General features: G+C 71.8%; 51 protein-coding genes and 1 pseudogene (2 of these 52 only partly in view). 28 read left to right on the top strand and 24 right to left on the bottom strand.

The genetic code is table 11. The annotated features are described in order from the left end of the window. The 6 genes from B4E97_RS03890 to B4E97_RS03865 form a co-directional block, all read left to right on the top strand. Positions 1-468, top strand: partial view of an inositol monophosphatase family protein gene (locus tag B4E97_RS03890; RefSeq protein WP_286958758.1) — the 3' portion only. Its footprint begins 408 nt before the window's first position; the window shows 468 of its 876 coding nt (coding positions 409-876); its start codon lies beyond the left edge, outside the window; its stop codon occupies positions 466-468. 167 nt (positions 469-635) lie between these two features. Beyond that, positions 636-932 (top strand): DUF4193 domain-containing protein, encoded by a 297-nt coding sequence (locus tag B4E97_RS03885; protein WP_029210022.1) that lies wholly within the window; start codon positions 636-638, stop codon positions 930-932. Then, positions 919-1371, top strand: coding sequence for a dUTP diphosphatase (gene dut, locus B4E97_RS03880; RefSeq protein ID WP_029210023.1), 453 nt, complete (start codon positions 919-921; stop codon positions 1369-1371). Before B4E97_RS03885 ends, dut begins: the two co-directional genes overlap by 14 nt. A gap of 37 nt (positions 1372-1408) precedes the next feature. Further along, complete coding sequence (locus B4E97_RS03875; RefSeq protein ID WP_286958756.1) at positions 1409-2176, top strand: DUF3710 domain-containing protein; 768 nt, start codon at positions 1409-1411, stop codon at positions 2174-2176. Next, positions 2176-2586, top strand: coding sequence for an OB-fold nucleic acid binding domain-containing protein (locus B4E97_RS03870; protein WP_019284754.1), 411 nt, complete (start codon positions 2176-2178; stop codon positions 2584-2586). The genes B4E97_RS03875 and B4E97_RS03870 overlap by 1 nt, the downstream gene beginning before the upstream one ends. Before the next feature lie 2 nt (positions 2587-2588). Then, entirely contained in the window at positions 2589-3263 is a 675-nt protein-coding gene (locus B4E97_RS03865; RefSeq protein WP_286958755.1) for a DUF3159 domain-containing protein, read from the top strand. Between the two features lie 324 nt (positions 3264-3587). On the opposite strand, the gene B4E97_RS03860 is transcribed toward B4E97_RS03865, so the two are convergent. Beyond that, positions 3588-4295, bottom strand: a complete 708-nt coding sequence (locus B4E97_RS03860) for a potassium channel family protein (protein ID WP_019284756.1) — start codon at positions 4293-4295, stop codon at positions 3588-3590. Positions 4296-4309: 14 nt separating this feature from the next. Beyond that, the gene (locus B4E97_RS03855; RefSeq protein WP_029210025.1) at positions 4310-4972 is read right to left on the bottom strand and encodes a potassium channel family protein; all 663 of its coding nucleotides are present in this window, start codon (positions 4970-4972) and stop codon (positions 4310-4312) included. 78 nt (positions 4973-5050) lie between these two features. Here B4E97_RS03855 and B4E97_RS03850 point away from each other — a divergent pair, with 78 nt between their 5' ends. The 3 genes from B4E97_RS03850 (at position 5051) to acnA (ending at position 11484) form a co-directional block, all read left to right on the top strand. After that, on the top strand, positions 5051-7087 hold the full coding sequence (locus tag B4E97_RS03850) for an APC family permease (protein ID WP_286958754.1): 2037 nt from the start codon (positions 5051-5053) through the stop codon (positions 7085-7087). After that, positions 7084-8541 (top strand): class I SAM-dependent RNA methyltransferase, encoded by a 1458-nt coding sequence (locus B4E97_RS03845; RefSeq protein ID WP_286958753.1) that lies wholly within the window; start codon positions 7084-7086, stop codon positions 8539-8541. Before B4E97_RS03850 ends, B4E97_RS03845 begins: the two co-directional genes overlap by 4 nt. A 159-nt stretch (positions 8542-8700) precedes the next feature. Next, the gene (gene acnA / locus B4E97_RS03840) at positions 8701-11484 is read left to right on the top strand and encodes an aconitate hydratase AcnA (protein WP_034250891.1); all 2784 of its coding nucleotides are present in this window, start codon (positions 8701-8703) and stop codon (positions 11482-11484) included. An 81-nt stretch (positions 11485-11565) separates the two neighbouring features. Here acnA and B4E97_RS03835 read toward each other — a convergent pair whose 3' ends face one another. Further along, a complete protein-coding gene (locus tag B4E97_RS03835) occupies positions 11566-12771 on the bottom strand; it encodes a potassium channel family protein (RefSeq protein WP_286958752.1) in 1206 nt (401 codons plus the stop codon). A gap of 98 nt (positions 12772-12869) precedes the next feature. Beyond that, positions 12870-13193: pseudogene (locus tag B4E97_RS19095) on the bottom strand (NAD-binding protein); the annotation flags it as partial. 162 nt (positions 13194-13355) lie between these two features. Here B4E97_RS19095 and B4E97_RS03830 point away from each other — a divergent pair. Beyond that, positions 13356-14336, top strand: a complete 981-nt coding sequence (locus B4E97_RS03830; RefSeq protein ID WP_286958751.1) for a zinc metalloprotease — start codon at positions 13356-13358, stop codon at positions 14334-14336. A 59-nt stretch (positions 14337-14395) separates the two neighbouring features. Here B4E97_RS03830 and B4E97_RS03825 read toward each other — a convergent pair whose 3' ends face one another. From B4E97_RS03825 to B4E97_RS03810, 4 genes are all read right to left on the bottom strand, one after another. Then, the gene (locus B4E97_RS03825) at positions 14396-15232 is read right to left on the bottom strand and encodes a carbohydrate ABC transporter permease (protein WP_029210031.1); all 837 of its coding nucleotides are present in this window, start codon (positions 15230-15232) and stop codon (positions 14396-14398) included. Beyond that, positions 15229-15951 (bottom strand): carbohydrate ABC transporter permease, encoded by a 723-nt coding sequence (locus tag B4E97_RS03820; protein WP_286958750.1) that lies wholly within the window; start codon positions 15949-15951, stop codon positions 15229-15231. The genes B4E97_RS03825 and B4E97_RS03820 overlap by 4 nt, the downstream gene beginning before the upstream one ends. Positions 15952-16100: 149 nt before the next feature. Then, complete coding sequence (locus B4E97_RS03815) at positions 16101-17207, bottom strand: extracellular solute-binding protein (protein WP_313534806.1); 1107 nt, start codon at positions 17205-17207, stop codon at positions 16101-16103. Positions 17208-17350: 143 nt separating this feature from the next. Next, complete coding sequence (locus tag B4E97_RS03810) at positions 17351-18379, bottom strand: LacI family DNA-binding transcriptional regulator (protein ID WP_286958749.1); 1029 nt, start codon at positions 18377-18379, stop codon at positions 17351-17353. A 152-nt stretch (positions 18380-18531) separates the two neighbouring features. Here B4E97_RS03810 and B4E97_RS03805 point away from each other — a divergent pair, with 152 nt between their 5' ends. The 5 genes from B4E97_RS03805 to B4E97_RS03785 all read left to right on the top strand — a co-directional run bounded on the left by B4E97_RS03805 (position 18532) and on the right by B4E97_RS03785 (position 24856). After that, positions 18532-20631 carry a glycogen debranching N-terminal domain-containing protein gene (locus B4E97_RS03805; RefSeq protein ID WP_286958748.1) on the top strand — a complete coding sequence of 700 codons (2100 nt, stop codon included), beginning with the start codon at positions 18532-18534 and terminating at the stop codon, positions 20629-20631. Between the two features lie 149 nt (positions 20632-20780). Beyond that, positions 20781-21149: a hypothetical protein gene (locus B4E97_RS03800; protein ID WP_286956012.1), complete on the top strand. Its 369-nt coding sequence runs from the start codon at positions 20781-20783 to the stop codon at positions 21147-21149. Positions 21150-21240: 91 nt separating this feature from the next. Beyond that, positions 21241-23094, top strand: a complete 1854-nt coding sequence (gene dxs, locus B4E97_RS03795) for a 1-deoxy-D-xylulose-5-phosphate synthase (RefSeq protein ID WP_019284769.1) — start codon at positions 21241-21243, stop codon at positions 23092-23094. Positions 23095-23142: 48 nt separating this feature from the next. Beyond that, entirely contained in the window at positions 23143-24132 is a 990-nt protein-coding gene (locus tag B4E97_RS03790) for an LLM class F420-dependent oxidoreductase (protein ID WP_019284770.1), read from the top strand. Beyond that, positions 24125-24856 carry an HAD family hydrolase gene (locus B4E97_RS03785; RefSeq protein ID WP_286958747.1) on the top strand — a complete coding sequence of 244 codons (732 nt, stop codon included), beginning with the start codon at positions 24125-24127 and terminating at the stop codon, positions 24854-24856. The genes B4E97_RS03790 and B4E97_RS03785 overlap by 8 nt, the downstream gene beginning before the upstream one ends. Positions 24857-24858: 2 nt before the next feature. On the opposite strand, the gene B4E97_RS03780 is transcribed toward B4E97_RS03785, so the two are convergent. Beyond that, positions 24859-26910, bottom strand: a complete 2052-nt coding sequence (locus B4E97_RS03780) for a M3 family metallopeptidase (RefSeq protein WP_019284773.1) — start codon at positions 26908-26910, stop codon at positions 24859-24861. 190 nt (positions 26911-27100) lie between these two features. Here B4E97_RS03780 and ahpC point away from each other — a divergent pair, with 190 nt between their 5' ends. The 3 genes from ahpC to B4E97_RS03765 all read left to right on the top strand — a co-directional run bounded on the left by ahpC (position 27101) and on the right by B4E97_RS03765 (position 30392). Beyond that, entirely contained in the window at positions 27101-27664 is a 564-nt protein-coding gene (gene ahpC, locus B4E97_RS03775) for an alkyl hydroperoxide reductase subunit C (protein WP_019284774.1), read from the top strand. Between the two features lie 234 nt (positions 27665-27898). Next, positions 27899-29473 carry an alkyl hydroperoxide reductase subunit F gene (gene ahpF, locus B4E97_RS03770; protein WP_286958774.1) on the top strand — a complete coding sequence of 525 codons (1575 nt, stop codon included), beginning with the start codon at positions 27899-27901 and terminating at the stop codon, positions 29471-29473. A gap of 10 nt (positions 29474-29483) precedes the next feature. Beyond that, a complete protein-coding gene (locus tag B4E97_RS03765) occupies positions 29484-30392 on the top strand; it encodes a LysR substrate-binding domain-containing protein (protein WP_286958746.1) in 909 nt (302 codons plus the stop codon). A 44-nt stretch (positions 30393-30436) separates the two neighbouring features. Here the strand turns inward: B4E97_RS03765 and B4E97_RS03760 are convergent, their stop codons facing one another. From B4E97_RS03760 to B4E97_RS03730, 7 genes are all read right to left on the bottom strand, one after another. Continuing rightward, positions 30437-31399 carry a DUF808 domain-containing protein gene (locus B4E97_RS03760; protein ID WP_286958745.1) on the bottom strand — a complete coding sequence of 321 codons (963 nt, stop codon included), beginning with the start codon at positions 31397-31399 and terminating at the stop codon, positions 30437-30439. Between the two features lie 224 nt (positions 31400-31623). Next, entirely contained in the window at positions 31624-33153 is a 1530-nt protein-coding gene (locus tag B4E97_RS03755; protein WP_286956004.1) for a UDP-N-acetylglucosamine 1-carboxyvinyltransferase, read from the bottom strand. A gap of 209 nt (positions 33154-33362) precedes the next feature. Further along, positions 33363-35480: a 3-hydroxyacyl-CoA dehydrogenase NAD-binding domain-containing protein gene (locus tag B4E97_RS03750; protein ID WP_286958744.1), complete on the bottom strand. Its 2118-nt coding sequence runs from the start codon at positions 35478-35480 to the stop codon at positions 33363-33365. After that, positions 35477-36709, bottom strand: a complete 1233-nt coding sequence (locus B4E97_RS03745; protein WP_286958743.1) for a thiolase family protein — start codon at positions 36707-36709, stop codon at positions 35477-35479. Before B4E97_RS03745 ends, B4E97_RS03750 begins: the two co-directional genes overlap by 4 nt. A 174-nt stretch (positions 36710-36883) precedes the next feature. Beyond that, positions 36884-38134, bottom strand: coding sequence for an HRDC domain-containing protein (locus B4E97_RS03740; RefSeq protein WP_286958742.1), 1251 nt, complete (start codon positions 38132-38134; stop codon positions 36884-36886). Between the two features lie 52 nt (positions 38135-38186). Further along, entirely contained in the window at positions 38187-38777 is a 591-nt protein-coding gene (locus B4E97_RS03735) for a response regulator transcription factor (RefSeq protein ID WP_019284784.1), read from the bottom strand. A gap of 105 nt (positions 38778-38882) precedes the next feature. Beyond that, complete coding sequence (locus B4E97_RS03730; protein ID WP_286958741.1) at positions 38883-39464, bottom strand: DUF3000 domain-containing protein; 582 nt, start codon at positions 39462-39464, stop codon at positions 38883-38885. A 79-nt stretch (positions 39465-39543) separates the two neighbouring features. Between B4E97_RS03730 and hemE the strand changes: the two genes are divergently transcribed. The 3 genes from hemE (at position 39544) to B4E97_RS03715 (ending at position 41414) form a co-directional block, all read left to right on the top strand. Then, positions 39544-40605: a uroporphyrinogen decarboxylase gene (gene hemE / locus B4E97_RS03725; RefSeq protein ID WP_239264898.1), complete on the top strand. Its 1062-nt coding sequence runs from the start codon at positions 39544-39546 to the stop codon at positions 40603-40605. A 93-nt stretch (positions 40606-40698) separates the two neighbouring features. Further along, positions 40699-40944 carry a preprotein translocase subunit SecG gene (gene secG / locus B4E97_RS03720; RefSeq protein ID WP_019284786.1) on the top strand — a complete coding sequence of 82 codons (246 nt, stop codon included), beginning with the start codon at positions 40699-40701 and terminating at the stop codon, positions 40942-40944. Between the two features lie 119 nt (positions 40945-41063). Next, a complete protein-coding gene (locus B4E97_RS03715; RefSeq protein ID WP_286958740.1) occupies positions 41064-41414 on the top strand; it encodes an RNA polymerase-binding protein RbpA in 351 nt (116 codons plus the stop codon). 109 nt (positions 41415-41523) lie between these two features. On the opposite strand, the gene pgl is transcribed toward B4E97_RS03715, so the two are convergent. The 5 genes from pgl to tkt all read right to left on the bottom strand — a co-directional run bounded on the left by pgl (position 41524) and on the right by tkt (position 48654). Then, on the bottom strand, positions 41524-42291 hold the full coding sequence (pgl, locus tag B4E97_RS03710) for a 6-phosphogluconolactonase (protein WP_286958739.1): 768 nt from the start codon (positions 42289-42291) through the stop codon (positions 41524-41526). Continuing rightward, positions 42288-43574 carry a glucose-6-phosphate dehydrogenase assembly protein OpcA gene (locus B4E97_RS03705; RefSeq protein ID WP_286958738.1) on the bottom strand — a complete coding sequence of 429 codons (1287 nt, stop codon included), beginning with the start codon at positions 43572-43574 and terminating at the stop codon, positions 42288-42290. Before B4E97_RS03705 ends, pgl begins: the two co-directional genes overlap by 4 nt. Beyond that, positions 43571-45112 carry a glucose-6-phosphate dehydrogenase gene (gene zwf, locus B4E97_RS03700; protein ID WP_286958737.1) on the bottom strand — a complete coding sequence of 514 codons (1542 nt, stop codon included), beginning with the start codon at positions 45110-45112 and terminating at the stop codon, positions 43571-43573. The genes B4E97_RS03705 and zwf overlap by 4 nt, the downstream gene beginning before the upstream one ends. A gap of 205 nt (positions 45113-45317) precedes the next feature. Next, positions 45318-46424: a transaldolase gene (tal, locus tag B4E97_RS03695; protein ID WP_286955990.1), complete on the bottom strand. Its 1107-nt coding sequence runs from the start codon at positions 46422-46424 to the stop codon at positions 45318-45320. A gap of 4 nt (positions 46425-46428) precedes the next feature. Further along, the gene (gene tkt / locus B4E97_RS03690) at positions 46429-48654 is read right to left on the bottom strand and encodes a transketolase (protein ID WP_019284792.1); all 2226 of its coding nucleotides are present in this window, start codon (positions 48652-48654) and stop codon (positions 46429-46431) included. Between the two features lie 249 nt (positions 48655-48903). Between tkt and B4E97_RS03685 the strand changes: the two genes are divergently transcribed. Continuing rightward, positions 48904-49875: a heme o synthase gene (locus tag B4E97_RS03685; protein ID WP_019284793.1), complete on the top strand. Its 972-nt coding sequence runs from the start codon at positions 48904-48906 to the stop codon at positions 49873-49875. A 261-nt stretch (positions 49876-50136) separates the two neighbouring features. Here B4E97_RS03685 and B4E97_RS03680 read toward each other — a convergent pair whose 3' ends face one another. The 3 genes from B4E97_RS03680 to B4E97_RS03670 form a co-directional block, all read right to left on the bottom strand. Continuing rightward, complete coding sequence (locus B4E97_RS03680) at positions 50137-51078, bottom strand: COX15/CtaA family protein (RefSeq protein ID WP_029210046.1); 942 nt, start codon at positions 51076-51078, stop codon at positions 50137-50139. A gap of 74 nt (positions 51079-51152) precedes the next feature. After that, positions 51153-51899 (bottom strand): ABC transporter permease, encoded by a 747-nt coding sequence (locus B4E97_RS03675; RefSeq protein WP_239264906.1) that lies wholly within the window; start codon positions 51897-51899, stop codon positions 51153-51155. After that, positions 51896-52603 (bottom strand): ABC transporter ATP-binding protein, encoded by a 708-nt coding sequence (locus B4E97_RS03670; protein WP_239264909.1) that lies wholly within the window; start codon positions 52601-52603, stop codon positions 51896-51898. The genes B4E97_RS03675 and B4E97_RS03670 overlap by 4 nt, the downstream gene beginning before the upstream one ends. A gap of 192 nt (positions 52604-52795) precedes the next feature. On the opposite strand from B4E97_RS03670, the gene B4E97_RS03665 reads away from it, so the two are divergent. The 6 genes in view from B4E97_RS03665 to B4E97_RS03640 are tightly spaced (at most 4 nt apart) and all read left to right on the top strand, a layout consistent with a single transcriptional unit that may run on beyond the window. Then, complete coding sequence (locus tag B4E97_RS03665; RefSeq protein ID WP_286958736.1) at positions 52796-53572, top strand: helix-turn-helix transcriptional regulator; 777 nt, start codon at positions 52796-52798, stop codon at positions 53570-53572. Next, positions 53569-54990: a Fe-S cluster assembly protein SufB gene (gene sufB, locus B4E97_RS03660; protein ID WP_019284798.1), complete on the top strand. Its 1422-nt coding sequence runs from the start codon at positions 53569-53571 to the stop codon at positions 54988-54990. Before B4E97_RS03665 ends, sufB begins: the two co-directional genes overlap by 4 nt. After that, positions 54990-56222 (top strand): Fe-S cluster assembly protein SufD, encoded by a 1233-nt coding sequence (gene sufD, locus B4E97_RS03655; RefSeq protein ID WP_286958735.1) that lies wholly within the window; start codon positions 54990-54992, stop codon positions 56220-56222. The genes sufB and sufD overlap by 1 nt, the downstream gene beginning before the upstream one ends. Next, positions 56219-56578: a non-heme iron oxygenase ferredoxin subunit gene (locus B4E97_RS03650; RefSeq protein WP_286958734.1), complete on the top strand. Its 360-nt coding sequence runs from the start codon at positions 56219-56221 to the stop codon at positions 56576-56578. The genes sufD and B4E97_RS03650 overlap by 4 nt, the downstream gene beginning before the upstream one ends. A gap of 4 nt (positions 56579-56582) precedes the next feature. After that, complete coding sequence (gene sufC / locus B4E97_RS03645; RefSeq protein ID WP_286958733.1) at positions 56583-57365, top strand: Fe-S cluster assembly ATPase SufC; 783 nt, start codon at positions 56583-56585, stop codon at positions 57363-57365. Beyond that, positions 57365-57671, top strand: partial view of a cysteine desulfurase gene (locus tag B4E97_RS03640; protein WP_286958731.1) — the beginning only. It continues 1019 nt past the right edge of the window; the window shows 307 of its 1326 coding nt (coding positions 1-307); it begins with the start codon at positions 57365-57367; its stop codon lies off the right edge, out of view. The genes sufC and B4E97_RS03640 overlap by 1 nt, the downstream gene beginning before the upstream one ends.

Below are 57671 nucleotides of genomic sequence, written 5' to 3'. Positions count from 1 at the left end.
GCGGCCCGGGGCGATGCCTATGTCGCCCGACGCGGGGGAGGCGCCCGGCTCCTGCGCAGCGACCCTCGCGACCCAGGGTCGGGTCCGCAGGAGCAGGCCCTCGTCTGCCCGGAGTTGGACGACCTGGGCGCGGCGCTGTGCGGCACGGGGTTCGGTTATGACGCCGACGTGCGCGCCGATCAGGGCCGGGTCGTGGCCGAGGTGCTGCCATGGGTCCGCGACATCCGCCGGGGCGGCAGCGCGGCGCTCGACCTGTGCTGGGTGGCGGAGGGGCGCCTCGACGTCTACTACGAGCGGGGCCTGCACGAGTGGGACCTCGCCGGCGCCTGGCTCGTCGTCACCGAGGCGGGCGGCGTGGTGCGGGGGCTGCACGACACCGCCCCGGCCGACCCCGTCACGGTCGCCGGGCCGGCCGGTCTGGTGGGCGCGCTGGTGCCCCTGCTGGAGGGCCTCGTCGAGCCGTCCTGAGTCTCGATCCGGGCGCGGGCCCGAGCTGATCGCGACCCGAGGTGCAGCCGATCTCGATTTGCGGCACAATGCGCCGCGAGACCGGGCACAAAACCGACCAGCGATGCGTTGGACCCGGCGCACCGTCGGGGGAGGTCCCCGGCGAGAGCTGCATGGAGAGGCCCCACATGGCAACTGACTACGACGCACCGCGCAAGACCGACGACGACCTCTCCGAGGACTCCATCGAGGAGCTCAAGGCACGTCGGGGCGACACCGCCTCGTCGAGCGTCGACGTCGACGAGACCGAGCAGGCCGAGGGCTTCGAGCTGCCCGGCGCAGACCTGTCCGGCGAGGAGCTCTCCGTCCGGGTGCTCCCGCGCCAGGCCGACGAGTTCACCTGCAGCCGCTGCTTCCTCGTGCACCACCGCAGCCAGCTCGCCAAGGAGGTCGGCGGCCAGCCGGTCTGCCGTGAGTGCGCCTGACCAGATCGAGGTGCTCCTGCTCCGGCTCGACCCGGAGCTGGAGCCCCCGGCATACGCGCACCACGACGACGCCGGTGCCGACCTGCGCGCCCGCGAGGACCTCGTCCTCGCCCCGGGGGAGCGCTCCCTGGTCCCGACCGGGATCGCCGTCGCGATCCCCGAGGGGTATGCCGGCTTCGTCCACCCCAGGTCGGGGCTGGCGGCACGGCACGGCGTGACGATCGTCAACGCCCCTGGCACGGTCGACGCGGGCTACCGGGGCGAGATCCTGGTCAACCTGCTCAACACCGACCGTGAGCGCGAGGTGCGGATCAGCCGTGGCGACCGCATCGCCCAGCTGGTCCTCCAACGCGTGTCCCACGCGAGCTTCCGGACAGTAGACTCGCTGCCGGAGTCCGTCCGCGGAGTCACCGGGCACGGGGCCAGCGGACGCGCCTGACGACCACTGCACCCGACCACCGAAGGACACCGATCCCGTGGCTCTCTTCCGCCGAGGCAAGGCCGGCAAGGCCGACGTCGACAGCACCCCCGCCGACCCGACGTCGGAGGCGACCGCGGACGACGCGGCCACTGAGGACGGTCCCTACGACCGCGCCCAGGTCACCGAGCTCGGCGAGAGGCTGGACCTCGGGTCCCTGTGGGTCCCCGGCATCACCGGCATGGAGCTGCGGCTCGAGCTCGACCAGCAGACCGGCGAGGTCGTGGCCGTGAGCTGCCACCTGGGGGGATCGGCCCTGCAGCTGCAGGCCTTCGCGGCACCGCGGACCCTCGGCATCTGGGACGACATCCGCGACGAGATCGCCGCCGGCATCGAGGGCCAGGGCGGGGCGGCCGAGACGCGCGACGGCAGGTTCGGCACCGAGCTGGCCGTGCAGATGCCCACCGGCCCCGGCACCTTCGCCCCGGCCCGCTTCCTCGGCGTCGACGGATCGCGCTGGTTCCTGCGGGGCTTCCTCTCGGGCCCGGCCGCCGAGGACGACCAGCAGGCCGCCGACCTGCTGCACGTCTTCGCCAACGTCGTCGTCGTGCGCGGCGAGCACGCGATGGCGCCGCGCGAGCTGCTGCCCCTGGCCCTGCCCGAGGGAGCCCAGCCGGGCTTCGACGAGGTCGGTCAGGGCGGTGTCGACGCCGGCGTCGGCCCCGGGGACGGCGACCCTGCCGCGGACCGGGGCGACCGGCCCGCGCGCGGCACCGACGACCTCCAGCCCTTCGAGCGCGGGCCCGAGATCACCGAGATCCGTTGATGGCCACCCGCGCCGACCGCCGAGGGGGTTTCCTGCGCCGGGCGCTGCACCGGATGGTCCAGCCGGCCGAGGAGATCGAGGACGACGAGCTGCGCTCGGACTCCGACAGGCTCGGCGTGACCTGCATCGCCGAGCTCGTCGACCGCGAGGTCGCGACGGTCTCCGGGGCGGTCCGCTCCACGACCCTGAGCCCCGAGGGCACGGTCCCTGCCCTCAAGGCCGAGATCTATGACGGCACCCAGCGGCTCCAGCTCATCTGGCTCGGCAGGCGCCGCATCGCGGGCATCCGCCCCGGCACCTACCTCACGGCCCAGGGCCGCGTCTGCCGGGTCGACGGCGTCCCCACCATCTACAACCCGCGCTACGAGCTGCTGCCCGGGCGCGGCACGCCGACCGCCGGGGGGCACTGACCGTGGCCGGCGACGTCGAGACCGTCGAGCACCTGATCCGCACCCGGCTGGCCACCGCCGTCGGAGGCCTGCGCGGGTCGTTCGAGGCTGCGCTGCCCACCATCGCCTTCGTCGTGGTGTGGCTCGTCACGAGCGACGTGCGCACCGCGGTGATCGCCTCGCTCGTTCCCGTGGCGATCCTGCTCCTGCTGCGTCTCGCCCAGCGCCAGACGCCGCAGTACGTCCTGTCCAGCCTGGTCGCGACCGCCCTGGCGGCCTTCTTCGCCCTGCGGTCGGGGCGGGCCGAGGATGCCTTCCTGCCCGGTATGGCGGTCAGCGCCGCGTATCTCGCCGGCACCCTCCTGTCGATCCTCGGGCGCGTCCCGGCCGTCGGCTTCCTGGTGGCCATCGGTGACCCCGGCTACCGAGAGGACCCGCTCGGGTGGCGCCGCAACCCCCCCCTCGTGCGGGTGAGCGCGCGCCTGACCTGGGTGCTCGTCGGGTTGTTCGCGCTACGCCTGATCGTCATGGTCCCGCTCTACCTCGCCGGGCAGGTGGCCGCGCTCGGCATCGCCAAGATCGCGCTGGGGTGGCCGGCCTATCTCGCCGCCATCGCGGTGATGGGCCTGATCCTGGTCAGGGGCGCGACGCCGGTGGAGCGCCACGAGCTGGAGCACGAGGCCGACCGCCAGCTCTGACGGTCAGGAGCGACCGCGGTTCGTCGACCCCGCGCTGCGAGCGCGATGCGTGACCGGACGTGCTCGCGGGCCGGCGTTGTCGGCGCGGTGCGAGGCGGCGGCGGTCGTCATACGGCCAGAAAAGGGCTCGGAGGCCACCCAGGCTCAAGACCCGCCCCCGGTAGGTCCATCAGCCTGGGGCACGAAGGCCGGTCGATGTGACGGCCGGGGGTAGGTGTGTCGGCGAGGCGGGGCGGGAGTGCGAACCCGGGCGGATGTGCCTACCTCAGGCGGGCACATCGACCTGGCGTGCGAAGCCGGGCGGATGTGACGACCTGAGGTAGGTCAGTCGTCGTCGTCCTCGGCGTGGTCCACCTCGGTGCGCGGCTTGCGGTGCCCGGGGGAGAGCAGGTCCTCGAGGTGGTCCTCGACCTCCTGCACGGTCAGGAACAGCAGCTCGTCGCCGGCCTCCACCGAGTCGTCCCGCGTGGGCGCGATCGGCAGGCCGTCGCGGATGATCCCCACCAGCGCCGTGTCGCGGGGGAGGTCCACGTCACCGACGCGGCTCCCGGCATACGGGCTGTCCGAGGGGAGGGTGATCTCCACCATCGTGGCCCCGCCCTTCTGGAAGGTGAAGATCTGGACCAGGTCGCCGATGCTCACGGCCTCCTCGACCAGCGCCGTCATGAGTCGCGGGGTGGAGACGGCCACGTCCACGCCCCAGGACTCGTCGAACATCCACTCGTTGCGGGGGTTGTTGACGCGGGCGACGGTGCGGGGCACGCCGAACTCGGTCTTGGCGAGCAGGGACACGACGAGGTTGGCCTTGTCGTCGCCGGTGGCCGCGACCACGACGTCGCAGTCGGCGAGCCCCGCCTCGGTCAGCGAGGTGATCTCGCAGGCGTCGGCCAGCAGCCAGGAGGCCTCAGGGACGCGGCTGGCCTGCACGTCGTCGGCGTCCTTGTCGACGAGCAGGACCTGGTGACCGTTGTGGAGCAGCTCGCGGGCGATGGAGCGACCCACGGACCCGGCTCCGGCGATGACGACGCGCATGGGACTGGCTGACCTCACTCCGTGGGCGGCGCGGCGGCGAGCGCGCGCTCGATGGCTGGGATGTCCTCGGTGGTCGACAGGACCCGGACGATGTCGCCCTCCTGCAGCACGGTGTCCGGGCCGGGGAGCATCCCGACGCCGAGGCGGCTGAGGTAGGCGACCCGGGCGCCCGTGGCGGTCTCGACGGTGGACAGGCGCAGCCCGACCCAGCTGCGGTCGATCGCGACCTCGCTGAGGGCGACCTGGCCGCTGGGGTCGATGAACTCGGGGACGGAGCCCTGGGGCATGAGTCGTCGGACCACGCGGTCGACGGTCCACTGCACGGTCGCGACCGTGGGGATGCCGAGGCGCTGGTAGATCTCGGCGCGCCGCGGGTCGTAGATGCGGGCGACGACGTGCTCGACGCCGAAGGTCTCGCGGGCCACGCGGGCGGCGAGGATGTTGGAGTTGTCGCCGTTGCTGACGGCGGCGAAGGCGTAGGCCGACTCGATGCCGGCCTCCTTGAGCGTGTCGCGGTCGAAGCCGATGCCCTTGACCCGGCGACCCTCGAACCCGCGCCCCAGCCGACGGAACGCCGCGGCGTTCTGGTCCACGACGGCCACGTCGTGGCCGCGCTCCTCCAGGCTCAGCGCCAGGGTCGATCCGACTCGGCCGCAGCCCATGATCACGAAGTGCACGTGAGAACGCTACACCGGGCGCGCCCACCGTCCGGGGCCGCGCCACCGTCACCGCCCGGCGGGCCTACAGTTGTCGTCGTGTCAGATCTAGGTCGTGCGCTCAAGCGCGTCGTCGTCGGCCCCGCCATGAGGTCGGACAAGCTGGGCGAGACGCTCCTGCCGAAGAAGCTGGCCCTCCCCATCTTCGCCAGCGACGCTCTGTCGTCCGTGGCCTACGCCCCCGACGAGATCTTCCTGACCCTGGCCCTGGCGGGCGGGGCGTTCGCGACCACCCACTCCTGGCAGATCGGGCTCGGCGTCGTCTTCGTGATGGTCGTCGTGGTCATGTCCTACCGGCAGAACGTCCACGCCTATCCCAGCGGCGGCGGCGACTACGAGGTCGCCAACGAGAACCTCGGGCCCTGGGCCGGCCTGGGCGTCGCGAGCGCGCTGCTCGTGGACTACGTCCTCACGGTGGCCGTCTCGATCTCGTCCGGCGTCCAGAACGCCACCGCCGCCATACCCGGTCTGGACGGGCACGAGATGCCGGTCGCGGTGGCCCTCATCGTCCTGCTGACCGCGATGAACCTGCGGGGGGTCCGCGAGTCCGGCAAGGCCTTCGCCATCCCGGTCTACGCCTTCATGCTCGCCATCATCGGGATGGCGGTGTGGGGCATGGTGCGCTCGGCGAGCGGGTCGCTGCCCCAGGCCGAGAGCGCCAGGTTCGAGCTGCTGCCGGAGCACGGTTACGAGGGGCTGACCGGCGTGGCGCTGGTGTTCCTGCTGCTGCGTGCGTTCAGCTCGGGCTGCGCGGCGCTCACGGGCGTCGAGGCGATCTCCAACGGCGTCCCGGCGTTCGAGAAGCCCAAGTCCCGCAACGCGGCGACCACCCTGCTGCTCATGGGCACCCTGTCCGTGACCATGCTCATGTCGATCGTCTACCTCGCGATCCAGACCGGGGTCAAGTATGCCGAGAACCCCCAGGAGCAGCTGCTCCTGAACGGCCAGAACGTCGGCCCGGACTACGTCCAGCACACGATCATCGGGCAGCTCGCCCTGGCGGTGTTCGACAACTTCCCGCTCGGCGTCGTGCTCGTGTCGACCGTCACCGGCCTCATCCTCATCTTGGCCGCCAACACGGCCTTCAACGGCTTCCCGGTCCTCGGGTCGATCCTCGCCAAGGACGGCTACCTGCCGCGCCAGCTGCACAACCGCGGCGACCGTCTCGCCTACTCCAACGGCATCATGATCCTCGCGGCCGCCGCGATCGTCCTGGTGGTGATCTTCAACGCGGAGGTCACCAAGCTCATCCAGCTCTACATCGTCGGGGTGTTCGTGTCGTTCACCCTGAGCCAGATCGGCATGATCCGGCACTGGAACCGCCTGCTGCGCGGCGACACCGACGCCAAGCAGCGGCGGCAGTACCGCACGAGCCGCGTCGTCAACTACGTCGGTGCCTTCATGTCCGGGTCGGTGCTGCTCGTCGTCCTCGTCACCAAGTTCGCCGCCGGTGCCAAGTACGCCATCCTCGCCATGGTCGTGCTGTTCGTGATGATGAAGGCCATCCGCCGTCACTACTCGCACGTCAGCCGTGAGCTGGCCGTCCCCGAGGACGACACGCTCGAGGGTCGTCTGCCGTCACGCGTCCACGCCGTCGTCCTGGTCTCGAAGGTGCACAAGCCGACCCTGCGCGCCCTGGCCTACGCCCGCGCCTCGCGCCCCTCGACCCTCGAGGCGATCACCGTGGCCGTCGACCCCGAGGAGGGCGAGCGCCTCCAGGAGGAGTGGCTGCGTCGCGGGATCCCCGTCCCCCTCAAGGTCCTCGACTCGCCCTACCGCGAGATCACCCGCCCGGTCCTCGGCTACATCGCGTCGATCCGGCGCACCTCGCCCCGCGACCTGGTGATGGTCTTCGTCCCGGAGTACGTCCTGGGCCGGTGGTGGGAGTCGATCCTGCACAACCAGAGCGCGTTCCGCATCAAGAGCCGGCTGCTGTTCATGCCCGGCGTGATGATGACCAGCGTCCCCTTCCAGCTCCGCTCGTCCGACGACCTGCGCGACGAGATCGACGCGGCGACCGCCGCCCAGGACCGCGGCCGCGGCCTGGTCCACGCCGAGGAAGGCCCCACCCCGTGAGCGGACCCCACCGCACCCCCAAGAGCTCGTCCGGCCGCCCTGGAGCGTCCTCCGGCAGGAGGCACGGCACGAGGGCCGGCAAGGACGCGGGTCGCGGGCAGCGGACCTCGCCCGCGCGCGAGCGTCGCGTCAAGGGGGAGTCGCTGGTCGGCACCGAGGCCGAGCTCGAGGTCGGCAACGTCGGGCACGGCGGGTTCTGCGTCGGGCGCCTCGACGGCCGCGTCGTCTTCGTCCGGCACTCGCTGCCGGGCGAGCGGGTGCGCGTCCGCATCACCGAGGGCGGCACGGGCGACCGGTTCCTGCGGGCGGACGCGGTCGAGGTCCTCGAGCCCTCGCCGCACCGGGTGACCCCGCCCTGCCCGTATGCCGGTCCCGGCCGCTGCGGGGGCTGCGACTGGCAGCACGCCTCGCTGGAGCACCAGCGCGAGCTCAAGGCCGCGGTGGTGCACGAGCAGCTGGACCGTCTCGCCGGGCTCGACGTCGAGGGCATCGTCGTCGAGCCCCTCGACGGCACCGGACCCAACGACGGGCTCGACTGGCGCACGCGCGTCGAGTTCGCCGTCACCGAGGACGGCCACGCGGGCCTGCGCCGGCACCGCTCGCACGAGGTCGAGGTCATCGACGACTGCCTCATCGCCACCCGCCCCGTGATCGCCAGCGGCGTGCTGACCACCTCCTGGGAGGGGTGCACCGGCGTCGACGTCGTCGACGCCTCGGGACTCGAGGAGGCCGTGCTCGTCCCGCTGCACGCCGACGGCATGGCCGGCGCCGACCCCACGGTCCTGGAGCTGGTCGCGTTCGAGGACTGGGAGCACGGCTTCGAGGTGGCGGCGCGCGGCTTCTGGCAGGTCCACCCGGGCGCCGCCACGACCTTCCTGTCCGAGGTGGTCGAGATGCTCGACCCCGTCGAGGGGGAGCACGCGCTCGACCTCTACTGCGGCGTGGGGCTGTTCGCCGCCGGGCTCGGCGACGCCGTGGGGGAGTCCGGGCACGTGCTGGCCATCGAGGCCGACGCCAAGGCCGTGGACCATGCCCTCGACAACCTCGCCGAGCACGCCAACGTCGAGGTGCGGCAGGGCCGCGTCGACGCGGTGCTGGGGCAGGCGGCGCGCGGCGGCATAGGAGCCGACCTGGTCGTCCTCGACCCGCCACGCTCCGGAGCCGGTCGGAGGGTGATGGAGCAGATCGCCCAGCTCGGGCCGCGGGCCGTGGCGTACGTCGCGTGCGACCCGTCCGCGCTGGCGCGCGACCTGGCCATCGCCGAGGAGCTCGGCTACCGGCTCACCGACCTGCGGGCCTTCGACGCGTTCCCGATGACCAGCCACGTCGAGTGCATCGCGCTGCTCGAGCCGGCCGGCGACGAGGAGCTGGAGGACGACGAGGACGACGAGGTGCTCGACAGCGACGCGCGAGCCGAGGCCGACGGCGACGGGACGAGCAGGAGCGTCCTCTGACCGGCGCCCAGGACCACCCTGCCCTCGCCCCGACGGCGCTGGTGGGGGACAATCGGCGGGAGCACCATCCCGCGTACGACAGGTGTCTTGACGTCAAGACATCACCGTGAGATCGTTGTCTCGACGTCGAGACAACGACCCTTCGTGGAAGGAACAGGCGTGAGCCAAGAGAGTGTGAACAGCTTCGGAGCCAAGGACACCCTGGAGGTCGGTGACGCGTCCTACGAGATCTTCCGGCTCGACAAGGTCGAGGGCAGCCAGACCCTCCCGTACTCCCTGAAGGTCCTGCTGGAGAACCTCCTGCGCACCGAGGACGGGGCCAACATCACCGCCGACCACATCCGGGCGCTGGGCGGCTGGGACGAGAAGGCCGACCCCGACACCGAGATCCAGTTCACGCCCGCGCGCGTGATCATGCAGGACTTCACCGGTGTGCCGTGCGTCGTCGACCTCGCCACGATGCGCGAGGCCGTCGCCGACCTGGGTGGCGACCCCACCCGCATCAACCCGCTGGCCCCCGCCGAGCTCGTCATCGACCACTCGGTGCAGATCGACTCCGCGGGCAACCCCAAGTCCTTCCAGATCAACCAGGACTTCGAGTACCAGCGCAACAACGAGCGCTACCAGTTCCTGCGCTGGGGCCAGACGGCCTTCGACGACTTCGTGGTCGTCCCCCCGGGCACCGGCATCGTCCACCAGGTCAACATCGAGCGCCTCGCCCGCGTCACCATGTCGCGGGGCGGCCAGGCCTACCCCGACACCTGCGTCGGCACCGACTCGCACACGACCATGGTCAACGGTCTCGGCGTCCTCGGCTGGGGCGTCGGCGGCATCGAGGCCGAGGCGGCCATGCTCGGCCAGCCCGTGTCGATGCTCATCCCGCGCGTCGTCGGCTTCAAGCTCACCGGCTCCATGAACGCCGGCGTCACCGCCACCGACGTCGTCCTCACCATCACCGAGATCCTGCGCAAGCACGGGGTCGTCGGCAAGTTCGTCGAGTTCTACGGCGAGGGCGTCGGCGAGCTCCCGCTGGCCAACCGCGCCACCATCGGCAACATGAGCCCCGAGTTCGGCTCCACCTGCGCGATCTTCCCGATCGACGACGTGACGCTGGACTACCTGCGCCTCACGGGGCGCGACGACGAGCAGGTCGCCCTCGTCGAGGCCTACGCCAAGCAGCAGGGCATGTGGCTCGACCCCAGCGCCGAGGCCCGCTACAGCGAGCTGGTGGAGCTGGACCTGAGCACCGTGGTGCCCTCGATCGCCGGGCCCAAGCGTCCCCAGGACCGCATCGTCCTCACCGACGCCAAGGCCGCGTTCCGCAAGGTCCTGCCGACCTATGTCAAGCACGAGGAGGGCAACGGGTCCTCGGGCGGGTCGTTCCCGGCCTCCGACGCCCCGTCCCAGACCAGCGACACCGAGAGCGGCGGCACCCAGCCGGCCAACGAGGGCAACGGGTCCTCGCGCCCCTCGCACAAGGTCTCGGTCACGACCGACAAGGGCACCTTCGACATCGACCACGGCCACGTCGCGATCGCCTCGATCACGTCCTGCACCAACACCTCCAACCCGTCGGTCATGATGGCCGCGGCCATGCTGGCCAAGAACGCCAACGAGCGCGGTCTCAAGGCCAAGCCGTGGGTCAAGACCTCCATGGCGCCGGGCTCGCAGGTCGTCACCGGCTACTACGACAAGGCCGGCATGTGGCCGCACCTCGAGGCGCTGGGCTACCACCTCGTCGGCTACGGCTGCGCCACCTGCATCGGCAACTCCGGGCCCCTCGACGACGAGATCAGCAAGGCCATCAACGACAACGACCTGTCGGTGTCGGCCGTGCTCTCGGGCAACCGCAACTTCGAGGGCCGGATCAGCCCGGACGTCAAGATGAACTACCTGGCGTCCCCGCCGCTGGTCATCGCCTACGCCCTGGCCGGGACGATGGACTTCGACTTCGAGGCCGAGGCGCTCGGTCAGGACACCGACGGCAAGGACGTCTACCTCAAGGACATCTGGCCCTCGCCGGAGGACGTCGAGCGCACGATCGCCGAGTCGATCAGCCGCGACCTGTTCGTCGACGACTACAAGGACGTCTTTGCCGGGGACGAGCGCTGGCAGGGCCTGGAGACGCCCGAGGGCAAGACCTTCGCGTGGGACCAGGACTCGACCTACGTCCGCAAGCCGAGCTACTTCGACGGCATGACCATGGAGCTCACGCCGGCCGAGGACATCTCGGGCGCGCGGGTGCTCGCCAAGCTGGGCGACTCGGTCACCACCGACCACATCAGCCCGGCCGGTTCGATCAAGGCCGACAGCCCTGCGGGCACGTACCTCGCCGAGCACGGCGTGGAGCGCAAGGACTTCAACTCCTACGGCTCGCGCCGCGGCAACCACGAGGTCATGGTGCGCGGCACCTTCGCCAACATCCGTCTCAAGAACCTCCTGCTGGACGGCGTCGAGGGCGGCTACACCCGCAACTTCCTCGACGGTGGCGAGCAGACGACGATCTACGAGGCGTCCGAGGCCTACCAGGAGGCCGGCGTCCCGCTGGTGATCCTCGGCGGCAAGGAGTACGGCTCGGGCTCGTCGCGCGACTGGGCGGCCAAGGGCACGCGCCTGCTGGGCGTCAAGGCGGTCATCACCGAGTCCTACGAGCGCATCCACCGCTCCAACCTGATCGGCATGGGCGTGCTGCCGCTGCAGTTCCCCGAGGGCGAGTCGGCCGACTCGCTGGGCCTGGACGGCACGGAGACCTTCGACATCACCGGGGTCACCGAGCTCAACGAGGGCAAGACCCCCAAGACCGTGCACGTCACGGCGTCCAAGGACGGCGGCGACACGGTCGAGTTCGACGCGGTCGTCCGGATCGACACCCCCGGCGAGCGTGAGTACTACCTCAACGACGGCATCCTGCAGTACGTCCTGCGGTCGCTCGTCACCGCCTGACGACCCAGCGTCGTCCGGCTGGTCGTGGCCCGGTTCCTCCTCGAGGGGGACCGGGCCACGGCCGTATGCCGTCCCGCGCCGTCACGCTGGGGGTCGGCAGGCGAGCCGCAGCTGCCCGAGCCCGGTGCGGGTGGCGGCGACCGCGATCCGGTCGCCGGGGCCGAACGCCTCGTCCGGCTCGTGCCAGACCCACGCGCCGCCCTCGCGCCGCACGGCGAGCAGCCGCACGTCGCCGCCCTGCGACAGCTGGGACGGCAGCACCCCCACCAGCCCGGCGTCCTCCTCGACCTGCAGCTCGGTGAGCAGGACCACCCGGCGCCCCACAGGGACGATCGTGGAGCGGGGACGCCCGAGGGCCGCCGCCACGAATGCCGGCGCGGTCAGCATGGACACCGACCGGGTCGCGCCGAGCTGCAGCCGACGCTCGACGCGGGTCGCGAGGTCGTCGTCGTAGAGCCGGGTCACGATACGCAGGTCCTCGCGGGCGGCCCTGGCCACCAGGGAGATCTCGAGGTTGACGGCGTCGTCGTCGGTCAGGGCCATGGCGGCGTCGCAGCGGTGGATGCCGGCCTCCTCGAGGGTGGAGGGGTCGCTCGCCTCGCCGATCACGACCGGCACCTTGAGGCGGCGGATCCGGTTGACGCCGTAGGCCTCCTCGTTGCGCTCGACCGCGACCACCGGGATCCCGCGCTCGCGCAGGCCCACGACCACGGCGGTGCCGATCCGGCCGAGCCCGCACACCACCACGTGGTGCCGGGGCCGCCCGCGGACGCTGCCCGTGAGGGTGGCGAGGCGCGAGCTGGTCAGGGCGTCGGTCATGACGGCCGTCAGGCCGGAGGCGAGCAGCAGGCCCATGACCTGGATGACGATCGCCGTGAACCGCACCGTCAGCTCGGCGTCGTCGGGGTCGCCGTAGCCCGTCCCCGTCGCCGTGGTGAACGCGAGGTAGAGCGAGGTGAGCCAGTCCTTGCCGGCGGTGCTGTGGAAGTAGGCCGTGCTCGCGAGGATGACGCCGAGCAGGAGCAGGAGCACGATCCGCTGGCGCCGGTCCAGCAGTCGTGCGGCGCCGCCCAGGATCCCGCGGGTGCGGACCTGCCGGCCGTGGTGGCGGCGCTGCGTGCCGATGACCACGGCCGTCGCGTCGTCCGGGCGCACGTCTGCGCTCGCGCCGTGGGCGTCCGGGAGCGGCCCGCGCACGGGGTCCCCGAGGTCGGCCAGCACCTGCCCGGCGACCGATGTGCTGGGACCCACCACCACGTCACGACCGCCGAGCCGCAGGGCCTGCACCTCCCGTCGCCGATCGCGGCCCCGATGAAGGCCGGCGCCGCCAGCTGGGCGGGGGACAGGACGGTGCAGTCGCCGAGCAGCGGGGCGAGCCGCGAGCCGAACGCCGGGTTGACGACCTCGAGCACGATGGGGACGCGCCCGTCGGCATCCTTGACCGCCAGGGCCGTCCTCGTGGAGGCCACCTCGTCCCGGCCGAGGACGATGACGGCCCGCGCCCGGTGGACGCCGGCCTCGCGCAGGACCCGCTCGTCCGTGCGGGCCGCCTCGACGACCGTGACGTCCCGGGCCCGCAGCTCCGCCACGACCATCGGGTCGGCCGTGGGCGGGACCACGACCACGGCGGCCGTGCGCGAGCGGGCCAGCTCCTCGACCACGCGGACGGTCGTGGTCTCGACCCCGACGACGACGACGTGCTGCTCCATGGTCCGCATCGTAGGGGGCGCCACCGACAGACGGCCGGCCCCGCGAGCCGTCGCCGGGACGGTCCCTCGCTGGGAACGAGCCGGGCGTTTCGCCCATTCGGGTGCTGACGTGAGGGGCGGGTCCGGCATACGGTCACGCAACCCCCAACGAAAGGCTCTGCCATGTCCCGCAGGCTCGCTCTCCCCGGTGCCCTCGCGATCGCTGCCGCCGCGGCGATCACCGCCGGTCCCGCCGCCGTCGCCACCTCCACCGTCGCCACCTCCACCGTCGCCGCCCCCACCGCGGCGAGCACCGCCGTCCAGCCGTCCGCCGCCGTGCAGGACTGCCTCGAGCTGTTCTCGGCCGCCCGCAAGAAGGACACCTCCGCGGCCGAGGAGCCGGACGTCACCCGCGGCAGCGGCGCCAAGGCCTACGGCGTGCTCGAGAGCTTCCCGCAGCTGGCCCCCGGAAGCGTGACGGTCCCCGTCGTCTTCCACGTCACGTCGGACCACGTGCTGACCGCCGCCGAGCGGGCGCGCTACGAGCGGATGATCGCGGCGCAGATGGACGTCATGAACGCGTCCTACAGCGGGCAGACCGGCGGCGCCGACACACCCTTCCGCTGGCGCCTGGCGGGCATCGACCACACCGTGAACCCGGCGTGGTACACGGTCGTCCCGGGCAAGACCGAGAAGGCCATGAAGGCCGCCCTGCACACGGGCGACTCCCGGACCCTCAACGTCTACACCGGCGACATCGGGGGCGGCCTGCTGGGCTGGGCCTACTTCCCCAAGGACTACAACAACGGGCGCGACTACCTCGACGGCGTGGTGATGCTCGACGAGTCGATGCCGGGCGGCACCGCCGGCAAGTACGCGCTCGGCGACACCCTGGTCCACGAGGCCGGGCACTGGCTCTCGCTCTACCACACCTTCCAGGGCGGCTGCACGTGGTCCAACGACTTCGTCGCCGACACCCCTGCCGAGGCGCACCCGCAGTTCGACTGCCCCGTCGGCGCCGACTCCTGCGACGCTCCCGGTCTGGACCCGATCCACAACTTCATGGATTACACGCAGGACTCCTGCATGGACAGCTTCACCGCCGGTCAGGCCAAGCGCATGAGCGACGCCTGGCAGTACTTCCGCGACCCGGCCAACGCCTGATCACGCGTCCTGCCCCGCCGACGCGGCCGGCGGGGCCGTCGAGGCCGTTGAGGGTTGCCTCAGCCCTTGACGGCCCCGCCGTTGGCGCCCCGGACGAGGTGCCGCTGGAAGACGAAGAACAGGACGGCGACCGGGATGGTCGTGATCAGGGCCGTCGCCATCTTGAGCGGGAACTGCGTCCCGGACCCCAGCCCGCCCGCGGTCAGGTCCGCCAGGCCGGTCACGAGCGTCTTGTGCTCGGGGCTGCCCGTCACCACCAGGAAGTGGCTGAACTCGTTCCACGAACCCTGGAAGGACAGGATCGTCAAGGTGATCAGCGCGGGTCGCGCCATGGGCAGGATCACCGACCAGAAGGTCCGGAAGACCGACGCGCCGTCCAGGCGGGCGGCCTCCTCGATGGTGACGGGGACGCTGTCGAAGAACTGCTTCATGATGAAGACGCCGGCCGCGTCGACCAGCAGCGGCAGGATCATCGCGGCGTAGGTGTCGTAGATGCCGAGGTACTTGACCATGAGGAACTTGGGGATGAGCAGGGCGACGCCGGGGACCGACATGACGGCCAGGACCAGGGCGAAGACCGCGCCGCGCCCGCGGAAGTGCAACCGCGACAGGGCGTAGCCGGCGAGGGAGTCGAAGAACACCCGGCCGGCCGTCACGGCCACGGTCACGACCACCGAGTTGGTCAGCCACCGCAGGACGGGCAGCTGGCTGTCGCCGCTGCCGAGCACCGCGCCCCACGCCTGGGTCGAGAGGGGGTGGGGGAGCAGCGACAGGGGGTTGGTCGAGGCGTCCGGGTCGGTCTTGAGGGACGTGGCCACCTGGATGACGAAGGGGTAGAGGTAGACCACGGCCGCCGCCACCAGCACGGCATACGCCAGGGTGCGTCGCAGGCTCATCGCCCCACCTCGTCGCGCTCGGTCATGACCCGGCGCTGCACCCAGGTGAGCAGCACGATGATCACGAAGATGATGAAGGCCATCGCGGCCCCGGTCCCGAACCGGCCCTGCTTGAAGGACTGCTCGTAGGACAGGTAGGCCGGGGTGAGCAGGGTCTTGCCGGGGGAGCCGCCGCCGGTCGCGTAGACCTGGTCGAAGACCTGCCAGGTGCCGATCAGGCCCAGCGTGACCACGAGGAAGAGCACGGACCGCAGCTGCGGGACCGTGACGTACCACAGCTTCTGCCAGCCCGTGGCGCCGTCGAGCGCGGCCGCCTCGTCGACGTCCTCGGGCAGGTCCTGCAGGGCGGCGAGGAACATCAGCATGAAGGTCCCGGTCGTGGTCCACACGGCCAGCAGGATCAGGACGAGCATCGCGACCGACGGGCTGCCGACCGAGGTCATGAAGTCGCGCCCGGTCAGGCCCTGGCCGGACAGCAGCGTCGCGTAGTTGTCCAGGCCGACCAACGGGGCGTTGGCCTGGACGAACGGGTCGCCGTTGCCGCTCCAGCGCGTGAAGGAGACGTAGAGCGCCATACCGATCGGCACGATCATGAAGGTGCCGAGGATCAGGATCATCGGCAGGGTGAAGGCCCAGCCGGCCGCGGTCTGTCCGGCGTGGATGCCAGGCCCGGACCGTCGCGACCGTCGCGGCCGTCGCTGCGTCGTGGGGCTCGTCATGGCGTCAGCCCTTGATCGCTGCCTCGGCGTTGCGCTGCATCGTCGTGAGGATGGCCTTGGGGTCACCGGTCGCCAGGGACTCGATCTGGGGCGTTGGCGTCCGCGAGCACCGCGTCGAAGCCAGGCGTGGTGGGCATTCCCTTGCCGTACTACGCCCCGGCGACGAAGGCGGCGTCCGCCGGGGTGGCCGCCTTGTACTTGGCCATCGCGGAGGTGGTCGACGGCATGACCCCGAAGGCCTTGGCGGCGCTCAGCTGCTGGGCGTCCTCGCCGAGGAACTTCACGAGGTCCACCGCGGCGGCCTGGTTCTTGCTCTTGGCGGCGATGCCCCAGCAGTTGGTGAACATCAGGGTGCCCTTGCCCTTGGGGCCGGCGGGCAGCTCGACGACCTTGACCTTGAGGTCGGGGGCGTCCTTGGCGAGCGCGCCACGGATCCAGTTGCCCTCGATCGTCATGGCGGCCTTGCCCTTGACCAGGGCCTCGCCGCCCCAGCCCGCGTCGACCTGCTTGGAGAGCTTCATGGCACCGCTGCGCAGGAGCTTCTGCGCCTCGGTGAGGCCGGCGAGGTTCTCGGGGGAGTCGGCCGTCGCGGTCTTGCCGTCCTCGGACAGCACCCAGCCCCCGGCCTGGGTCATGAAGGCACCCACGCGCTGGAACTCGGGGGAGATCACCAGCCCCGTCTGGGATCCGGTGGTCAGGCGGGTGGCGACCCGCTCGAGGCCGGCCCAGTCCTTCGGGACGTCGGCGTTCGTGAGGCCGGCCTTGGTCCAGAGCTCCTCGTTGATCACGAGGGCAAGGGTGGAGAAGTCCTTGGGCGCGCACTGGAGCTTGCCGTCGATGGTGAAGGTCTGCCGCAGCGAGGGGACGTAGTCCAGGCCCGTCAGCTGGTCGCCGTAGGCGTACAGGTTGCCGGCCTTGGTGAAGGTGCCCACCTGGGCGGGCTCGAGGTAGAACAGGTCGGCGGGGGAGCCCCCGGCGAAGCCCTTGGCCAGCTCCTCGGGCAGCTTGGCGGTGCCGGTGACCTGCACGGAGCTGCCGGTCTTGGCCGCCCACGCCTCGGTGGCCTTGCGGACGGCCCCGAGCTCGACGTCGTTGGAGACGCCGACCAGCATCCGCAGGGAGGCCAGCCCGGACTGCGCCGCGGGTGCGCTGCTGCTCGGGGCGGCGTCGAACCCGCCTCCACCGCACGCACCGAGGGCGAGGGCGGTCGTGGCCGCGAGGCTGACGAGGACGACGGTGCGGGTGGGGAGAGTCATCGTTGGCTCCTGGTGGTCCTGGACGATCGGTGGGTGGCGCTTCGTGGGTGCTCGGGGTTGGATCGTTCAAATCTGTGGATCGACGGGTATGCCGCCCACCCGCCGCGGGGCGGGGTCGGGCTCGTGGTGAGGTCGCCCTCTCGTCAGGGCCGTCTCGTGCTGCCGGCCAGGCGCAGGGTCGGGGCCAGCAGGGCTCCCTGCGCCGGCTCGTCGCCGTCGGCGAGGAGGACGTCGATCTGGGTGAGCAGGTGCTCGACGATCTCGGCCAGCGGCTGCACGACGGTGGTCAGGTCGAACATGCCGGCCGTGCTGGTCCCGTCGAAGCCGACGAGGCCGATGTCCCGGCCGGGGACGAGGCCGGCGTCGACGACGGCCTGCCGGGCGCCGAGGGCGACCATGTCCGAGACGCAGACGATCGCGTCACCCGGTTGGAGCGACCCCAGCAGGTCGGCCGCGGCGGCCTGGGCCTGCGGGAGGTCCTGCTCGGTGCGGGCCACCAGCGACTCGTCGAGGACGCCGAGATCCGCGGCGGTGTCGCGCCACCCGCTCAGGCGGTCGTCCCCGACGGCCGAGCCCTCGGGCCAGCCGAGGAAGGCCACCCGCCCGTAGCCCTGGTCGACGAGGTGACGCACCGCGGCGGTCGTGCCGGCGCGGCCGTCGACGTCGCCCCAGGCGGTGAACTCGGGGTCGTCCCAGACCCGCCCGAAGGTCGCGAAGGGGATGCCGTGCTCGTTCAGCCACTCGGGGCGCGGGTCGCCGTGGTGGGTGCCGTAGAGCACGAAGGCGTCGACCAGGTGGGCCCGCACCACGGACTCGTAGCCCGAGGTGGTGGGCGTGGGGGAGTCCGTCCCGAAGGTGACGACGTGGCAGCGGTGGCTGCGGGCGGCCAGGGAGAGCTGGGTGAGGAAGGGGTAGGCCACCTCGGCGCTGGCGGCGTCGCCGCGGGCGTCCAGCTCGAGGCCGATCGCGCCCGCCCGCTGCTCGCGCAGGGACTTGGCGGCCGAGCTGGGGCGGTAGGAGAGACGGTCGATCTCGATCTGCACCCGCTGCAGCGTCTGGGGTGCGACGCGATCCGGCCGGTTGACGGCGTTGCTCACGGTCTGCCGTGACACGTTGGCCGCCCGGGCGACGTCGTTGATCGTCGCGCGGCGGTGCCCCATGCTGCTGCTCATCGTCACCATCGACTCCTTGGACAGGCTGTGCGATCGCTGCGAGGTATCATCACCTTTGAACGATCAGAATCATCGTCACCCCGGGCAATCAGCCTGTCAACAGCGGCGCTCGGGTCTCCACGAGAGGTCGTCCCGTGCCGGAGCAGAGCCGCTTGACACCAGACGCCAGCCGCCGGCAGCCATGGCTGCACGAGCTGGAGCTGGCAGTTCACGGTAATGCCACGGCGCTGTCCGCGCGCGACGGGACGATGACCGCGCCTGGCACGGGGGTCTTCGTCGACGACCGTCGTGTCGTCTCCCACCTCAGGGTGCTGGCCGACGACCACGCCGGCGACCTGGTGATGTCCTCGAGCGTCGGGCCCGAGACCCATGTCCTCACCTCTCTGCGCCACCTCGGCACCCCCGGCCCGGACCCCACGGTCGAGCTGCGGCGCGTCCGGGCGGTGCACGACGCGGGGATGACCGAGACCATCCGCCTGACCTCACGCGCGGCCGAGACCGTCCGCACCCGCCTGGTGGTGGAGATCGGCGGGGACGGGGCCTCCCTGGGCGCGGTCAAGTCCGGCGAGCCCGCGGGCCCGCTGCTGCCCACGATGACCGCGGGGGCCCGCACCCCCGACGTGGTCCTCACCTGGTCGGACGACCGGCACCTCACGCACGTCGTGACCGAGCCGCGACCCTCCGCCGTCGAGGCGGGGGAGCCGGACCGGCCCTCGCGCATCCGCTTCGACCTCGAGGTGCCCCCGGGCCAGACCAGGTCGGTGCGGGTGTCGGTGGTCACCCAGCGCCTCGCCGCCACGGCGTTCGACGCCGACCCCGGCGCGGACCTGGTGGACTGGTCCTCGGTGCTGGTCGAGGCCGCCGACACCCGCCTCGACGTCGTGGTCAGCAGCGCGCTCGAGGACCTGCGCCAGCTGACGATGCGGGACCCCGACGCCCCGGACGACGTCTTCGCGGGTGCCGGGTCCCCGTGGTACCTCACGTTGTTCGGTCGCGACTCGATCTGGGCCGCCCGGCTGTCCCTGCCCTTCGGGACCACCCTCGCGGGGGGCACCCTGCGCACCCTGGCCCGACGCCAGGGCCGCGTGGACGACCCCACGACCGCGGAGGAGCCCGGCAAGATCCTGCACGAGGTGCGCCGCGAGCGGTACGTCGACGACGTCACCGGCCTGGCCCTGCCGTCCACCTACTACGGCACGGTGGACGCCACGTCGCTGTGGGTGTGCCTGCTGCACGACGCGTGGCGCCACGGCCTCCCCGAGGACGAGGTGCGTGACCTGCTCCCGCCCCTGCGGGCGGCCCTCGGGTGGATCGCCCGACAGGTGCAGGACAGCCCCGACGGGCTGCTCCGCTACGTCGACCGCAGCGGGACGGGGCTGGCCAACCAGGGCTGGAAGGACAGCGGCGACTCGATGCGCCGCTCCGACGGCTCCATCGCCCCCGCGCCGATCGCCCTGCTCGAGGCGCAGACCTACGCGGTCGAGGCGGCTCGCGAGGCCCGAGCGCTGCTGGAGGCCCTGGACGCCGGCACGCCGCAGGAGCTCGCGGACCTGGACCGGCTGGCCGACGCGCTGGCGACCCGGGTCCGCGAGGCCTACTGGGTGCGCGGGCCGCGGGGTCCGCACCTGGCCATGGCCCTGGACGCAGACGGGCGCCCGGTGGACGGGATCGGGTCCAACATGGGCCACGCCCTCGGCTCGGGTGCCCTCACTGCGGACGAGGCCGCCCTCGTCGCCGACACCCTGACGGGGCCTGACCTGCTCGGCCCCTACGGCATCGCCACGCTCTCGCGCAGCAACCCCGCCTACAACCCCATCGGCTACCACACGGGCTCGGTGTGGGTCCACGACACGGCTATCGGGCTCCTCGGCCTGGTGGCCGAGGGCCGCACCGAGCGGGCCGGGGACGTGGCCCGCAGCCTGGTCGCCTCGTCGGTCGCCTTCGGCTACCGATGGCCCGAGCTGTATGCCGGGGACCCGGTCCTCGGTCGCCCGGCGCCGTACCCCGCGTCCTGCCGCCCCCAGGCCTGGTCCGCAGCGTCGGCCGCCGCCGTCGTGACCGCCGTCCTCGGCCTGCGCGTCGACGTGCCCGGGCGGCACGTCGAGGTGCGGCCGCTGCCGTCGCTTCCCTTCGGCCCGCTCACCGTGCGGGGCCTGCGCTTCGGCCCGACGGCGTTCTCGGTCACGGTGGCGGCGGACGGGACGGCCACGGTGGAGGGCCTGCCCGACGACGTCACGGTGGCGACCGCCTGACGGCACAGGGCGTGGGCACAGGGAGCACGGCGTCCGGCATACGGGGTCCGGCATCCGGCATCCGGCATCCGGCACGATCGGCGGGGACGACCACGTCCCGGGCGTCCCGCCGCCGAGGGTCTGTCAGAGGCCCGCGGCACACTGGTCCCATGACCGCGCACGTCCCACCCGGCTGGCCCGGGGAGATCCCGCCGCCCGAGAGCCAGGGCTGGCGCGAGCACGCCGTCCCGTGGCTGCTCGACCAGTGTCCGGCCGACTTCCGCGGCTACGCGTCGTGGCGCCGGCACCCGCAGGCGCTGGCCTGGGTGGCGGTGCAGCACGTGGACGCCCAGCTCGCCGCGATGCGGCAGGCCTACCGCCAGGTGCGGGTGGCGCTGGGCGAGGACCTGCCCCCGGAGGCGCTCCGCGACGTCATGGCCGACCTCGAGGCGGAGGGGGTGCGCCTGCGGGCCACGGCGCGCAGCGTCCACCTCGTGCACGAGGCCATGCAGGGGCGCCGGTTCGTGCCCCGGCTCTGAGCCCGCCGCGCCCGTCCGGGACCACCCGCTGGTCTAGACTCGCAAGTCGCGTCCTCTTCCGAAGGAGTCGGATCCACTCGTGGCTCAAGGTGTGCTCTCGACCATCACCAGCCCGACGGCACTGCGTCGGCTGCCCGCCTCTCGCCTCCCCGCCCTGGCGGCGGAGATCAGGGAGTTCCTGGTCAACCAGGTGGCCAGGACGGGCGGACACCTCGGCCCCAACCTCGGGGTCGTCGAGCTGACCATCGCGCTGCACCGCGTCTTCGAGTCGCCGCACGACACGATCGTCTACGACACCGGACACATCAGCTATGTCCACAAGCTGCTGACCGGGCGGCAGGACTTCTCGGCCCTGCGCGCCCAGGGCGGGCTCTCCGGCTACCCGTCCCGCGCCGAGTCCGAGCACGACGTGGTCGAGAACTCCCACGCCTCGACCTCCCTGTCCTGGGCCGAGGGGATCGCCATCGCCCACCAGCTCACGGGCGACCGCCAGCGACACACGGTCGCCGTCATCGGCGACGGGGCCCTGACCGGCGGCATGGCCTGGGAGGCGCTCAACAACATCGCCGCCCGCAAGGACCTGCCCCTCGTCGTGGTCGTCAACGACAACGAGCGGTCCTACGCCCCCACCACGGGCGGGCTCGCCGAGCACCTGTCGACGCTGCGCACCACCCAGGGCTACGAGCGGATGCTGAGCATCGGCAAGCGCGCCATCTCGGGGGCTCCCGTGGTCGGGCGCCCCGCCTTCGAGACCCTGCACGGGATCAAGAAGGGTCTCAAGGACATCGTCGCGCCGCAGGGCCTCTTCGAGGACCTCGGCATCAAGTATGTCGGTCCGGTCGACGGGCACGACGAGCATGCCCTCGAGGTGGCGCTGCGCCAGGCCAAGGGCTACGGCTCGCCGGTGCTGGTCCACGTCCTGACCAAGAAGGGCAAGGGCTACCGCCCCGCCCGCCAGCACGCGGACGACCAGTTCCACGCGGTGGGCGTCATCAACCCCGAGACCGGCCTGCCCCTCGAGGTGTCGGGCCGCTCCTGGACCGACGACTTTTCCGACTCGTTGGTCGCCCTCGGCCAGGAGCGCGACGACGTGGTGGCCCTGACCGCCGCCATGCTCATCCCCGTCGGGCTGCGCGACTTCTCCCTCAAGTTCCCCGAGCGGGTCATCGACGTCGGCATCGCCGAGCAGCACGCCGTGACCATGGCCGCGGGTCTGGCCTACGCCGGGCTGCACCCGGTCGTGGCGATCTACTCGACTTTCCTCAACCGCGCCTTCGACCAGCTGCTCATGGACTGTGCGCTGCACCGGGCGGGCGTGACCTTCGTGCTGGATCGGGCCGGCGTGACCGGGTCGGACGGCGCGTCGCACAACGGCATGTGGGACATGACCCTGGCCAACGTCGTGCCGGGGCTGCACCTCGCGGCCCCCCGCGACGGCGAGCAGATCGACCTCGCGCTGCGCCGCGCGGTCGACATCACCGACGCCCCCTCGATCATCCGCTTCGCCAAGGGCAACCCGCCCGCGCCGATCCCCGCCCTCGAGCAGCGCGGCACCGTCGACGTCCTGCACGGCCCGGGGGAGGAGCACGTCGACACCCTCGTGGTCGCGGTGGGCTCCATGGTGCCGACCGCCCTGGGCGTGGCCACCCGGCTCGAGGACGCCGGCCGGTCCGTCCGGGTCGTCGACCCAGTGTGGGCGCTCCCGGTCAGCGACGACGTGGTGGACGAGGCTCGCCGCGCCGACCAGGTCGTCGTCATCGAGGACAACCTCGTCTCCGGCGGCGTGGGCTCCGCGATCACGCTCGCGCTGCAGCAGGCCGGCGTCACGGCGCCGGTGCGACCCTTCGGGATCCCCAAGGAGTTCCTCGACCACGCCTCCCGCGGGCAGGTGCTCGCGGCCATCGGGCTCACCCCCGACGCGATCGCCGAGACGCTGCTCGCCTGAGGACCAGCCGAGGTCTACCGACCCGGCACCCACGGGTATGCCTGTCCCATGACCCGATTCGGCTACACCCTGATGACCGAGCAGGCCGGTCCCAAGGACCTGGTCCGCTTCGCCCGCAAGGCCGAGGACGTCGGCTTCGACCTCGAGGTCGCCAGCGACCACTACTTCCCCTGGCTGAGCGCCCAGGGTCACGCGCCGTTCGTCTGGAGCGTCCTCGGTGCCGTCGCGCACGTCACCGAGCGCGTCGAGCTCATGACCTATGTGACCTGCCCGATCCTGCGCTACCACCCGGCGGTCGTGGCGCAGCAGGCGGCCACCGTCCAGATCATGGCCGACGGCCGGTTCACGCTCGGGCTGGGCTCCGGGGAGAACCTCAACGAGCACGTCGTCGGTGCGGGCTGGCCCGCGGTCTCCGCCCGCCAGGACATGCTGGCCGAGGCCATGGAGATCATCCACGAGCTGCACTCCGGCGAGCTGGTCACGTACGACGGCGAGTACTACCGCGTCGACTCGGCTCGTATCTGGGACCTGCCAGAGGAGGGCGTCGACATCGCGCTCGCCGCGGGCGGCCCCAAGGCGCTGGAGCGCTGCGCGGCCTTCGCCGACCACCTCGTCGCGACAGAGCCGGACCCCGACCTGATCGCGGCGTGGGACGACCTGCCGGGCAAGCCGAGCATCGGCGCCGGCGCCCGGGCCATCGGGCAGATCCCCATCAGCTGGGACCCCAGCAAGGACGCCGCCGTCGAGCGCGCCCACGAGCAGTTCCGGTGGTTCGCGGGCGGGTGGGACGTCAATGCCGACCTGCCGACCACGGCGGGCTTCGCCGGCGCCACGCAGTTCGTGAGGCCCGAGGACGTCGCCGAGAGCATCCCCTGCGGACCTGACCTCGACGCCATCGTCGAGAGCGTGCGCCCCTACTGGGAGGCGGGGTTCACCGACGTCGCGCTCGTCCAGATCGGCGGCGACACCCAGGACGCGTTCCTGGAGCAGGCCGCCGGACCGCTGCTGGAGCGGCTGCGGGAGGCCTCCCGTGGCTGACCTGCGACCTGGCGTCCTCTTCGACGTCGACGGCACCCTGCTCGACACCAACTACCTGCACACCCTCGCCTGGTGGCGGGCGCTGCGCGCGACCGGCCACGACGAGATCACCATGCAGCAGTGCCACTCGGCCATCGGCATCGCCAGCGCGGGGCTGGTCCGCCACCTCACCGGCGGCGAGGACGAGGAGGCCGTGGACCGGCACAGCGAGGAGTACGAGCCCCTCAAGGCCGACCTCACCGCCTTCCCCCGCGCCGCGGACCTGCTGCGCGCCTGCCACGACGCCGGGCTCCTGGTCGTGCTCGCGACGAGCGGCCAGGAGGGTGACCTCGACTGGATGGTCCCGGCGATCGGCGTCTCGGAGGACGTCCTCGCGGGTGCCACGACCAGCGGCGACGTCGAGGAGGCGAAGCCCGAGCCGGACCTCCTGACGGTGGCGGTCGAGCGCTACGGCCTCGACCCGGAGCAGACGGTCGTCGTCGGGGACACCGTGTGGGACGTCGCGGCGGCCGAGCGCGCCGGCCTGTGGTCGATCATGGTCACCTGCGGCGGGATCGGCCGGGCCGAGCTGCTCGAGGCCGGGGCCGACGAGGTGTATGACGACCCCGCCGACCTGCTGGCCCACCTCGACTCGTCCCTGCTGGGGCAGGTGGCGCGGGCGGTGCCCGACGACGTGGCCGGACGCTCCCAGCGCCAGGCCTCCGACCGCTGCGGTCAGACCTGAGGTCAGTCGAGGCCGTGCCGGTCCAGCAGGTGCTGCACGTCGGGGTCCTGCCCGCGGAACCTGCGGTAGACCTCGGTGACGTCCAGCGACCCGCCGCGGGCCAGCAGCTCGCGCCGGAAGCGCTCGCCGGTCTCGCGCGAGAGGCCGCCGTTCGCCTCGAACCACGCCACGGTGTCCGCGTCGTAGACCTCGGACCACATGTAGGAGTAGTAGCTGGCGGCGTACCCGCTCGCGAAGACGTGCGAGAAGTAGGTGGACCGGTAGCGCGGCGGGACCAGGTCGAAGGCCATGCCGGCCTGCTCGAGCGCCGCCCGCTCGAAGGCCTCCACCTCGTCGACGGACGACGGGAGCCGGTCCAGCGGGGTCTGGTGCCAGGCCTGGTCGAGCAGCATCGCGGCATACGACTCGGTCATCTCGTAGCCCTGGTCGAAGTGCCGGGCGTCGAGCAGGGTCGTGATCCACGCCGCGGGCATCGGCTCGCCGGTCTCGTGGTGCACGGCGTAGCGCGCGAGCAGCTGAGGGTCCCAGGCCCAGATCTCGTTGACCTGGCTCGGGAACTCGACGAAGTCCTGCGGGGTCGCGGTGCCCGACCGCGACGGGTAGCGCACGTCGGACAGGAGCCCGTGCAGGTCGTGCCCGAACTCGTGGAACAGCGTGATCACCTCGTCCCAGGACATCAGCGTGGGACGGCCGGGGGCGGGCCGGGACAGGTTGCACGTGTTGGTGACCACCGGGCGGTGCCCGAGCAGGGTGCTCTGGTCCAGCAGCGAGGTCATCCAGGCGCCACCCTGCTTGCCGGGCCGGGTCCACGGGTCCAGGACCACGGCACCCAGCACCGCGCCGTCCGGCTCGCGCACCTCGTAGACCCGGGCGTCCGCCGTGTAGCCCACGAGCTCCGGCTGCTCGTGGAAGGTGATGCCGTAGAGCGCGGTGGCCGCCGCGAAGACGCCCTCGTGGAGGACGCGCTCGAGCTCGAGGTAGGGGCGCAGGAGGCTCTCGTCCAGCGAGTAGCGTTCGCCGCGGACGAGGTTCGCGACATACGCCCAGTCCCAGGGCTCGAGCACGGCGCCCGGCTCGATCTCCTGCAGCCGCTCCTGCAGGACCTCGGCCTCGGCGCGGGCGTTGCGGACCGCGGCCGGCCCCACCCGGGTGAGGATCTGCATGACCGCCTCGGTCGACCCCGCGCAGCCGTCGGAGGCGACGTAGGCCGCGTAGTGCTCGTGGCCGAGCAGGGCGGCCTTCTCCGCCCGCAGCCGCGCCGTCCGCACGACGAGCTCCCGCGTGTCGTGCTCGCCCTCGAGCCCCCTGCCCACCGAGGCGTGGTGCAGCTCCTCGCGCAGCGACCGGTCGGCGAGCACGGCGAGCCGGGGCTGCCCGGTGGTGTTGACGAGCTCGACCAGCCAGCCGTCGAGACCCCGCGCCTCGGCGGCGGCGCGGGCACCCTCGAGGTCGGCCTCGTCGAGGCCCGCCAGCCGGTCCTGGTCGGTCACGTGCACGGCGGCGGCGTTGCGTCCGGCCACGGCGCGCTCGTTGAACTCGGCCGCCAGCGTGGCGAGCTCGGCGTTGATCGCCCGCAGCCGGGACTGCCCCGCCTCGTCGAGGGCGATGCCGCCCCGCTCGTAGCCCCGGACGGCCTCATGGAGCAGCCACGCCGTCTCCTCGTCCAGCGTCATGTCGCCGGCGTCCACCCGCGCCCGCAGGGCGAGGAGCCGGTCGTAGAGCCGGCGGTCGAGCATGATCGCGTCCCCGTGGGCCGCCAGGAGCGGGGCCAGCTCGGCGCGGATGGCGTCCCGGCGCGCATTGGTGTCGGCCGCCGCCACGGGCCAGAAGGCGTCCATCGATCGGCGCAGGGTCTGTCCGGAGCGTTCCCAGGCCTCGACGACGTTCTCGACGGTCGGCGCCGACGGGTCGGTGGCGACGGCGTCCAGCTCGCGCAGCTGCTCGGCCATGCCCTCGAGGATCGCCTCGCGGTAGTCCTCGTCCTGGAGGTCCGGGTAGGGCGGCAGGTGGTGGGGGAGGGCCGAGGGCGAGAGCAGGGGGTTGGTGCGCGTCATGCCTCGTAGTCAATCCCATCCCCGGGGTCCGTGTCGCCGGGCCCGCGCACTAGCGTGGTGGGTGCGCCCGCATTGACGGCGCCTATGCACCACATGCACACAAACGATCGACTCTGACTTTCGTTTCCGGGTCGATTCATATAGGTTCTATATCGGCAGTTCCCACCAGCACCGTAGCCAAGGAGCACGCATGAACCTCATGAACACCAAGATCCTCCCGTTCTCCACGACCGCCTTCAAGAGCGGCGAGTTCGTCGACGTGAGCGAGAAGGACGTCCTCGGCAAGTGGGCCATCTTCTTCTTCTACCCGGCGGACTTCACCTTCGTGTGCCCGACCGAGCTCGGTGACGTCGCGGACCACTACGAGGAGCTGCAGAAGCTCGGCGTCGAGGTCTTCTCCGTGTCCACCGACACGCACTTCGTGCACAAGGCCTGGCACGACACGTCCGACACGATCGGCAAGATCGACTACTACATGCTCGGCGACGCCAACGGCGTGATCACCAACAACTTCCAGAACATGCGCGAGGGCGCCGGCCTCGCCGACCGCGCCACCTTCCTGGTGGACCCGGAGGGCACCATCCAGTTCATGGAGGTCACGGCCGAGGGCATCGGTCGCAACGCGACCGAGCTGCTGCGCAAGGTCAAGGCCGCCCAGTACGTCGCCGCCCACCCGGGCGAGGTCTGCCCCGCCAAGTGGGAAGAGGGCGAGGCCATCCTCACCCCCGGCCTGGACCTCGTCGGCAAGATCTGACCTCACCTCGGGAGTCTCCCGAGCAGGTCGTATGGCGAGCCCACCCGCTCGCCGACGCACCACCACGTGCCGCGGCGGGTGGCCGGACCCCGGTCACCCGCCGCCGCCGTCCGGCCCACCCCAACCCCGCGCATCTACCCCACCTGACCTCACCTCGGCGCCGCGCAGCACCTGCGTCGCGCGCCCACCCCGCCGCCGTCTCGTCATACGCGATCCAAGGAGTGTCCCGTGCCCGTGCTCGACGCCGCCATGACCACCCAGGTCAAGTCCCTGCTCGTCAACGTCAAGGAGCCGATCGAGCTGGTCGCGTCCCTCGACGACCGACCCAAGGCCGGCGACATGCGTCAGCTCCTCGAGGAGATCGCGGCGCTGTCGGACCTGGTCAGCCTGCGCACGGACGGCACCTCGAGCCGTCGTCCGTCCTTCCGCATCGAGCGCGCGGGCACCGACGTGGGCGTCGAGTTTGCGGGCATCCCGCTCGGCCACGAGTTCACGTCGCTCGTCCTGGCGCTGCTGCAGGTGGGCGGGCACCCGATCAAGGAGGACGCCGAGACCATCGAGCAGGTCGCGGCGATCGACGGCGACTTCGAGTTCGTGACCTACATGTCGCTGTCCTGCCAGAACTGCCCCACGGTGGTCCAGGCCCTCAACGCCATGTCCGTCATCAACCCCCGGATCAAGCACACCGCCGTCGAGGGCTCGCTCTTCCAGGACGAGATCGAGGAGCACGGCATCAAGGCCGTCCCCACCGTCTACGTCAACGGCGAGCTGTTCGACTCCGGCCGCATGACGATGGCCGACATCCTCGGCCGGATCGACGCGGGCGCGGTGGACCGGGCGACCGAGAAGCTCAACGGCAAGGAGCCCTACGAGGTCCTCGTCGTCGGCTCCGGCCCGGCCGGCGCCGCCGCCTCCATCTACACCGCCCGCAAGGGGATCCGCACCGGCCTGGTCGGCGAGCGGTTCGGCGGGCAGGTGCTCGACACGATGGCGATCGAGAACTTCGTGTCCGTGTCCTACACCGAGGGTCCGCGCTTCGCGGACGCGCTCAGGGAGCACGTCGGCCAGTACGACGTCGACGTGGTCTCCGGCCCGGCGGCCACCGAGCTCGTGCCTGCCGACACCGAGGGTGGCTACCACACGGTGAAGTTCGGCGACGCCTCCCTGCAGGCCCGCTCCGTCGTGCTCGCCACCGGGGCGCGCTGGCGCCACATGGGCGTGCCCGGCGAGGAGGAGTACCGCAACAAGGGCGTGACCTTCTGCCCGCACTGCGACGGCCCGCTGTTCAAGGGCAAGCGCATCGCCGTCATCGGCGGCGGCAACTCCGGCGTGGAGGCCGCGATCGACCTGGCCGGCGTCGTCGGCCACGTCACCCTGATCGAGTTCCTCGACGAGATGCGCGCCGACCAGGTCCTGCAGGACAAGCTGCACAGCCTGCCCAACGTCGACGTCATCCTGTCCGCCCGGACCACCGAGGTCGTCGGCGACGGCAAGCAGGTCACGGGTCTGCGCTACGAGGACCGCGCGTCCGGCGAGGCCAAGGAGCTGCAGCTCGAGGGGATCTTCGTCCAGATCGGCCTGCTGCCCAACACCGAGTGGCTCAAGGGCGCGGTCGAGCTGACCGAGCGCGGCGAGCTGGTCGTGGACGCGATGGGCCGCACGTCGGTCCCGGGCGTCCTCGGCGCCGGGGACTGCACCAACGTCCCCTACAAGCAGATCGTCGTGGCGCAGGGCGCCGGAGCGACGGCCGCGCTGTCCGCCTTCGACCACCTGATCCGCACCTCGGCCCCGTCCCCGGCGATGGCCTGACGGGTCCCCCGTGAACCTGAGAGACCTGGAGTACCTCGTCGCCCTGGCGGACCACCGGCACTTCGGCCGGGCGGCCGCTGCGGCATACGTCAGCCAACCCACCCTGTCCACCCAGCTCAAGAAGCTCGAGACCGAGCTCGGCGTGGACCTCGTCGAGCGCGGCACCCGCCAGGTGCTGCTGACGGGCGCGGGGGAGCGCGTGGTCGAGCGGGCCAGGTCGATCCTGGGGCAGGCCCAGGACATCCGCGACATCGCCCGCTCCGCCTTGGACCCCCGGGCGGGGCGGCTGCGGCTGGGGTTCTTCCCCACGCTGGGGCCCTACCTGCTGCCCCACGTGGTGCCGGCGCTCCGCGAGCGGCTGCCGGACGCCGAGCTGCTGCTCACCGAGGCCAAGACCGGTGAGCTGCGCGAGCAGCTGCTGGCGGGCACGCTGGACGCCGCTCTCATCGCTTTGCCGGTCGTGGACGACGCCCTGCACGTGCGGCCGTTGTTCCGTGAGGACTTCCTGCTCGCGGTGCCCGCCGACCACGAGCTGGCGGGCGAGACCGGGAGGCTGCCCGCCGAGCGGCTCGCCGGCGAGGACCTCCTCCTGCTGGCGGAGGGTCACTGCCTGCGGGACCAGGCGCTGGACGTCTGCCAGACCGCCGGGGCCCGGGAGCAGTCCGGCTTCCAGGCCACCAGCCTGGAGACACTGCGCCACATGGTCGCCGCAGGCGTCGGCACCACCCTGCTGCCGCGCCTGGCCGTGTCGCCGCCGAGCCGCAACCCGGACGGGGTCGTGCTGCGCGAGTTCGTGGGGGCGGCGCCGCACCGCGACATCGCGATGGTCTGGCGGCGCAGCAGCGTGCAGGCGCCCCTCCTCGACGAGGTGGCCGAGGTGCTGGGCCGCCTGCCGGCCGGGCTCGTCACCCCGCTCTGACGCGCGGCTGCGGGTCGGTCCAGCCGTCCGCGCTGCCTCGTCGGTCAGTGTGCGGCGTGGCCCTCGGCCGGCTCGCCCTTGCCGCGCTTGACGAGGTGCAGGATCGTCACGATCACCGCCCCGACCGCCAGCCCCACGATCGCCGAGCAGATGGTGTTGGTCAGCCAGCCCAGGACCCCGCCGAGCGGTCCGGTCGCGTGCTTGACGGCCTCCTCCAGGTGGTGGACGAAGGCGTACGGCGGGTGCCAGCCCAGCGTGTCGACCCCCATGAGCAGGATGTGGCCACCGACCCACAGCATGGCCACGGTGCCGATGATCGCCAGCCAGCGCAGGAGCACGGGCATCGCCTTGACCAGGCCGTTGCCGATCGACTGCGACGCGCCGTTGCTCTGCTTGGCCAGGTGCAGGCCGATGTCGTCCATCTTGACGATCAGGGCGACGAAGCCGTAGACGCCGAGCGTGATGAAGATGGCCACGATCACCAGCGTGATGGCCCGGGTCCAGAAGGCCTCCTTGGCGACCTCGTTGAGGGCGATGACCATGATCTCGGAGGACAGGATGAAGTCCGTGCGGATGGCGCCGGACGTCATGGTCCCCTCGGCCTCCTCCCCGCTCATGGTCGCCGTCGCCTCGTCGGCGTCGTGCCCGTGGCCCGAGACCTTCTCCCAGATCTTCTCCGCGCCCTCGAAGCACAGGTAGGTGCCACCGAGCATCAGCAGGGGGGTGAGCGCCCACGAGGCGAACTGGCTGAGCAGCAGGGCCGCCGGCAGGATGAAGAGCAGCTTGTTGCGCAGGGAGCCGATCGCGATCTTCTTGATCATCGGCAGCTCGCGGTCGGGCGTGAACCCGGTGACGTAGCGCGGCGTCACCGCGGTGTCGTCGACCACCACGCCGGCGGCCTTGGCGCTGGCCCGCCCGGCGGCGGCGCCGACGTCGTCGACGGAGGCGGCGGCCAGCTTGGCCATGGTGGCGATGTCGTCGAGCAGGGCAGCGAGTCCGCCGGCCATGGAGGTCCTCCGAGGGTCGGGATGGGTGCGAGGGGAGTCTAGAGCGAGCACAGCACGGGAGGGGCGTTGGGAGTGCGCAGGGAGTGCGCGGGGCACGAGGGCGCGCAGGGCGTCGAGAAGGGCCCGCCCCACGATACGTGGCGCGGACCCTCGCCGGGCGCGATGCTGCGGACCGGACGACGGGCCGGCGACGCGGTGCCGCCGCCGGCCCGTCGCCCGGCGGATCAGATGTCGCGGAAGGTGCTGACGCCCGCACCGAGGGCAGTGAGCCGCTCGGCGAGGTCCTCGTAGCCGCGGTTGATGACGTAGACGTTGCGCAGCACCGACGTGCCCGGGGCCGCCAGCATCGCCAGGAGCACGACCACGGCGGGACGCAGCGCGGGCGGGCACACCACCTCGGCCGGACGCCAGCGGGTCGGCCCGCTGATCATCACCCGGTGCGGGTCGAGGAGCTGCACGTTGCCGCCCACGCGGGTCAGCTCGGTGAGGTAGATCGCGCGGTTCTCGTAGACCCAGTCGTGGATCATCGTGGTGCCCTCGGCCGTCGCCGCGATGAGGGCGAAGAACGGGAGGTTGTCGATGTTGAGCCCTGGGAAGGGCAGCGGGTGGATCTTGTCCCGCGGCGCCGTCAGCGGCCCAGGCACGTGCGTCAGGTCGACCAGGCGGGTCTTGCCGTTGCCCGAGAGGTACTCCTCGGACAGGGTGTAGCGCATCCCCATGGTCTCGAGGGTCGCGAGCTCGATCTCCATGAACTCGATGGGGACCCGCTTGATGGTGATCTCGGACTTGGTCACCACACCGGCGGCGAGCAGGGACATGGCCTCGATCGGGTCCTCCGAGGGGGAGTACTCGACGTCGCGGTCGATCACGCGCTGGCCGCGGACCGTGAGGGTGGTGGTCCCGATGCCGTCGACCTCGACCCCGAGCTCCTGGAGGAAGAAGCAGAGGTCCTGGACCATGTAGTTGGGCGAGGCGTTGCGGATGACGGTCTCGCCCTCGTAGCGGGCAGCGGCCATCAGGACGTTCTCGGTCACGGTGTCGCCGCGCTCCGTCAGCACGATCGCCCGGCGCGGCCAGGTGTCGGGGGAGACCTCGGCCTGGTAGGCCCCCTGGGTCGCCTCGACGGCGAGCCCGAAGTGGCGCAGGGCGATGAGGTGGGGCTCGACCGTGCGGGTGCCGAGGTCGCAGCCTCCGGCATACGGCAGGGAGAAGTCGTCGAACTCGTGCAGGAGGGGGCCGAGGAACATGATGATCGTGCGGGTGCGCTTGGCCGCGGCCTCATCCATCGAGGCAAGGTCGATGGTGGCGGGGGGCGTGATGCGCAGGTCGTTGCCGCCGTCGACCCACTCGGTGCGGACGCCGATGCTGCTCAGGACCTCGAGGATCCGATTGACCTCCTCGATCTTGGCGAGGTTGCGCAGGGTGGTCGTGCCCTTGTTGAGCAGGGAGGCGCACAGGGTCGCGACGGCGGCGTTCTTGGAGGTGCGCACCTCGATCGACCCGGCGAGGCGACGCCCGCCCTCGATGCGTAGGTGCTGGGGCCCGGAGTGGCCCATGGAGACGAATTCGGCCTCCAGCTCCTTGCCCAGGGCGGCCAGCACGTCGAGGCTCAGGTCGTGGTCGCCCGCCTCGATCTGCTCGATGTCGGTGCCGGTCATCCCGACCCGCTCGGCGAGGTCCTGGGTGGTGAACCCGCGTCGGACGCGCGCCTCGCGGACGAGCGTGCCGATGCGGCGGAGGTAGCCATCAGTCATGCCTTCCATCGTAGGTCAGCCAGAGCTGCCGGCCTGGATTGGTCCGCCTCCTCGGAGTGGCACCAGGGCAGACGGCGAGGAGCGCGGTGGCGTCCCCCGACGACGGTCGTCGCTCGTGCGCAGGCCGCCCGGACGGTGCGCCGGCGTCGATGGACCGGTCCGTCCATGCTGCCACGCAGCCTGGCCGGACCTGTGAACCCGTCGCTCGGTCAGCGGGTTGCGTCGGCGGCCCCCGCGGGCAGGAAGCGACGCCCCGTGACGCGCTCCGACGTGCCGGTCCGGTCGAGCAGCGGCGTGAGCCCGCCGTTCCAGAACTGGAAGCCGGCACCGGTGATCATGGCCAGGTCCAGGTCCATGGGGGCGCTGACGACGCCGTCGTCCAGCATGATCCGGGCCTCCTCGGCCAGACCCGCCAGCACGCGCTCGCGCACCTGCTCCGCGGTCAGGACCTCAGGGTCCGCCGGCGTCTCGTGCAGGGCCAGGACCTCCGGGTCCAGCACCGTGCGCCCGTCGACCTTGGTGTAGTAGCCACGCTTGCCCGCCTCGACCACGCGACGCAGGTTGGGCGAGACGTAGAACCGGTCCGGGAAGGCCGCGGCGAGCGTCTCGTTGTTGTGCAGCGCGATGGCCGGACCGACCAGGCCCATGAGGACGAACGGCGGCATGGGGGCGACCCCTGCGAAGCCCTGGTCCGCCACGTCGACCGGCGTCCCGGCGTCGACGATGCGCGCCATGTCGGACATGAACCGACCGAGCAGGCGGTTGACGATGAAGGACGGTGAGTCCGCGCACAGCACGGTGGTCTTCTTGAGCGTCCTGCCGACGGCGAAGGCCGTGGCCAGCGTCGCGTCGTCGGTGCGCTCGCCCGAGATGATCTCGAGCAGCGGCATGACGGCGACCGGGTTGAAGAAGTGGAAGCCCACCACGCGCTCGGGGTGCTGCAGCCGCGAGGCCATCTCGGTGATGGACAGCGACGAGGTGTTGGTGGCGAGCACGCACTCGGGCGAGACCACGGCCTCGACCTCGGCCCACACCTGCTGCTTGACCGACATCTCCTCGAAGACCGCCTCGACGACGAAGCCGGCGTCGGCCATGCCGTCCTTGGACGTGTCCCCGGTGATGAGGGCCTTGTAGCGGTTGACCTGGTCAGCGCTCAGCCGACCCTTGGCCGCGAGCGTGTCGATCTCGGCGTGGACGTAGCCAACTCCCTTGGCGACCCGCTCCTCGTCGAGGTCGGTCATGACGACCGGCACCTCCAGGCGCCGGAGGAAGAGCAGCGCCAGCTGGCTCGCCATCAGGCCGGCCCCGACGATCCCCACCTTGGTCACCGGTCGCGCGAGTGCCTTGTCGGGGGCACCGGCGGGTCGCTTGGCCCGCTTCTGCACCAGGTCGAAGGCGTAGAGCCCGGCGCGCAGCTCGTCGCTCATGAGCAGGTCGCCGAGCGCCTCGTCCTCGGCCGCGAAACCCTCCTCGCGGCTCGTCGTGCGGGCGGCTGCCAGCAGGTCCAGGGCGCGGTATGCCGCCCGCGACCGGCCACCCGTGCGCTGCGTCACGGTGCGGCGGGCCGCCGCGACGGCGGCGTCCCAGCGGGACTCGTCGCGGTCGACCTCGGGGCGCTCGACGGTGACGGCGCCGGTGAGGACGTCCGCCGCCCAGGCGACGGAGCGAGCGAGGAAGTCCGCGGGCTCGAGCACCTCGTCGTACATCCCCAGGCGGGCCGCCTGGACGCCGCTCAGCATGTGGTTGTTGGACAGCGGGTTGTCGACCACGACCGTGAGGGCGCCCTCGACGCCGACGAGGTTGGGCAGCATCCAGCAGCCGCCCCAGCCGGGCACGAGACCCAGGAAGACCTCGGGGAGCGCGACGGCGGGGACCGAGGAGCTGACGGTGCGGTAGTCGCAGGCGAGGGCGATCTCGACGCCGCCGCCCATGGACGCGCCGTTGACGAAGGCGAAGGACGGGACGCCGAGCGAGGACAGGCGAGAGAACACCTCGTGACCGAGCCGGCCCATGGCGACGGCCTGCTCGCGGTCCGTCACGCGCGGGACGCCCGTCAGGTCGGCCCCCACGGCGAACACGAAGGGCTTGCCGGTCACGCCGACGGCGGCGATCTCGCCGGCCGCGGCGCGCTCGGCGCAGCGGTCGAGGACGTCGCGCAGCTCCAGCAGGCCGCGCGGGCCGAAGGTGCTGGGGCGGGTGTGGTCGTGGCCGTTGTCGAGGGTGATCAGCGCCATGGTCCCGACGCCGCCGGGGAGCTGGACGTCGCGCTCGAGCGCGTGGGTGACGACCTCGTCGTCGAAGGCTGCCAGCAGGTCGGTGTCGGTCATCGCTGCTGCTCCTGCGGGTCGGTGGACGGGCGGTAGTCGGCGTGGTGCGGGTTCTCCCAGATGACGGCGCCGCCCATGCCGATGCCGATGCACATGGCGGTCATGCCGTAGCGCACCTCGGGGTGCTCGGCGAAGTGGGCGGCCAGCTGGGTCATGAGGCGGACGCCGGACGAGGCGAGCGGGTGGCCGGTGGCGATCGCGCCACCCCAGGGGTTGACCCGGGCGTCGTCGTCGTCGATGCCGAAGTGCTCGAGGAAGGCCAGCACCTGCACGGCGAAGGCCTCGTTGAGCTCGAACAGCCCGATGTCCTCGATGCTCAGGCCGGCCTGGGCGAGGGCCTTCTCGGCGGCCGGGACCGGGCCGTAGCCCATGACCTCGGGCTCGACCCCGACGAAGGAGTAGGTGACGAGCCGCATCTTGACGGGCAGCCCCAGCTCGGTCGCGGCCTCCTCGGACGCGAGCAGGCAGGCGGTGGCGCCGTCGTTGAGCCCGGCGGCGTTGCCGGGGGTGACCCGCCCGTGAGGACGGAACGGCGTCTTGAGCGTGGCCAGGTCCGCCATGGTCACCCCGGGGCGGGGCGGCTCGTCGGCCGTGGCCAGGCCCCAGCCCTGCTCCGCGGAGCGGACCGCGACCGGGACCAGGTCGGGCTGGACCTTGCCGGCGGCGTAGGCCTCGGCCAGCTTGCGCTGCGAGCCCACGGCGAAGGCGTCGCTGCGCTCCTTGGTCAGGCTCGGGTAGCGGTCGTGCAGGTTCTCGGCGGTCTTGCCCATGACCAGCGCGGACTCGTCGACGAGCCGCTCGGACACGATCCGCGGGTTGGGGTCGACGCCCTCACCCATCGGGTGCCGCCCCATGTGCTCGACACCTCCCGCCACGACGACGTCGGTGGCGCCCATCGCGATCGACCCGGCGGACGTGGTGACCGCCGTCATGGCGCCGGCGCACATGCGGTCGATCGAGTAGCCCGGGACGGTGCTGGGCAGGCCCGACAGCAGCGCCGCCATCCGGCCGAGGGTGAGCCCCTGGTCGCCGATCTGGGTGGTGGCCGCGACGGCGACCTCCCCGATGCGCTCGGGCGGCAGGGACGGGTTGCGGCGGACGAGCTCGCGGATGCAGGCGATGACCAGGTCGTCGGCGCGGGTCTGGGCATAGATGCCCTTGTCCCCGGCTCGGCCGAACGGCGTGCGGACGCCGTCGACGAAGACGACCTCGTGCAGGGTGCGGGGCACGGTGGCCTCCCAGGTCGAAGTGATCGGTACCCGTCGGATGCTACTTGCGGGTAATCCCGATGTCAGCACCAGCGCGCCGGGACGTGACGGGACCCACGTGCCGAGCCCCACGTGCCGGGCCGTACGTGCCGGGCCTTACGCGCCGGGCCTTACGCGCCGAACCCCGTCCTCCGCCTAGGCCCGCGGGGGATAGGGGTGGTCCGACGCGGCCTCGGCCAGCAGCGGGGAGACGAGGGCCGCCTGCCACGGTCGGGCTCCGAGGTCGAGGAGGATCTCGCTGAAGCCGTGGGCCGACTCGTCCACCGGAGGCGCCCAGATGACGCGCCGCAGGCTGTCGGGGGTGAGGAGGTTCTCCGCAGGGATGCTCACGCTGGCGCTCAGCCCGGTGACGAGCTCCTTGACGGCGCCGAGCCGGGCCGCGGCGACCGGGTCCTTGTCGGCCCAGGCACGTTGCGGGGGTGGTCCCTCGCTGGGGAGGTGGTATGCCGGGAGCTCGTCCTCCGGCAGGAGCATCGCGCGGTCCACGGCGGCGAGCCACACCTGCGGGTTGCGCTGCACGGCGCGGGGGGTGCGGCGGGGGCCGTCCGCGCCGGACGGCAGGGCCAGCTCGACGATCGCGGCGTCGCCGAGCACGCGTCCGGGGCTGCAGTCCCGGTCCTGGGCCAGGCGGTCCCGGGTCTCCCACAGCTCGCGCACGACCGCCAGGCCGCGCCGCGTGCGGACCTTGTGCAGGCCGGAGGTCTTGCGCCACGGGTCGACCTTGGGCGCCGGTCCGCGGAAGTGGGTGAGGGCCTCGAACTCCTCGGCGGCCCAACCGGACTTGCCCTGGGAGCGCAGGTCCTCGTCCACGGCGTCGCGCAGGTCCACGAGCACCTCGACGTCGAGCGCGGCATAGACGAGCCACGGCTCGGGCAGGGGCCGGGTGGACCAGTCCTGGGCGCTGTGCTCCTTGGCGAGGGTGATGCCGAGGTAGTGCTCCATCGCGGCGGCCAGTCCCACGCGGGGCCGGCCGGCGAGCCGCGAGCCGAGCTCGGTGTCGAACAACCGGGTGGGGTGCAGCCCCAGGTCCGCGAGGCACGGCAGGTCCTGGGTCGCGGCGTGCAGCACCCACTCGACGTCGGCGATCACGTCCTGCAGCTCGGACAGGTCGGGGCACATGACGGGGTCGATCAGCCAGGTGCCGGACCCGGCCCGGCGCAGCTGCACGAGGTAGGCCTTCTGCCCGTAGCGGAAGCCGGAGGCGCGCTCGGCGTCGATGGCGATCGGGCCGTGCCCGGCGGCGACGGAGGCGACCAGCTCCCGCAGGCGACGCTCGTCCTCGACCACGGGCCGCAGCGGCTCCGCGGGCGCCGAGACCAGGCGGGGCTCGGGGGTCTCCGCAGGAGCGTCCGCGGTGGGGTCGTCGATAGAGGTCAGGTCCGTCACGCCCTCCAACCTAACGCCCCGCGAGAGGTGTCCCGCGGCGACGTCCCGGCGGTCAGGTGATGAGGCCGCGGCGGAGCGCGGTGTAGGTCATCGCGGCCCGGTCACCGGTGCCGAGCTTGCGGGCGATGCGCGCCAGGTGGCTCTTGACCGTCAGGGCCGAGAGGCCGAGGGAGGCCCCGACCTCCTTGTTGGTCTTGCCCTGCGACACCAGCTGCAGGACCTCGACCTCGCGGGCGGAGAACTGCTCGTTGCCGGCTCCCCGGGTCCCCGGACCGGCCGGCGGCTGCCCGCCGGTGCGGATGTAGGCCCGGACACCGGTCTTGAGCGCACCCCGGACGTAGATCGGGTCCTCGGAGTCCGACAGCACGATCGTGCGACGCCACCCCCGGGCGCGCAGCTCGTGCAGGAGCGGGATGCCGGAGCCGTCCGGCAGGGTCAGGTCGGCGATGCAGAACTCGCCGGCCGGCACCTCGCGCGCCACGATGCGGGCGCGCTCGATGGTCTGCGCCTCGATGATGTGCCCCTCGGTGATGCGGCCGAGCGCGCGGCGCACCATGGCTCCCGTGTGCGGCCCCGCCGAGATGACCATGGCGCTGATGGGCTGCGGGCGTGCCATCCGGGCGTTCTTGGTGATGACGCTCACGGTGCCCCCTCCGTCTCTCCTGCACGACAGTGCTGATGTTGAAGACTGTAGAACAGGACTAGTGCCGAACGGGTGAGATTGGCCGACTTTCGTGACTGCCCGTGGTCACCGACGCGAGGTGAGCAGGGCGACGCCCTCCGGCAGCGGGGGCAGTCCCCCCAACGCGCACAGCAGCTGGGTCCAGGCCTCGAAGTGTGCCGCCAGGTCGTCGTCGACCGGCGTCCACGAGGCGCGGATCTCCATCTCGACCGTCGTCGCCTCGCCCTCGAGCTCACCGAACCGCTCGCTCACCACGTGGGTGACGGTGCCGGCCAGGGCGGTCGCGCTCGCCCCGGCGTCCGCGATGGCGTCCTCGAGCCAGGTCCAGCCCACCGCCCCGAGGGCGGGGTCGCCGGCGAGCTCGGTCTCCAGCGCGGCCTTGGCGAAGGTCACGACCCGCCACTGCCCCTCCCACTGCTCGGGGGAGGACGGGTCGTAGAGCACGACGAACCGGCCGGAGGCGACGTCCTCGTCGGTGCGCCGGTCGGGCACGACGTCGGCGGCCAGGGCCACGGAGAAGGGCGCCAGCCGCCCGGGGGCAGGCACCTCCTCGACGAGCACCTCGGGCCGACGCCGGGCGTCGCGCAGCCGGGCGAGCACCGCGTCGAACCGGCGCGCGCTGTCGTCCGTGAGGGGTCGATCGGCCACCTCACGAGGCTATGCGGACGACCACGCGAGGCCCGGGCGGCGCGCCGACCGCCCGGTCGGTCGTGCGAGGATCGTGCGCGTGGACACCCCTGCAGCCAGCCCGGCTCCCTCGACCCCGGCCGACAGCCTCCTCGTGCGCGCCGCCCGCCGTCAGCCCGTGCCCCACCCCCCGGTGTGGTTCATGCGCCAGGCCGGTCGCTCCCTCCCGGAGTACCGCGCGGTGCGTGAGGGCACCACGATGTTCGAGGCCTGCCGCAACCCGGAGCTCACCACCGAGATCACCCTGCAGCCCGTGCGCCGTCATCACGTCGACGCCGCGATCTTCTTCAGCGACATCGTGGTGCCGCTGGCCGCCGTCGGGGTCGACGTCGACCTCGTGGCCGGCGTCGGGCCGGTCATGGCCGAGCCGTTCCGCACCCGGGCCGACCTGGACCGGGTCCCGGAGCTGAGCCCGGACATGGTCCCGTACGTCACCGAGGCGGTCCGCCAGACCGTCGCCGCGCTCGGTGGGACGCCCCTCATCGGGTTCGCCGGAGCGCCGTTCACCCTGGCGTCATACCTGGTCGAGGGTGGGCCGTCCAAGAACCACGAGCGCACCAAGGCCCTCATGCACGGGGACCCGCAGCTGTGGCACGACCTGTGCGCCCGGCTCGCCCAGATCTCCGGCACCTTCCTGCGGGTGCAGGCCGAGGCCGGGGCCTCCGCCGTCCAGCTGTTCGACTCCTGGGTCGGGGCCCTTCCCCGCCGCACCTACGAGGCGCAGGTGCAGGAGCACTCCGCCGCCGTCCTGCGCACGGTGGCCGAGGCGACCGACGTGCCGCGCATCCACTTCGGGGTCGGCACGGGGGAGCTGCTCCCGGCGATGGGAGCGGCCGGGGCCGACGTCGTGGGCGTCGACTACCGCGTGAACCTCCTCGACGCCGTCGAGCGCCTCGGACCGGGGTATGCCGTGCAGGGCAACCTCGACCCGGCGCTGCTGTTCGCGCCCTGGGACGCCCTGGAGCGCGAGGTCCGACGCATCGTGGACGAGGGCCGCGAGGCTCCGGGCCACATCTTCAACCTCGGCCACGGGGTCCTGCCCAGCACGGATCCGACGGTGATCACCCGCGTCGTCGAGCTCGTCCACGAGCTGGGCCGGTAGCATGGGTGCTCGCGCCCGGTCCCGCCGGACGCCGCTCTCGACCCGTCCCGCCCGACGGCCCACCACCGGGCCGTCCCGACAGATGGTTGCCGCATGACCGTAGTCAAGATCGTCCTCGAGGTGCTGCTCGTCCTGGGCGGCCTCTTCCTGACCCTGCTGATCCTGCTCCACAAGGGCAAGGGCGGCGGCATGTCCGACATGTTCGGCGGCGGGGTGTCCAACACCCTCGGCGGGTCCAGCGTGGCCGAGCGCAACCTCGACCGCTTCACCATCGCCGTCGCGATCGTCTGGTTCGCGTGCGTCGTCGCGCTCGGGCTGATCCAGCGGTTCAGCGGCTGACCGCAGCCGCTCACCGGAGCCGGCGGCTCCCCGCGGAGCCGCCCTCCCACGCACTTGCGGGCACCTGGGCCCGCCCCGGTCCTGCAGCCAGTCGGGACCGGTAGCTCGAGGAGAAACCCATGTCGGGTGGTAACGCCATCAGGGGCAGCCGCATCGGAGCGGGCCCCATGGGCGAGGTGGAGCGCGGCGAGTCCGCGCCGCGGCTCGTCATCAGCTACTACTGCGCCCGCGGTCACGAGACCCGCCCGGCCTTCTCGCAGGAGGCCGGCGACGACGTCCCGGCCGAGTGGGACTGCCAGCGGTGCGGGCTGCCCGCCGGGCTCGACCCGGACGACCCACCCAACCCGCCGCGCACCGAACCCTACAAGACCCACCTGGCGTACGTGAAGGAACGACGCAGCGACGCCGACGGCCAGGCGCTGCTCGACGAGGCGCTCGCCGGTCTGCGGCGCCGCAGCCTGATCACGTAGCAGCGCGGCCGGATCACGTAGCAGAGGTCCCGCCCCGGTCGCCGACCACCATCGTCGGGCGGCCCGGGGCGGGTCGGCCGGTCAGGCAAGCTCGAACAGGGCAGGTCGATCAGGGCAGGTCGGCCGCAGCGGCCTCGTCGACCAGCCAGAGCGTCCGGCGTCGGCCGGTGACGCCGGCGGCAGGGGCCTCGTGCACGTCGGCCCCACCGGTCGCCGCCGCGACGGCCTGGGCCTTGTCGCCGCCCGCGACCAGCAGCCACACCTCGTCTGCCGAGCACAGCACCGGCAGCGTCAGCGACAGTCGGGCCGGCGGAGGCTTGGGGGAGTCCGACTCGGGCACCACGGTGCGGTCGGTGACGTCGAGCGTGTCCTTGCCGGGGAAGAGGCTGGCGACGTGCGCGTCGGGGCCGACGCCGAGCATCACCACGTCGAAGGTCGGTGCGCCCTCGCCGCCACGGTCCGAGGTCCCCGCCACCCGCGCGAGCTCGGCGGCGTAGCGCTCGGCCGCCGCACCGATGTCGTCGCCCTCGGGGTCGTCGATCGCGGGCATCTCGTGGACGTGCTCCGGGTCCAGCCCCAACGCGTCCATGCGGCCGAGCCCCGCCTCGCGCGCCTGGGTGGCGTTGCGGTCAGAGGACTCGCGGTCGACATACCGCTCGTCGCCCCACCACAGGTGCACGAGCTCCCACGAGACCGCAGGGGCGGCGGGGGAGTCGACGAGCGCCTCGATCAGGGCGTTGCCCATCGAGCCGCCGGTGAGGACGACGTGCGCCTCGCCGTGCTGGGCCTGCGCGTCCGTGATCGCCGTGACGAGGCGGGCGGCGATGGCGGCGGCGAGGGTCGCCTTGTCGGGGTGGACGATCACCTGGGAGGTCATGAGGATGCCTTCTTGCCGGTGGACTTCTTCGTGGACGACTTCTTGGTGGTGGCCTTCGAGCCGGACGTCTTCTTCGCGGCCAGCTCCTTGGTCGATGACGCCTCCGCGGCCGGCGCGCTGCCCTGGCCGACCGTCGGCCCGTCGGAGACGCGGCTGCCGATGCGCTTCTGCCCCTCCGCACGGTGCCCGACCTCGGAGTCCGTCGCCTTGTCGGTCGCCACCACCTGGTCGCGCTCGGTGTCGACGGTCACCATGTCGCTGGACGTCTGCCGCGACCGCTCACCGGCACGGCGGGCCATCAGGCGAGCCTCGTCCGGTGACGGCGCCCTGCCGGCCCGCACGAGGGCGCTCGCCAGCGAGGACCGGTCGGTCACGCGTCGCAGCCCCTCGACCAGGGCGAGCTCGTAGACCTCGTCGGGGTCGAGCCGACGCAGCTCGTCGGTCAGGCACTCCGCGTCGGACCTGCGCGCAAGCCCCACGCGGCGGACGGGCTGCTCGGGGTGGGAGAGCGTGGCGATGGTGGTGCCCTCGGGTCGCACCAGGTCCAGGGGTCCCGAGGGCCGGTCCAGGCGGACACTGATCAGGCCCGAGCCCTGGGGGCTGCGGCCCCGCGTGACCGGCACGTCCAGGGCCTCGGCGAGCCAGCCCGCGAGCAGGTCGGTGGCCGAGGAGTCGATGCCGCCGACCACGACCGCGCTCGTGACCGACTCGAACGGCTGCTGGTCGAGCGCCGCCGCGAGCAGGGCCCGCCACAAGGTGATGCGCGACCAGGCGAGGTCGGTGTCGCCCGGGGCGTAGTTCTTGGCCCGGCGCTTGAGCTCGGCATGCGGGTTCTTGGCGACGGCCGAGTCGTTGATGCGACGCTGGCACATGGCGCCCACGGGGTCGCTGGCCAGGTCGGCGGGCGCGTCGCCGGGCCACCACCCGACGACGGGGGAGTCCGGCAGCAGCAGCGGCAGCACGAGGGTCGCGCCGTGACCGTTGACCTCGCCGTACAACCGCATGACGACGACCTCGGACGCCCCGGCGTCGCCGCCGATGCGGATCTGCCCGTCGACGCGGCTGGAGCCCCGGCGGTTGCCGTGGACGAGCGCCACCACGCGGCACGGGTGCATGTGCGAGGCCTCGACGGCCGCCTCGATCGCCTCCTCGGCGCGGTCCTCGTCCACGACGATGATGAGCGTGAGCACCCGGCCGAGGGCCATGGCTCCGCTGTCGTTGCGGATCTGGACGAGCTTCTTGGTGAGGGCGGAGGTCGAGGTGTTGGGCAGGTCGATGATCACGGCATCCTCCACTCGCGGCCGTCACGGGCCATCATCTCGTCGGCACTGGCGGGTCCCCACGTGCCGCTGGGGTAGGGCTCGGGCCGGCCGTGGGCCGCCCAGTACTCCTCGACCGGGTCGAGGATGCGCCAGGACAGCTCGACCTCCTCGTTGCGCGGGAACATCGACGGCGCCCCGAGCAGGACGTCGAGGATGAGCCGCTCGTAGGCCTCGGGGGACTTCTCCGTGAACGAGTTGCCGTAGGTGAAGTCCATCGTGACGTCGCGGACCTCCATCTGGGCGCCCGGCACCTTGGACCCGAAGCGGAGCGTGATGCCCTCGTCGGGCTGCACCCGGATCACGATGGCGTTCTGACCCAGCTCCTCGGTCTCCGTGTCGTTGAAGGGCAGGTGCGGGGCCCGCTTGAAGACCACGGCGATCTCGGTGACCCGCTTGCCGAGCCGCTTGCCGGTGCGCAGGTAGAAGGGGACGCCGGCCCAGCGGCGCGTGTCGACCTCGACCTTCATGGCGGCGTAGGTCTCGGTCGTCGAGCCGGGCTTCATGCCCTCCTCGTCGAGGAAGCCGACGACCTTCTCGCTGCCCTGCCAGCCCTCGGCGTACTGCCCCCGGGCGGTCGAGGCGGCGAGGTCGTCGGGCAGCCGCACGGCGGCGAGCACCTTCTCCTTCTCGGCGCGCAGGTGCTGCGCGGTGAAGGCGGTCGGCTCCTCCATCGCGGTCAGCGCGAGCAGCTGCAGAAGGTGGTTCTGGATGACGTCCCGGGCCGCGCCGATCCCGTCGTAGTAGCTGGCCCGGCCGGCCACGCCGATGTCCTCGGCCATGGTGATCTGCACGTGGTCGATGTGGTGGGAGTTCCAGACCGGCTCGAACAGCTCGTTGGCGAAGCGCAGGGCCAGGAGGTTCTGGACCGTCTCCTTGCCGAGGTAGTGGTCGATGCGGAAGACCGAGTCCGGGGCGAAGACGCCCTCGACGATGTCGTTGAGCTCGCGCGCCGACTCGAGGTCGTGGCCGAAGGGCTTCTCGATGACGACGCGGCGCCACTGGCCCGGCTCGGCCTCGGCCAGGCCGCTGCGCTCGAGCTGCTGGCACACCTGGCCGAAGAAGCCCGGCGGGATCGACAGGTAGAACGCGGTGTTGCCGCCGGTGCCACGATCGCGCTCCAGCTGCTGCACCGTCTCGGCGAGCAGGTCGAAGGCCTCGTCGTCGTCGAAGGTGCCCGGCACGAAGCGGATCCCCTCGGCGAGGGCCTTCCACGTGGACTCGCGGAACGGCGTGCGGGCGTGCTCCTTGACGGCGTCGTGGACGATCTGGCCGAAGTCCTGGTCCGCCCAGTCGCGCCGGGCGAAGCCCACCAGCGAGAAGCCCGGTGGCAGCAGGCCCCGGTTGGCGAGGTCGTAGATCGCCGGCATGACCTTCTTGCGGGACAGGTCGCCGGTGACGCCGAACAGCACCAGGGCGCACGGGCCCGCGATGTTGGGGAGGCGCTTGTCCCGGACGTCCCGGAGAGGGTTGTGGTCGGCGGTGACTGCGGTGGGGCTCACGTGTGGTCTCCCGTCAGCGGTGGGTGCTCCCGCGGCCGCTCAGCGGCCGGGCGGGTGCGGTGCAACGTTATCGGAGTCGCACCGCGAGAGGGTCGTATGCCGCCGCGGCCCGCCGCACGACGTGCGAGGGTCCCCGCCGTGGTGGCGGGGACCATCGCACGTCGCTGTGGTGGGGCCGGTCGGCAGCGGTGGGGCTGCTCGAGGTTCAGTGCTTGTCGAGCTCGCCCTGCACGGTCTCGAGGAGCTCGGTCCAGGACTTCTCGAACTTGTCGACGCCCTCGCGCTCGAGCTGCTCGACGACCTCGACGTACGAGATGCCCTGACGCTCCAGGGCGTCCATGACGGCGTCCGACTCGTCGTAGGTGCCGGTGATGGTGTCGCCGGTGATCTCGCCGTGGTCGGCCGCGGCGTCGAGGGTCTTCTCCGGCATGGTGTTGACCGTCTGGGGGGCGACCAGCTCGTCGACATACATCGTGTCCTTGTAGGCCGGGTCCTTGACGCCGGTCGAGGCCCACAGGGGACGCTGCACGTGCGCGCCGTCGTCGGCGAGGTTGGCCCAGCGCGGCGTGCCGAACTGCTCCTGCCAGGCCTGGTAGGCCAGGCGCGCGTTGGCCAGGCCGGCCTTGCCCTTGAGCGCGGCGGCCTCGTCGGTGCCGACCTCGTCGAGGCGCTTGTCGACCTCGGAGTCCACGCGGGACACGAAGAAGGACGCGACCGAGTGGATCTGCGACAGGTCCCGACCCGCCTCGCGAGCCTGCTCCACCCCAGTCATGAAGGCGTTCATGACGGCGCGGTAGCGGTCCAGGCTGAAGATGAGCGTCACGTTGACCGAGATGCCCTCCGCCAGGACCCGGCTGATCGCCGGCAGACCCTCGACCGTGGCCGGGATCTTGATCATGACGTTGGGCCGGTCGACCGCGGCATACAGCTCCTTGGCGACCTGCACGGTCCGCTCGGTGTCGTGCGCCAGCCGGGGATCCACCTCGATGGACACGCGGCCGTCGACGCCGTCGGTGCGGTCGTAGACGGGACGCATGATGTCGCAGGCGTCCCGGACGTCGGTGGTGGTCAGGGCGAACACCGACCGCTCCACGTCCGCGCCCTCGGCGATGAGCTCCTTGACCTGGGGCGTGTACTTCTCGCCCTTGGCCAGGGCCGACGCGAAGATCGAGGGGTTGGTGGTGACCCCCACGACGCCCTTGGTGTCGACGACCTCCTGCAGGTTGCCGGTGGAGATGCGCTCTCGGGACAGGTCGTCCAGCCAGATGGAGACGCCTGCGGCCGCGAGGGCCTCGAGGTTCTTGCTCGTCATACGATCACTTGCCTTCCTGGCGCTCGGCCGGGGCGGAGGACTCGAAGCCCGGGTCCTTGGAGGCGTAGCCGGGCGCCGTGTCGCCGGGGGTGGGGTCGCCGGACTCAGCGATCGAGGCCTTGGCGGCGTCGACGACGGCCTCCGGCGTGAAGCCGAACTCCGTGAACAGCGTCTTGGCGTCCGCAGACGCACCGAAGTGGTCGATGCCGATGACGCGGCCGGCGTCGCCGACGTAGTCGCGCCAGCCCATGGTGGAGCCGGCCTCGATGCTGACGCGGGCCTTGACGGCCTTGGGGAGCACCTGCTCGCGGTAGGACTCGTCCTGCTGGGCGAACCACTCCTGGCAGGGCATGGAGACGACGCGGGTCGCGACGCCCTGGGCCTCGAGCTGCTCGGCGCCGGCGATGGCGACCGACACCTCGGAGCCCGTGGCCATGACGATCACGTCGGGGGTCGGCTTGCTGCCCTCGACGAGCACGTAGGCCCCCTTGGCGACCTGCTCGACCGAGGTCGAGGACGGGTCCAGGATCGGGAGCGCCTGGCGGGACAGGGCGATGCCGGTCGGGTTGCCGTGGCGGGTCAGGATGGTCTGCCACACGTGGGCGGTCTCGTTGGCGTCGGCCGGGCGGACGACGTCCAGGCCCGGGATCGCGCGCAGCGAGGCGAGCTGCTCGATCGGCTGGTGGGTGGGGCCGTCCTCGCCGAGGCCGATCGAGTCGTGCGTCCACACGAAGATCGAGTCCGCCTCCTGGATCGCCGCCAGGCGCACGGCGGGACGCATGTAGTCCGAGAACACGAGGAAGGTGCCGCCGTAGGGCCGGGTGAGGCCCTCGAGCGCGATGCCGTTGACGATCATGCCCATGGCGTTCTCGCGGACGCCGAAGTGCAGGGTGCGGCCGTAGGGGCCGCCCTGCCACTCGGAGGTCTGCCGGTCCTCGGGCACGAAGGAGGGCTGACCACCCATCGTCGTGTTGTTGGACTCGGCGAGGTCGGCGGAGCCACCCCACAGCTCGGGCAGCACGTCGGCGAGGGCGCCGAGGACCTTGCCGGACGCCGCGCGCGTCGCCAGGCCTTTGTCGTCGGGCTCGAAGGTCGGGAACGCCTCGGCGTAGCCCTCGGGGACCTCGTGGGCCCGGACGCGGTCGAGCAGGGCGGCAGCCTCGGCGTGGGACGAGCGCCACGCCTCGTAGCGCTGGTCCCAGCCCTTGCGCAGCTCGGCGCCGCGGTCGCGGACCTTGCGCACGTGGGCGAGGACCTCGTCGGAGACGTCGAAGGTCTGGTCCGGGTCGAAGCCGAGGAGCGACTTCATGGCCTTGATCTCGTCGTCGCCGAGGGCCGAGCCATGGGACTTGCCGGTGCCCTGCTTGGTGGGGGCGGGCCAGGCGATCACGGTGCGCAGCACGATGAACGTGGGCTTGTCGAGGACCTTGCGGCCCTCCTCGATCGCGGCGTGGAGCGCGTCCACGTCCTCGACGTAGTCCTCGTCGCGGACCCCGTGCTTGGTGCGCCACTCGACCACGCGCACGTCCCAGCCGTAGGCCTCGTAGCGCGCCGCCACGTCCTCGGAGAAGGACACGTCCGTGTCGTCCTCGATGGAGATCTGGTTCTGGTCGTAGATCAGGGTGAGGTTGCCGAGGCGCTGCGTGGCCGCCAGGGAGCTGGCCTCGCTCGCCACGCCCTCCATCATGCAGCCGTCACCGGCGATGCAGTAGACGTCGTGGTCGAAGATGCTCTCGCCGGGGGCGGCCTCAGGGTCGAAGAGCCCGCGCTGGCGGCGCTGCGCCATGGCCATGCCGACGGCGGTCGCGACGCCCGAGCCGAGCGGACCGGTCGTCAGGTCCACGCCGGCGGTGTGGTGCACCTCGGGGTGGCCCGGGGTCTTGGAGCCCCAGGTGCGCAGGGCCTCGATGTCGCCGAGCTCGAGGAGGCCGGCGTAGTACAGCTGGATGTACTGCGTCAGGCTCGAGTGCCCGGCCGAGAGGACGAAACGGTCGCGGCCCAGCCAGTGCGGGTCAGCGGGGTCGTGGCGCATGACCTTCTGGTAGAGGAGGTAGGCGGCGGGAGCGAGGCTGATCGCGGTCCCGGGGTGACCGTTGCCGGTCTTCTGCACGGCGTCCGCCGCCAGGGTGCGCACGGTGTCGACGGCGCGGACGTCCACGTCGCTCCAGCCGACCTGCTCGGCGACGGGGTCGGACACCTGGCGGCCGTTGGCGTGGGGGGTGATGCTCACGTGGTCACACTTCCTTCGTGGTCGGAGTCACATCGAGCCTATCCATTCCTACCCACCGCGCGTGAGGTTGATCCGGCGTGGGCGAGGTCATAGCGGCCGGTGCCGCGCGGCGCGTCGCGCGCCTTCGCTCCCGCTCCCCGGAAGGGATAGGATCGGGGGGCCTATCCGCGACCCCCTGCTGTCGGCGCGAGCGCTCGCCCGGCCCCGACGGCACACGGTTTGGCTCGCGCCCGACGACCGAAGGACACCGTGACAGCTTCGCAGCCGCGCACCGCGCCGCGTGACCGGACCGGTGCCTCGTCGTCGCGCTTCTCCTACACCGTCAAGAACTACATGGCGCTGACGAAGCCCCGCATCATCGAGCTGCTCCTCGTGACGACCTTCCCGGTGATGTTCCTCGCGCAGCGCGGGTTCCCGGACTTCTGGCTGGTCGTCAACACCCTGGTCGGTGGCTCGCTGTCCGCCGGTGCGGCCAACACGCTCAACTGCTACCTGGACCGTGACATCGACCGGCTCATGGCGCGGACGCAGAACCGCCCGCTGGTGACCGGCGAGATCTCCCCGTCGAACGCGATGCGCTTCGGGATCGTCCTCACCGTGGTGTCGACGCTGTGGCTGGGCTTCCTGGTCAACTGGCTGTCGGCGGTCCTGTCGGTCAGCGCGATCCTGCTCTACGTCATCTTCTACACGCTCGTCCTCAAGCGCCGGACCTCGCAGAACATCGTGTGGGGCGGCGTCGCGGGCTGCATGCCCGTCCTCATCGGGTGGGCGGCGGTCACCGAGTCGATCTCGTGGACGCCGATCGTGCTGTTCCTGTGGATCTTCTTCTGGACGCCGCCGCACTACTGGCCGCTGTCGATGCGGTTCAAGGACCAGTACGCCGCCGCCGGCATCCCGATGCTGCCCGTTCTCAAGCAGGACACCTCGGTCGCGCGCCAGATCGTGGCGTACGCCTGGGCGACGGCGCTCATCTCCCTGGTGCTGGTCCCGGTGGCCGGCATGGGCTGGATCTACCTCGTCACGGCGATCCTGTCCGGCGGTCTGTTCCTGCTCGAGTCCTACAAGCTGCTGGGCCGCGCCAAGGACCCCGCCAACGCCACGATGGCCTCGCTCAAGCCCATGCGGCTGTTCCACTACTCGATCACCTACGTGACGCTGCTGTTCATGGCCGTGGCGATCGACCCCCTCGTGCACCTCCCCCTCCCGACCTCCCTCGGCTAGCACAGACCTACCTCAGGTAGTCACATCCGCCCGCCTTCGCACGGCAGGCCGATGTGCCCGAGGCCGGCTGATGTGACCAACCCCGGCTGACGTGACCAACCCGGGCTGATCGTGCTGATCGTTGTGCCGGGCCGCCAGCTCGTATGCCGAGCGCCCGCCGCCAGGACCAAACGTTCACCCCGCTCACCCCGCTCACCTCACAACAACGTGAGGGTTTCGTCCGACATTCTTGGACGAAACCCTCACGATCGTGGGGAGCGGTCAGCGGCGACGCGCGGTGAGGACGCCCTGGGTCAGCAGGACCGTGAAGACGGCGGACAGCAGCAGGTGCACCGCGACGACGGCGATCGGGCGGCCCGTGAAGTACTGCACGTAGCCGACCAGGCCCTGCAGCAGCGACAGCGCGAGCGTCCAGTCCCAGGCCCGGCGGAACGGCGCGGGCACGTCCACGAGACGAGACGCGACGACCAGCGCCACCGTCAGCCCGAGGAAGAGCATGACCGCGTCCGCGTGCAGCCAGCTGGTGGCGTGCGGGTCGAAGCCGAAGCGGACGTTCTCGTACTTGTCACCGCTGTGCGGGCCCGAGCCGGTGACGGCGGTGCCGAGCACGCACACGACGCCGCCCACGGCGGCCGCTGCCCAGGCGAGGCGCTGCACGACGGTCGGCACGACACGCTCCGGCGCCGAGTCGCCCTCGCGGTAGCGGTAGAGCAGGTAGGTCGCGTTGGCGACGAGGAACAACGAGATCAGGAAGTGGGGGGACACGGTGCGGGGGTCGAGCCTGGCCAGCACGATGATGCCGCCGACCACGGCCTGGACGAGCACGAAGAACAAGGGGATCGCGCAGGCGTAGACGAAGCGCCGACGGGACCTCCAGAACCGCCGGACGGCGAGGACCAGCACCCAGAGCGCGACGACGACGAGCACGGGTGACATCAGCCGGTTGCCGAACTCGATGAACTTGTGGAACCCCTCGGTCTGGTCGCCCGTCGGGACCAGCGACCCGGGGGTGCACTCGGGCCAGGTGGGGCACCCCAGGCCCGATCCCGTCAGCCGGACCAGACCTCCGGTCAGGATGATCGCGATGTTGCCGACGAGATTGGCGATCAGCGCGATCCACATCCAGTCGCGCGCCCCGCGGGGTGGTGCCACGACGTCCGTGGGGGAGTGGGTCGGTGCGCCGGGGGTGGTCGAGGTGCTCACCCGCCCAGCCTAGTGCGCGCGTGCACAAGCGCCGACGAGGGGCCCGGGTGCGTCCCCGTCGAGAGGCGACCGGGTCAGTCGGACCAGCGGAAGAACCGGGCCGCGGCGGTGCAGAGGATCGCACCCCAGACCAGCAGGACCAGCAGGGGCTGCAGCGGCAGCCCGTGGTGCTCGAACGCGGACCGGAAGCCGTCACCGAGGGCGGCGGACGGCAGGTAGGACACGACCCGGGACCACGGCTCGGGCAGGCTCGACCCGGGGATCAGCACCCCACCGAGCCCCAGCATCAGGACCCACACGAGGTTGGACAGGGCCAGGGTCGCCTCGGCCCGCAGCGTGCCGGCGAACAGCAGCGCGAACCCCACGAAGGTCGCCGTCCCGAGCAGCCAGAACACCACGAAGGGGAGCACGCCCACGACGTCGGGCCGCCAGCCCATCGCCAGGCCCACGGCCGACAGCACGACGAACTGGATCACCTGGACGACCATCACCGCGAGGACGCGGGCGAGGACCAGGCCCCCCTTGCCGAGCGGCGACGCCCCGAGCAGCCGCAGGACGCCATACCTCCGGTCGAAACCGGTCTGGATGGCCTGGCCGGTGAACGCGCTCGACAGCACCGCCAGGGCCAGGACGCCGGGCACGACCACGTCCACGCGGCGGCCGGGTCCGAGGTCGGGCCAGGGCGCCAGCACCCCGCCCACCAGCGCCAGGGCGGGCAGCACGATCGACACGAGCGTCTGCTCGCCGTTGCGCAGGAAGGTGAGGGTGTCGAAGGTCGCCTGGGCGCGCACGCGCGCGGCGGTGGGTGCGGGGCGGCTCATCGGGCCTTCCTCGTCAGCTCGAAGTAGACGTCCTCGAGGGACCGGCCCGCGCACAGGTCGTCGGGGGAGCCGTCCCCGACGACGCGCCCGTCGCTGATGACGACGAGATGGTCGGCGAGCCGCTCGGCCTCCTCGAAGGAATGGGTGGTCACGACGACGCCGACCCCGCGGTCCCGGGTCTCGCGGACGAGGTCCCAGACGTCGAGGCGCGCGTGCGGGTCCAGCCCGGCGGTCGGCTCGTCGAGGAACACCACCTCGGGGTTGCCCACGAGCGCCGCGGCCAGGGCCACGCGCTGCCGCTGCCCCCCGGACAGACGGCGGACCGTCGTGCCGGCGAAGCAATCGATCCCCAGCCGCGAGACCAGGTCGTCGAGGTGCACCGGGTCGGCATACAGGCTGGACAGGTGGCGCAGGAGACCGACCGGCCTGGCGCCGTTGGGCAGCCCGCCGTCCTGGAGCATCACCCCGACGCGGGCCCGGTGCTCGGCCGACGCGTTCCACGGGTCCGTGCCGAGCACGCGCGCGATGCCCTCGTCGGGTCGCTGCAGGCCCTCGAGGATCTCCATCGTCGTGGTCTTGCCGGCACCGTTGGGCCCGAGGACCGCGGTCACCCGACCGAGCTCGGCGCTCCAGGTCATGTCGTCGACGGCCCGCACCGAGCCGAAGCTCCTGCGCAGCCGCTCGGTGGTCACCGCTACCGTCACGGTCGGCGAGTGTACGCGGGATCCCCGGATCGCCCTGCGGCGGACCGGGTCACGCGCGTGATGATGGAAGGGTCGGCCTGGGCGAGGGCGGCCCGGACCGGGCACCACCCGAGGATAGGCAAGCCTTGGTAGATGCCTCCCAGGGAATTAGGTAACACTGGTGTTGTGTTTATCGGACGTGAGGCAGACGCGATGGGTGACCTGACCCCGCAGCGCGCCCGGACCGTCGAGGCGGTGCGGGAGTCCGGCACGCGCGGACGCGTCCAGCAGTTCGTCTCCGAGCACGGCCCCATCACCGCGACCGCGATCGCCGAGCGGCTCGGCGTCACCACCACCGCCGTCCGCCGCCACCTCGACGCGCTCACCGCCGCCGGGCTGATCGAGGAGCACGCCAGCGCTCCCGCGATCCGTGGCCGTGGCCGTCCGGCCCGGGCCTTCGTGCTCACCTCGGCCGGTCACCAGGCTCTGGACAGCTCCTACGACGACGTCGCCACCTCCGCCCTGCGCTACCTGTCCGAGCAGGTGGGGGAGCACGCCGTCGAGGCCTTCGCCCACCAGCACGTCGCGTCCTTCGAGGACCGCTACCGTTCCCTGGTCGAGGCGGCCGGCGAGACTCCCGAGGCCCGCTCCCGGGTCCTCGCCGAGGTGCTCACCAGGGACGGGTATGCCGCGTCCAGCCGCCCGCTCACGCTGGCGGACGGCTCGACGACGCTGGGCGTCCAGCTGTGCCAGGGTCACTGCCCCGTCCAGCAGGTCGCCTCCGCGTTCCCGCAGTTCTGCGAGGCGGAGCAGCAGGCCTTCTCCCGGCTGCTCGGCGTGCACGTCCAGCGCCTCGCGACGCTGGCGCACGGCGAGCACGTCTGCACGACCTTCGTGCCGGTGAGCGCGCTGAGCGCCCCGCCGGACACCCACACCGACGACCTCACCCACCCCCACCCCACCGACCCCGACGAAAGGTCCGAGCGATGACCACCAACATCGAGGAGCTGAACCCTGGACTGCAGGGTCTCGGCCGATACGAGTACGGCTGGGCCGACAGCGACGTCGCGGGCTCGACCGCCAAGCGCGGCCTGAACCCCGACGTGGTGCAGGACATCTCGTCGCGCAAGAACGAGCCGCAGTGGATGCTCGACCTGCGGATGAAGTCCCTGCGGCTGTTCGACAAGAAGCCCATGCCGAGCTGGGGCAGCGACCTCACGGGCATCGACTTCCAGAACATCAAGTACTTCGTGAAGTCCACCGAGAAGCAGGCCACCTCCTGGGAGGAGCTGCCCGAGGAGATCAAGGCGACCTACGACCGGCTCGGCATCCCCGAGGCGGAGAAGCAGCGCCTCATCGCCGGTGTGGCCGCGCAGTACGAGTCGGAGGTCGTCTACCACCAGATCCGCGAGGACCTGGAGGAGAAGGGCGTCATCTTCGTCGACACCGACACCGGGCTGCGCGAGCACGAGGACATCTTCAAGGAGTACTTCGCCAGCGTGATCCCCGCGGGTGACAACAAGTTCTCCGCCCTCAACACCGCGGTCTGGTCCGGCGGCTCCTTCATCTACGTCCCGCCGGGCGTCCACGTCGACATCCCGCTGCAGGCCTACTTCCGGATCAACACCGAGAACATGGGCCAGTTCGAGCGGACGCTGATCATCGCCGACGAGGGTTCCTACGTGCACTACGTCGAGGGCTGCACGGCGCCGATCTACAAGTCCGACTCGCTGCACAGCGCGGTCGTGGAGATCGTCGTCAAGAAGGGCGCCCGCGTGCGCTACACGACCATCCAGAACTGGTCGAACAACGTCTACAACCTCGTCACCAAGCGAGCCACCTGCGAGGCCGGCGCCACCATGGAGTGGGTCGACGGCAACATCGGCTCCAAGGTCACGATGAAGTACCCCGCGGTCTTCCTGCTCGGCGAGCACGCCCGCGGCGAGACGCTGTCCATCGCCTTCGCGGGCGAGGGCCAGCACCAGGACGCCGGCGCCAAGATGGTCCACGCCGCGCCCCACACCTCGAGCTCCATCGTGTCCAAGTCGGTGGCCCGCGGTGGCGGCCGGACGTCATACCGCGGTCTGGTCCAGATCGCCGAGGGGGCCCACGGCTCCCGGAGCAACGTGCGCTGCGACGCGCTGCTCGTCGACGACATCTCCCGCTCGGACACCTACCCGTACGTCGACGTCCGTGAGGACGACGTGCAGATGGGCCACGAGGCGACGGTGTCCAAGGTGAGCGACGACCAGCTGTTCTACCTCATGTCCCGCGGGATGTCCGAGGAGGAGGCCATGGCCATGATCGTGCGCGGGTTCGTCGAGCCCATCGCGCGCGAGCTGCCCATGGAGTACGCCCTCGAGCTGAACCGCCTGATCGAGCTTCAGATGGAAGGAGCCGTCGGCTGATGCCAGTCGAGCTCAAGTCACCCCCCACCCTCGCCGGGGTCCCCGAGGCCTACGTCCCGGACCAGTCGCGCGGCGAGCGCCGCACCTCCTACGACCTGGCGGACTTCCCGGTCCCCAACGGACGCGAGGAGGACTGGCGCTTCACGCCGGTCGACCGCCTGCAGGAGCTGTTCCAGCAGGCGCCGTCCGACGTGGCCGGGATCAAGACCGACATCCAGGTGCCCGCGGGCATCAAGGTGTCGGAGGTCCCCGCCGGCGACCCGCGGCTCGGCACGGTCCTCACGCCGGCCGACCGCGCCTCGGCCGCGGCCTGGACGTCCTTCGCGGACGGCCACGTCGTGCACATCCCGCAGGGCCGCGAGTTCGGCGAGGCCGCCCGCCTCACCGTGCGTGGGTCCGACCAGGCGCGCATCAACGGCCACCTGGTCATCGACGCCGGCGCGCACTCCTCGGCCACCGTGCTGCTGTCGCACCAGGGCTCGGCCCAGTGCACCGCCAACGTCGAGATCCGTGTCGGTGACGGCGCGCACCTGACGGTGGTCACCGTGCAGGAGTGGGACGACGACGCGATCCACCTGGCCCAGCACGACGTGCTCGTCGGCCGCGACGCGACCGTCAAGCACATCGCGGTCACCCTCGGCGGCTCGATCGTGCGGCTGTCGACCAACGTGCGGTATGCCGGCCCCGGCGGCTCGGCCGAGTGCCTCGGCGTCTACTTCACCGACGAGGCGCAGCACCAGGAGCACCGGCTGTTCGTCGACCACGAGGCGCAGCACTGCACCTCGAACGTCGAGTACCGCGGCGCCCTGCGCGGCGACACCGCCCACTCGGTGTGGGTCGGCGACGTCCTCATCCGCGCCGCGGCCGAGGGCACCGACACCTACGAGCTCAACCGCAACCTGGTCCTGTCGGACGGCGCGCGCGCGGACTCGGTCCCCAACCTCGAGATCGAGACCGGCAACATCGTCGGCGCCGGACACGCGGCGGCCACGGGCCGGTTCGACGACGAGCAGCTGTTCTACCTCCAGGCCCGGGGCATCCCCGAGCGCGAGGCCCGCCGGCTGGTGGTGCACGGCTTCTTCGCCGACATCATCAACCGCATCGGCGTGACCGACACCCAGGCCCGCCTGATGGAGGTCATCGACCGCGAGCTCGCCGACTCCGTCGACGCGGCCTTCGCGGCAGCGCCCGTCTCCACCGGGTCCGGGTCGCCGAAGGAGGCCACCGCGTGAACTACGAGGTCGTGTGCCAGGTCGAGGACATCCCGGTGGGCCGCGTCGCGGCCGCCGAGGTGGACGGCGTGACCATCGCCCTCGCCCGCACGGGCCAGCGCGAGTTCCACGCCGTCAACGACACCTGCACGCACGCCAACGTGTCGCTCTCGGAGGGCGAGCTCGACGGCTGCCAGCTCGAGTGCTGGCTGCACGGCAGCTCCTTCGACGTGCGCTCCGGCGAGCCCAACACCCCACCCGCGACCGTGCCCGTCGCGGTCTATCCCGTCATGCTCGAGGGGGACGACGTCCTGGTGGACGTCCACGGGACCCTCGACCAGCGCGTCAGCGCCCAGTCCGCCAGCAAGGAGAACTGAACCAATGGCCACTCTGCAGATCAACGACCTGCACGTCTCGGTCGACACCGAGCAGGGCTCCAAGGAGATCCTCAAGGGCGTCGACCTCACGGTCCGCTCGGGGGAGACCCACGCGATCATGGGCCCCAACGGCTCCGGCAAGTCCACGCTCGCCTACGCGATCGCCGGTCACCCCAAGTACACCGTGACCAGCGGCACCGTCACCCTCGACGGCGAGGACGTCCTCGCGATGAGCGTCGACGAGCGCGCCCGCGCGGGCCTGTTCCTCGCGATGCAGTACCCCGTCGAGGTGCCCGGTGTCACGGTCTCCAACTTCCTGCGCACCGCCAAGACCGCGGTCGCCGGCGAGGCCCCCAAGCTGCGCTCCTGGGTCAAGGACGTCAAGAACGCCATGGCCGACCTCAAGATGGACCCGGCCTTCGCCGAGCGCAACGTCAACGAGGGCTTCTCCGGCGGCGAGAAGAAGCGCCACGAGATCCTCCAGATGGAGCTGCTCAAGCCGTCCTTCGCGATCCTCGACGAGACCGACTCCGGCCTGGACGTCGACGCCCTCAAGATCGTGTCCGAGGGCGTCAACCGGGTGAAGTCCGGTGGCGACGTGGGCGTCCTGCTCATCACGCACTACACGCGCATCCTGCGCTACATCAAGCCCGACTTCGTCCACGTCTTCGTCGACGGCAAGGTCGTCGAGGAGGGCGGGCCCGAGCTCGCGGACCGGCTCGAGGACGAGGGCTACGACCGCTTCGTCAACGCGCCGGCGCCGGCGGCCGCGCCCGCGACGGTCTGATGGCCGACGTCTTCACCCCGGAGGAGTCGGCCCGCATCCGGGCCGACTTCCCGATCCTCGCGCGCACCGTGCGCGGCGGGAACCCGCTCGTCTACCTCGACAGCGGGGCCACCTCGCACAAGCCGTCCCAGGTGATCGACGCCGAGCGTCGCTACTACGAGACGGTCAACGCCGGCGCCCACCGCGGCGCGCACCTGCTCTCGGAGGAGGCGACCGACGCCTACGAGGGCGCCCGCGCCACCGTCGCGCGGTTCGTCGGTGCGCCGACGCCGGACGAGATCGTCTTCACCAAGAACGCCACCGAGT

This window comes from Arsenicicoccus sp. UBA7492, from assembly GCF_002479615.1.
GTDB classification, from domain to species: domain Bacteria; phylum Actinomycetota; class Actinomycetes; order Actinomycetales; family Dermatophilaceae; genus Arsenicicoccus; species Arsenicicoccus bolidensis.
The sequence above is the reverse complement of the archived record's forward strand: the minus strand, read 5'-3'. Positions and strand labels throughout refer to the sequence as shown.

Excerpts from the sequence above, each read along its gene's own strand:
- B4E97_RS03820 (WP_286958750.1), bottom strand. The coding sequence starts at position 15,951 with ATGACGAGCCCCACGACGCAGCGACGGCCGCGACGGTCGCGACGGTCC.
- B4E97_RS03860 (WP_019284756.1), bottom strand. The coding sequence starts at position 4,295 with ATGCGCGTCGTCATCGCCGGAGCCGGGTCCGTGGGTCGCTCCATCGCC.
- sufC (WP_286958733.1), top strand. The coding sequence starts at position 56,583 with ATGGCCACTCTGCAGATCAACGACCTGCACGTCTCGGTCGACACCGAG.
- tal (WP_286955990.1), bottom strand. The coding sequence starts at position 46,424 with ATGACGAGCAAGAACCTCGAGGCCCTCGCGGCCGCAGGCGTCTCCATC.
- B4E97_RS03675 (WP_239264906.1), bottom strand. The coding sequence starts at position 51,899 with ATGAGCCGCCCCGCACCCACCGCCGCGCGCGTGCGCGCCCAGGCGACC.
- B4E97_RS03810 (WP_286958749.1), bottom strand. The coding sequence starts at position 18,379 with ATGAGCAGCAGCATGGGGCACCGCCGCGCGACGATCAACGACGTCGCC.
- B4E97_RS03665 (WP_286958736.1), top strand. The coding sequence starts at position 52,796 with ATGGGTGACCTGACCCCGCAGCGCGCCCGGACCGTCGAGGCGGTGCGG.
- B4E97_RS03800 (WP_286956012.1), top strand. The coding sequence starts at position 20,781 with ATGACCGCGCACGTCCCACCCGGCTGGCCCGGGGAGATCCCGCCGCCC.
- B4E97_RS03830 (WP_286958751.1), top strand. The coding sequence starts at position 13,356 with ATGTCCCGCAGGCTCGCTCTCCCCGGTGCCCTCGCGATCGCTGCCGCC.
- B4E97_RS03780 (WP_019284773.1), bottom strand. The coding sequence starts at position 26,910 with ATGACGCGCACCAACCCCCTGCTCTCGCCCTCGGCCCTCCCCCACCAC.
- secG (WP_019284786.1), top strand. The coding sequence starts at position 40,699 with ATGACCGTAGTCAAGATCGTCCTCGAGGTGCTGCTCGTCCTGGGCGGC.
- sufB (WP_019284798.1), top strand. The coding sequence starts at position 53,569 with ATGACCACCAACATCGAGGAGCTGAACCCTGGACTGCAGGGTCTCGGC.
- B4E97_RS03815 (WP_313534806.1), bottom strand. The coding sequence starts at position 17,207 with ATGACTCTCCCCACCCGCACCGTCGTCCTCGTCAGCCTCGCGGCCACG.
- pgl (WP_286958739.1), bottom strand. The coding sequence starts at position 42,291 with ATGACCTCCCAGGTGATCGTCCACCCCGACAAGGCGACCCTCGCCGCC.
- B4E97_RS03760 (WP_286958745.1), bottom strand. The coding sequence starts at position 31,399 with ATGGCCGGCGGACTCGCTGCCCTGCTCGACGACATCGCCACCATGGCC.
- ahpC (WP_019284774.1), top strand. The coding sequence starts at position 27,101 with ATGAACCTCATGAACACCAAGATCCTCCCGTTCTCCACGACCGCCTTC.
- B4E97_RS03825 (WP_029210031.1), bottom strand. The coding sequence starts at position 15,232 with ATGAGCCTGCGACGCACCCTGGCGTATGCCGTGCTGGTGGCGGCGGCC.
- B4E97_RS03755 (WP_286956004.1), bottom strand. The coding sequence starts at position 33,153 with ATGACTGATGGCTACCTCCGCCGCATCGGCACGCTCGTCCGCGAGGCG.
- B4E97_RS03790 (WP_019284770.1), top strand. The coding sequence starts at position 23,143 with ATGACCCGATTCGGCTACACCCTGATGACCGAGCAGGCCGGTCCCAAG.
- B4E97_RS03870 (WP_019284754.1), top strand. The coding sequence starts at position 2,176 with ATGGCCACCCGCGCCGACCGCCGAGGGGGTTTCCTGCGCCGGGCGCTG.
- B4E97_RS03750 (WP_286958744.1), bottom strand. The coding sequence starts at position 35,480 with ATGACCGACACCGACCTGCTGGCAGCCTTCGACGACGAGGTCGTCACC.
- B4E97_RS03715 (WP_286958740.1), top strand. The coding sequence starts at position 41,064 with ATGTCGGGTGGTAACGCCATCAGGGGCAGCCGCATCGGAGCGGGCCCC.
- sufD (WP_286958735.1), top strand. The coding sequence starts at position 54,990 with ATGCCAGTCGAGCTCAAGTCACCCCCCACCCTCGCCGGGGTCCCCGAG.
- B4E97_RS03885 (WP_029210022.1), top strand. The coding sequence starts at position 636 with ATGGCAACTGACTACGACGCACCGCGCAAGACCGACGACGACCTCTCC.